The following is a 56073-nucleotide window of genomic DNA, read 5'->3' as shown; positions in this document are numbered from 1 at the left end:
CGCGGCGAGGACCAACCCGCAGCCATCCGCAGTGCGGCGCGCCAATTCGAAGCGCTGATGTTGCAGCAGCTGTTGAAAGCGATGCGCGCGACCGTACCCGAAAATGGCCTTTTCGACACCAGTGCGCGCAAGCTGTGGCAAGAACTCTCCGACCAGCAACTGGCCAGCGATTTGGCCCAAAGTGGGGGCGTCGGCCTTGCCGAGCTGCTGGCGCGGCAATGGTTGCCGAAACCGGGCGCAACCGGCGATCCGGCAAAGGTTGCCGCAGAGACGGCGATTGCGGCAAATGACGCGCCGAATCGTGTGGCAGCACGCCGCGCTCCAAACCCGGAGCACGAAAGGAATACCCTGTCAGCGATCGCGTCCGCGTTACCGCCCGTGGTCGAGCGATCGTTCCGCCAAGCGGACGCTGCGAACGGGCAAACGGCTCCGGTCGTCGAACGATCCTTCATCGCACAACGCGATTTCGTTCAGACATTACTGGGGCTGGAACCCACGTTGACGCCGCTCGTTTCCACGGAGCCAGCTCCGGCATTGGTTCCGGTCGCAGCCGACGGCGGCACACCGCTGTTAGAAGGGCACGCGCAGCGTCAGGATCCAGCGAGGGAAACGACGCTGGATACGCACCGCGCCGAGCCGGAAACGACGGTGCCTGCTGCGCTTGTAGCCGTAGCGCCAGCGCCGTCCAATTTCGTCCCTTTGCCTGCCGATGCCCCTCCTGAGGAGCGGATCGCCCATTTCGTCCGCGAACTGCTTCCTGCTGCGCGCCGCGCTGCTGAAGCACTCGGTCTGGCTCCTGAGTTCGTGTTGGCGCAAGCCGCGCTCGAAACCGGTTGGGGCAGCGCGATGCTCCGCCACCCCGACGGTCGGCCGTCGAACAACCTCTTCAACATCAAAGCGGGAAGCGACTGGGACGGAGAGCGGGTGCGGGTGCAGACCACCGAATACCGCAACGGACGGCCCCAAACGGAGATTGCCGAATTTCGCGCCTATCCCTCGATCGACGCTGCGTTTGCCGACTATGTCCGGTTGATCGCGGAGAACGACCGTTACGCGCGCGTGCGTGGCGCGCGCACGCCCGAAGCGTTTGCGCAGGCGCTTGCCGCGGCTGGGTACGCTACCGATCCCGACTACGCGCACAAAATTGTCCGGGTGGTTCGGAACGCGACATTACAAAGCACCGTGGCTGAGGTTGGCATGAACTTTGCTTGATTTTCTGCAGGGATAACGGCAGCAGGAGCGGTGCGATGGGGATGTTACAGATCGGCTTGACGGGGTTGATGGCGGCGCGCTATCAGCTCGATACCGCAAGCCACAACATCGCGAACGCCAATACCGAAGGGTATAGCCGTCAGCGGGTCAACCAAAGTACCCAATTTCCGCAATTTGTCGGCTTCGGCTACATCGGTAGGGGCGCGCTGTTGGTGGGCGTGGAGCGCGCGTACGACCAGTTTTTGCAGGGCAACCTTCTTGCTGCAACTACCCGCTACGCGCAGGCGCAACACTATCAGGAGCTGATCGCGCCGCTCGACAACCTCGTCGCGGACCCGGACGCTGGCCTTTCCCCTGCGCTGCAACAGTTTTTCGACGCGGTGCAGGAGGTCGCAGACAACCCGGAAAGCATCGCAGCACGGCAGTCGCTCCTTTCGCAAGGCGAAGTGTTGACGGCACGCTTTCGCCTCTTCGACGCGCGGATCGACGAGATTCGTCAAGACGTCGAGCAGCGCCTCGACGGCGTGGCGCAGCAGGTGACTGCTTTGGCGCGCAACATCGCCGATCTCAACCAACAGATCCTGCAAGCGTCGACCCGCGGTGCGGAAGCGCCCCCCAATGACCTGCTCGATCAGCGGGATCAATTGGCGAAAGAGCTTGCCGGGTTGATCGGGATCAAAACGGTGATCGACGACCAGGGGATGATGTCGGTGTTTATCGGTAGCGGCCAGACACTCGTGCAGGGTGTGGCGAGCGCTATGCTCGCTACCGAAGCCGATCCCGGCGATGCCATGCACCGTCGGCTAACCTACCAGTTTGGTGGTAGCGGGGCTCCACAGGTGCTGCCCGAGCGGCTTGTCACCGGAGGGGAACTGGGGGCGCTCCTGGCGTTTCGCCGTGAAGGGCTCGATCGGATTCAGGACCAATTGGGTTTCTTGGCGACCACATTGGCGTTGGCGTTCAATGCACAACACCAGCAAGGGTACGGCTTGGATGGCGTCACCAATCGCGATTTTTTCGGCGGAGTACCGTCAACTCAGACCTTCACCGGTGACCAAGGGAGCAACCTCACCGTAGGATGGGCAACGCCGCTCGATGTCGCGGCGATGCAACCTGCATCGTTCGAAATTCGGTACGATGGGAGCAATTACACCATCACGCGGCTGCATGACGGTCAGTCGCTTTATACCGGAGCAACGCTCCCGGCAACGTTTCAAGGGCTGACCCTTACTGGTACGTTGAATGCCGGCGAACGGGTCGTAGTGCGGCCGTTTCCTGCACAAGGGGGAACTTTGGCGGTAGCACTCACCGATCCCCGCGCGGTAGCCGCGGCGCAGGCCGATCCCACGAGCGCAACGGGCTCAGGGCCTGCCGACAACGTCAATATGTTGGCACTTTCCAGCCTTCAGACGACGAAAACGCTCTATGCCGATGCGTCGGGTATTCCCACCGCGACGTTTCAAACCGCCTGGGCAAGCGCCGTGGCCGAATTGGGCACGCTTGCCCGTTCGGTGAAAACCGAAGCCACAGCCAGTAAAGCGCTGGTCGATCAGGTGCAGGCGACACGGGACAGCTACGCGGGCGTCAACCTCGACGAAGAGGCGGCGAACCTCATCCAATTTCAACAGGCCTACCAGGCGGCGAGCAAGACGATGCAGATCGCGCAGAAGCTCTTCGATGAAGTGCTCGCGATTGCTCAGTAACCAGGAGAACGGCTATGTTACGGATCGCAACCAACCAAGTCTATGACCGCAACATCTTCGCGATGCAGCGGGCGCAGACCCAAATGCATCAGACCCAATTGCAGGTGGCGAGCGGTCGCAAGATGGTCGTACCGTCGGACGACCCGGTACGTGCGGCGCGCAGTCTCGAATTGCAGCAGTCGCAGAGCGTGAACCAGCAGTTTCTCGAAAACATCGGCTACGCAAAGGACGTGCTCGGGCTGACCGATACCCGTTTGACGCAGATGAGCGACACCCTGCAATACATGCGCGACAAGTTCGTGCAAGCGGGAACGGGGGCGCTCGCGGCGTCGGACCGCGCGGCGCTCGCGCAGGATTTGCGCAGCCAACTGGCCAATTTGGTTGGGTTGGCAAACAGTCAGGATGGACAGGGAAACTATCTCTTCGCGGGCTTCAAAAACGATCGGCCGCCGGTCGCCTGGGGCGATCACGACGCCAACCCACTGACCCCCGATCGTTACTACTATCAAGGGGATGCGAACGTCAAGCAGATGCGGGTGGGCGCGGCGCGGCTGATCGACGCGAACGTACCGGGATCTTCGACCGGTGGCCCCGGGGGGCTCTTCGATGCCGATCAAAGCACGTTCGTTGCCGGCCCGCCCACGCAATACCCGCTGGCACGGTTTTTCAACGACCTCCAAGATGCGATCGACGCGCTTGATCCCGCTACGGCTGGCACCACCACCATCCATGCGTCGAGCGCCGGGATCGACGCGGTCGATCGCTTCCTGGCGCGCGTGCAACACTATACAGCGAAGGTGGGGTCACAACTTGCGGAACTCGATGCGCTCACCGAGATGGGGAAAGCGCTCGATCTCGATTACGCGCAGGCGCGCTCGCGCATCGAAGATCTCGACTATACCGAGGCGTTGTCGCGATTGGCGCAACAACAGATGGTGCTCTCCGCGGCACAACAGTCGTTCGTCAAGGTTTCCAATCTCAGCTTGTTCCAGTATTTGTGAGCGCGACGTCACGGCGCATGGGGGAGAGGGATGAGGCGGTGCTCTTTTTTCACGAAAGGGGGGTGTTGGCTCGTCCTCGTAGTGGGAGGGGCCGTGGGGCTTACCGGTTGTGCGCAGGAGCGGCTCACTTCTGCCGAGATCGCGCGAGAGGGCGCGGCGGTAGCCGGAAGCGCGCTGCTGCTCTCCGATTCCTCCCTAGGGGTTTCCGCTGCGAACGCTGCAACTGGCACTGGCGCTACCGCGGCGACTGCGTCCACTCCAGCCTCGGCGCCGATCTCCCATCTCGGGCTTCTGCGGCAATTGGGCGGTGCGGCGCTGGTTGCCTATGCGCTCTACGATCCGCTCGCCCCCAACTGGACGATTACCGTGCAACCGGAATCGGAGGCGGTGGTCCGTCTGGTGCTGACGATGCGCTCGCTCACCACAGGGGGCAACGGCGAATCGTGGCGCATTTTCCAGCGCGCAGCGCAAAAAGTGACCGAGCAACGGGACGCCAAATCGTACCAGTTGCTTTCCTACGAAGAAGGGGTGGAATCGACGCGGCCGTTTGCGCAGCGCTACGCAGTCGGGACGTTGCGTCTCGTTTACTGAAAGAGCGGGCCACTAAGGGCGTGCGGAGCGTGGCGGCAAGGTTTCGATGAGCGGCACGGTCGGATAGCGGGTGGTGCCCTGTGGCGAGAGGGCGGTGGCTTCGCCGCGCAACAGGTACTCCAGCGCGCGGCGAACCGTTGGGAACGCCAGTTCGTCCCACGGCAAGCACGATAAAGGAAAAAGGCGAATTTCCAAGGTTTCAGCGCCAGGCACCCAGTCCAGGTCCAACAAGGTCGCGCGGTAGAAGAGGTGCACCTGATGGATGTGGGGAACGTCCAGCAACGCATGGAGCGCGTCGATCCGAACCCGCGCTCCCGCCTCTTCCCAGGTTTCCCGCATCGCGGCTTCGAGGGTGCTTTCGTTACACTCCATGAATCCGGCAGGAAGCGTCCAATAGCCGATTCGTGGGGCGATCGCGCGGCGACAGAGCAGGATCTGGTTGCCCCGTAGCGGCAACGTCCCCGCGACGATGCGCGGATTTTCGTAATGGATCGTCGCGCAGTTTGGGCAGACGTAACGAGGCAGATGGTCGAGCGGCGGGATCTTCCGTTCGACGGGATGGCCACAGACGGAACAGAAATTCATCGTGACGAAACGCGGTAACGGCGGTGCGCACAGTGTAGCAAAAAAACCACAAACCGAAATTGCCGCCGATTTTTTTCGCTTTTTCCCTTTTTGGGCGAGGGTGCTTCTTGCTATACTGTGGCGGCAGGAGGAGCGCCGACGATGCCAGCCCCAGACTTTGCCGAGGAAATTCGCGAGCTGAACCTCAACTTTCTCATCCTCGCGCAGCGGATGGCGCACGACAACGTTGCCGCAGCAGCCGTGAAGCTGGGTGTTGCAGAGGAAGACCTGCGGTGGTTGCAGACGCTCTCGCCTGCCAAACTGGTCCGGCTGGCGCAAGGGGCGATGCTCGTGCCGCAATTTCGCTTCGATGGTGCGTTGTTGAAACAATTGGCAGGTGACGTAGGGCGCGACGAAGCCGCAGCGCAGTTGCACGCGCTCATCTTGGCGCAAGCGAAACCGCGGAAAAGCCCGATCGTGGGAGACGACGATGGCGAAAAAACTTGAACAGATCGAAGCCGATGCGCAGGAAATTTTGATCGCAGCGGAATTGATCCGCCTGGGGGCGCGGATGCAGCTGCTGGAAGCGGAGGTGGTGCTGAGCCGCGATCGGCTGATGAAGCTCTACAAGCAAGTGCGGGGTGTCTCGCCGCCAAAAGGGATGCTTCCGTTTTCGACCGATTGGTTCATGAGCTGGCAGCCGAACGTCCATTCCACGCTCTTTGCCAATTTTTGGCAACAGGTGGCGGAAACTGACCACCGGCGGCGTTTGATCACCGCGTACCAACTCTATCTCGATACCGTAGATGCCGTTCAGATCGAACCGGTATTGAGTATCACTCGGGCGTGGACGCTGTTGCGGTTTCTCGACGCCGAATTGTTGCAACTCACCCCCTGCTCGCAATGCGGTGGCCATTTCGTCACCCACGCCTATGAACCGGCGAAAACCTTCGTCTGCGGGCTTTGCCACATGCCGTCGCGTGCCGGGGCGGGGCAAGAAAACCGCAAACACCGCTTGGCAGCGGCGCAGCGCACGTTGCCGGTGAAGAAAAACCGGCGGCGCGCGGCGTCTGCAGTCACCGGTTGATAGCACTATCGGAAACGGCTAATACCCGATGTTTCTCCTGATCGGTTACGTGATCATCTTGGCGTCGGCGCTGGGCACCTACGCGGTGCACGGTAGCCTTGCCGCACTCTTCGTCCCAACCGAATATATCGCGATCGTCGGGTTATTGATCGGGGGTTTTGTCGCGTCCAACAACCCCAGTTCGCTGAAAGCGGCGGTGGGCGGGCTTGCGGCGGTCTTCAAGAATTCGCCTTACAACCGCGCGTTTTACATCGAACTGCTGGCGCTGCTCTTTGAGATTCTCACCAAGGTGCGCAAAGAGGGGTTGATGGCGATCGAACAGGACGTCGAAAACCCTGAAGGCTCGGCCATTTTTGGCAAGTACCCGCTGGTGTTGCATGATCACCATTTAGTGGAATTCATCACCGATTATCTGCGCATGATGGTGAGCGGCAGCCTCAACGCGATCGAAATCGAAGGGTTGATGGACCAAGAGATCGAAACGCACCACATCGAAGCCCATTTGCCCGCGCACCTCATCTCCAAAGCGGCGGACTCGGTTCCGGCGTTCGGTATCGTCGTCGCGGTGATGGGGGTGGTGAACGTGATGGGCTCGGTGGGGGAACCACCCGCGGTGCTCGGGAAGATGATTGGGGGCGCGCTCGTCGGGACTTTCTTGGGGATCTTGGTTTCCTACGGTTTCGTCGGCCCCATCGCCAGCCAGCTCGAACTCAAGGTCGAAGACGGCAGCAAGCCTTTCCAGGTGGCGAAAGTGGTGCTGCTCGCGAGCATGAACGGCTACCCGCCGCAGATGGCGGTGGAATTTGGCCGCAAGGTGTTGTGGTCGACGGTGCGGCCCACCTTCGCCGAGCTCGAGGAAGAGCTCAAAAACCGCAAGTAACCGGGTAGCGCGATGAGCGACGATACCCAACAGCCGATCGTCGTCAAACGGGTCAAGAAGGTCAGCGGTGGCGCGCATGGCGGCGCATGGAAGATCGCGTACGCCGATTTCGTCACCGCGATGATGGCCTTTTTTCTTTTGATGTGGCTGTTGGGCTCGACCGCGAAAGGAGACCTCGACGGGATTGCGCAATTTTTCCAGAACCCGCTCAAGGTTGCGAGTGATGGCGGGTCGGGCTCCGGCGATGCTGAGCGGATCATTCCGGGGGGCGGTGAGGACCTCTCCCGGCGCGTTGGGCAGGTGAAACGAGGGGACACCCCATCGAAAAGCACGTTCCAACGCGACGGTGGCGAGGGGTCTTTGCCCACGAAAGGCCGCTCGGACAGCACGAACGAATCTCCAGATGTGCAACGCGTGCAAGGTGCGACGAGCGACGCCGAGGCGCAGGAGCGGGAAAATCAGAAGCGGCGCGAACTCGCACAAATGGAGCGGATGCGTTCGCTCCTGGAGGCGATGATCGAGGCCGACAGCACGTTGCGCGCGCTGCGTGACCAGATTCGCATGCAAATCACCGAAGACGGACTGGCGATCGAAATCGTCGATGAGAAGAATCGGCCGATGTTCGCTTCCGGCAGCAGTGAGGTCCAACCGTACATGCGGGATCTGTTGCGCCTCATTGGACGCACGCTGAGCGGAATCGAGAACAAGATCATGATCGCGGGCCATACCGACGCCACCCCGTTTGCCAACAACGGGCGCGGTATTTCCAACTGGGAACTTTCCGCCGACCGGGCGAACGCGGCGCGGCGGGAGTTGGTCGCCGGAGGACTGGATCCGGAGAAGGTCTTTCGCGTCGTCGGCATGGCCGACACCGTTCCGTTCGTGCCGGAAGACCCCTACGCGCCGCAAAACCGGCGCATCAGTATCATCGTCTTGAAACGCGAAGCCGAAGAGGATCTGCGCAAGCAGGCTTCGCAAATCACGGAAACGCTGCGGCGTGGGGTGGCGCGTGAATGACGAAGACCTGAACGCGCTCTACGCGGCGGAAAAAGCAGAAACGATCTCGGCGATCGAATCCCTTTTGGCGCAGGCCGACCGCGACGGGTGGAGCGAAGCGATCCAGGAAGAGGCGGTCCGCTTGGCGCATTCGCTCAAAGGCGCGGCAGCGGCGATGGGGGATGAAGCGTTTTCGCGTCTCGCGCGCATTCTGGAAGACCGGTTGGCGAAATGGCCTGGAAAAGGGGCGGCGCTCGATGAACAAGCGCCTACGGAAGTTCACACCAACGACCCATTTTCTGCGTGGCGCGTTACTCTGACCCCAGCGCCGCACGTGCGTGCAAGCCGCGCATTGCAAGAAGAGCTCGTTGCGGCGCTTTCTGCGTTCGGTTCGGTTCGCGCGGATCCCGACCCTATCGCGGAAAACGCAACCACCTGGTCGTGGATCGTAACGAGCGCGGCTGCGGACAAACGCGCACTTCGCGATGCGGTCGAACTCTTTGCGGTGCCTGGCTCTGTCGCGGTCGAACGGCTTGCCGAGGAACGGGCGCAACCCGTCCCGCCGCCTGACGCACCCAGCGCCATCGAAACACCATCGGTGCCCACCGAACCTCAGACGGGTGCGCCCCATCTCAGCGCCTCTCCGGCCACCGACGTGGCGGGTGATCTGGTTTGCGAACCGGGTGCGGAAGGTGCCCCCTGGCAGACGTGGTGGCGTGCGTTGGTGCATGCGCAGCACGCCGCGTCGTCGTTCCCTGAAACGGACGGCTCGGTGTATGACGCGGTGCGCACGGCCCAATTGCCGTTGTCTCTTTGGGTGCAAACGTGGCAGGGGGTATGGCGGACGCAATTGCCGGCGTGGTCGGTGACTCTCACCGGCGACGCGGCGGTGATCACCCCAGCGTTCGCCGAGGTGCTCGACCGTTGGCAACAGTTGGCGCTCAGCGCGGCCAAGGCGTGTGGGGCGCACGGGGCGCTGCGTCTGGCAATGCGGTGCTATCGCATGGGCGCGACGGTTCGGTTCGTCCTCTCCGGGGATCCGGACGGGGTCGCGACGGTAAAATCGGCCTGGCTGTCTGAATTGCCTACCCAAGCCGCGTGGGTGGTTCGCGAGACCAACGACGCTTGGGAAATGGCGATGCCGTTCGCGCCGGCGATCTTATGGGCTTTTTGGTTCACTGTAGCCGAGCAAGCGGTAGCGGTACCTGCCGAATCGGTCGCGGCGTTTTTCCCGCAAATGCCGAAAAACGCCTGCCGGTTCGTGAACGGGGAGTGGTACCTCTCCCAAGCCGGTACCCCATACCCGTGGCGGCCGCTCATTCCTGAAACCGACCGTGCGCCGTTCGAATACCCTGTGGTGGTGGCACTGGCTTGCGGAACGCGGACGGTACTTACCGGTGTCGATGGTGCCGAGCGCGCAGGCGGTGTGGCGACCCAGCCGTTACCCGACGACGCGGCGCACCCTGCAGGGTGGGTGGCGTTGGCAACTCGGGGAGAAGCGCTCGCTACCGTGCTCGATCCGGAGCGGTGGTGGGCAGCTTCCTGTCAGCGCTAAAAACCCTCAAGTTTTTTTCCTTGGTGCCGATAACGCTTCATGACAAGATCGTCATGGAGCGAAGCCATCATGGACTGGGAAGCAGTGTGGCAATACGTACGGCTTGCGGCGCTCAACGCCGACGCCGTCGCTGCACGCTACCCGGACGATCTAGCGGTCCGTGCGTTGCGCACCGATTTGCAAGCACTGGAGCGGCTGTTGGTGACGACAGGGGCAACGCACCACGGTCTTCAAGGCGATGCGGAATCGGCCCGACTGCAGCGCAACGACGATGCCGCGCACGCATCCCTCGACAAAGGCAATGCGCGCTTAGCAAACACCCCGCGGCGGCCGGTGAAAGTGCGCGCACGCGGGGTGTTGGACGGCAGTGAAGATTGGGATCGTCTCGTCGACGACTAATCTTCGCACTGCAAGAGCGCTGGGTTCTCTTCCCCCGCGGTAACCAGGCGATCCAAGAGGTTGATGACCTGCATCGACACCTCTTCCATTCGTGCGAGTGCGGTAACCACCTGATCCCAGTTGTGCTGCGCGTACGCGGTAAGAGCCGCTTTGGCCGCGTCGTGTACCGAACGGTGTGGCGCTTCGAGGTCGCGAAAACCGGGGAAGTGGCTAAAGCAGCGGTGCCCTTTCCCTTCGTAGTACCACTTGCCCAACCGGCACGCTTGATGGCTGGCGAACTCGTCCACGCTTTTTTGGCTGTTGCCCAGGATCACCTGATAGACCTCGAATTTGTACACGATGTGGTCGAATTTCGCGATTTCGCAGAACGCACGCAGCGCCGAGAGCGCCGCTTCGCGGTGGATCGTTTCGATTTCATTCCCCAACGCCTCTACTTCTTGCGCGGTGGTGCGACTCTCTTCGCTGTGGCTTTGGGCGCGCTCGGCCAACGCGACGATCGCAGTGCGGCTTGCGCTGCTGTCGTTGCGGATCTGCTCGACCAGTCGTGCGATATCGGAAGTGGCCACTGCGGTGCGCTCGGCGAGTTTGCGTACCTCGTCGGCGACCACCGCAAATCCGCGCCCCTGTTCACCGGCGCGTGCGGCTTCGATCGCCGCGTTCAAAGCGAGCAGGTTGGTTTGATCGGCGATCTCACGGATCAGATTGACGATGCCGCTGATCTGTTGCGCCCGTTCGTCGAGCGCGCCGATCTTGGTCATCGCCTCTTGCGATGCCTCAGCCAACTTCTGCAGATTGTTCGCGATGGTACGCACCACCCGTTCCGTTTGCGCGGCGCTCTTTTCCGCGTGTTCGGCTTGATCTTGGTTGGTCTCTGCCGTTTCGGCCAGCGTCACGAAACTGCTGCGAACGCTCCCGAGCGATTGCCCAAACGCAACGAACTCATTGAGGACGCGGCGAAGATTCTCTGCTTCTTTACGGCAAGCGTCGGCTTCGGCACGTGCCTCTTTTGTTTCGCGACGTGCTTCCTGAAGCGCTTGCTGGGCGCGCGCCAGTTCATCGGTGAGCGCAGCGATCCGCGCTGCTTGTTCTTGAAGTTTGGCCTTGCTGCCGAACATGGTGCTCTCCTCTCAGTCGAACCTGCTATCCTCAATTATCGGTAGAAATGCAGAAAACTTGAGGAAAAATTGCGACCTTTTTTTTGTCCAATTTGCCTCAAGTTTTTTGTCGATTCGTCGTAATATAGCACTATCGCGAAGTGACAGCGCGCAAGGAGTCCACCATGACCGACCTGCTCAAGCGCATCGACGAGCGCACGAAACTCGCAGGGACCAACAAACTCGAAATTTTGCTGTTCACCTTGGGAGTGAGTCAAGCCACGGGGCGGCGTGAGACTTTTGGGATCAATGTCTTCAAAGTTCGTGAAGTGATGAAGACCCCGCCGATCACCGCGGCGCCGGAAATGCCCAAAGCGGTGAAAGGGATGGTGAGTCTGCGCGGGGTGCTGGTGCCTGTGGTCGATCTGGGCGAGTATGTCGGGGTGGAACCGGGCAGCGAACGCAACATCATGATCGTCACCGAATACAACCAGCACGTACAGGGGTTCCTGGTGGAATCGGTCGATACCATCTTGCGGCTCGATTGGTCGCAGATGCGGGTGCCGCCCGATATGCTCACCGCGAAGATGGGGGGGCTCGTCACCGCGGTGACGGAACTCACCGATGGGCGCCTGGTGATGCTCCTCGACGTGGAAAAGGTGCTTTCCGATACCACGGGTGGGGTCGAGGCGGAAGCGGATCTCTATGCCGGTATCGAACCCCTACCCGATGCGGACCGCTTCACGATCTATTACGCCGACGATTCGGCGATCGCGCGCGAACAGGTCGAACGGACGTTGCAAAAGCTGGGCGTCCGGTACGTGGAAGCAGTCAATGGCCGACAATGTTGGGAAAACCTGGAACGGGCCGCGGAACGGGCGCGCGCGCTCAAGCGACCAGTGAAAGAGTTGGTCTCGGCGGTGCTCACCGATATCGAGATGCCGGAGATGGACGGTTTCATCCTCACCAAAAAGATCAAGACCGACCGGCGCTTTGCCGGGATTCCGGTCCTGATGCACTCGTCGCTTTCCGGGATGCAGAACCAGCACTTGGGGAAATCGGTCGGGGTCGACGAGTATGTGCCGAAATTCCAGCCGCAAGAATTGGCGACGATTCTGCGGCGCGTTTTGTACGAAGCCCATGGCAAACGGGAGGGCTGAGCGATGAATCTTCCTGCGAAAACGGTCATCGAACCGGAACTGGTCGAGGAGAAGTCGGAACACAGTGCATTCGAAGAGATCGAGGCGCGCGCCGGGTTGGCTGGCTCGAACCGTTTCGAAATCCTCCTCTTTTCGCTGGGGACGAGCGAAATCTTTGGCGTCAATGTGTTCAAAGTGCGTGAGGTGATGAGCACCCCATTCATCACCCGCGCGCCCAACGTGCCGCCTGGTGTCGAAGGGTTGGTGAGTCTGCGCGGTAACGTCATTCCGGTGGTGTCGTTGGCAAAAGTGATGGGGTTGGCGCCGATGGACGACCGCCTTGCGCCAACGATGATGGTCGCCGAATACAGCCAAAAGACACTGGCGTTCCTAGTCGAATCGGTGGACCGCATCATCCGCGTCGAGTGGGGGCTGGTGCGCGAACCGGAAAACGTCTCGCAGCAGGTCCACGGGATGATCACTGCGATCACCGAGCTCCCAGATGGCCGCATCGTCTCGATCATCGACGTCGAATCGATTCTGGCGCGCGTGTTCGGCGAAGAGGTGGTCGGGACGATTTTGCCGATTCCCGAAGGGCACCGCTACCACGTCTTCTTCGTCGATGACTCGGGCGTTGCGCGTAAAAAGATTGCGGAGGTGCTCGACAAACTCGGAGTGAAGCACGCACATGCGAACAACGGCGCAGAGGCGTGGGCGCGACTCGAAAGTATGGCCAATTTTGCCGAACAAACCGGCCAAAGTTTGCGCGAACAGGTCGATGTGATTTTGGTCGACGCCGAAATGCCGGAGATGGACGGTTATGTGCTGACCAAATACATCAAGGCCGACCCCCGTTTCGAAGGCATTCCGGTGATCATGCACTCCTCGCTCTCGTCGCAAGCGAACCGGGCGATGGGCGAACGGGTGGGTGTCGACGGCTATGTGGCAAAATTCGACGCCCATGCGTTGGCCGAGACCCTCCGGCCGTTACTCACACGATGATCAAGGAGTGCTGATCCATGGACAAAAACAAAATCCGTTTTCTGGTGGTCGACGATTTTTCGACGATGCGTCGCATCGTGCGCAACCTGTTGAAGGAACTGGGGTACACCAACGTCGAAGAGGCTGAAGACGGCCAGGTGGCACTCAACAAGCTGGAAAGCCAACCGTTCGATTTCGTCATCACCGACTGGAACATGCCCAACATGGACGGGCTGACGCTGCTCAGAAAGATCCGCAGTTCCGACAAGCTCAAACACCTGCCGGTGTTGATGATCACCGCAGAAGCGAAAAAGGAGAACATCATCGCGGCGGCGCAGGCGGGCGCTTCAGGATACATCGTCAAGCCTTTCACGGCAGCGGTGTTGGCGGAAAAGCTCGACCGCATCTTTGCGAAGCTGGGCAAACAGTAGCGCGTGGAGCAAGACGATGAGTAAAAAACACGAATCTGGCGACAGCGACGAATTGCAAGCGTTGTTCGACAGCATCGTCGGCGCTGCGGCGCAGAGCTCGGAACCGGAAACGGAGAGTGGTGACAGCGATGAACTGCAGGCGCTGTTCGATACCGTTGCCGAGCAGTTTCAAGCAAGCGCCGAGGCGGATTCGGATGCTTCTGACCCAGGCGAAGCAGCCGAACCGCCCCTGACACCCGAGCAGCGCGACGAACTCTACCGCCGCATCGGAAAGGTGGCGCGGCAACTCCATGAGGCGCTCAAAGAGCTTGGGTGTGAATCGGTCGTCGCGGAAGCAGCGCAAGCAGTTCCCGATGCCAAAGAGCGGCTGCGCTACATCGCGCAGAAAACTGAAGAAGCTGCGGTCAAGGTCCTCAATGCGGCCGAGATCGCGTCGCCGTTGCAAAAAGAGTTGGAGAGCAAAGCGCAGGCGCTGCGCGCCCGTTGGGATCAGCTCTTTGCCAATCAGCTCTCGCCGCAGGAGTTCAAAGCGCTTGCGAAAGAGACGCATGCGTTCCTTGCGCTTACGGAAGAGAACGCGCACCTCACCGCCGAGCAGCTCATGAACATCGTGATGGCGCAGGATTTCCAAGACCTTACCGGTCAAGTGATCAAAAAAGTGATCGAGATCGTTGGCCGGATCGAAACCGAACTGCTGCAGATCCTCATCGAAGCGATGCCAGAAGAGTTGCGCCAGAAAAAACACCAGTCGGAAGGCGACGCGGCATTGATGAATGGACCAGCCGTCCAGAAGGGGGAGGGCGTTTTGTCGTCCCAAGAAGAGGTGGATGATTTACTGAGTAGTCTCGGCTTCTGACGGCTCGGGACAGCGCAGAAACAAGGAGCAGAGCCATGAGCGATTTTGCTGGTATGCAGGACCTTCTCCAGGACTTTTTGGTCGAAGCGGAAGACCTGCTCTCAGGCGTCGATAACCGTTTGGTCGAGCTCGAAAAGAACCCGCACGACAAAAATCTCTTGAACGAAATTTTTCGTGGGTTTCACACCATCAAAGGGGGTGCGGGGTTTCTTGGCGCGAACGAACTGGTGACGTTGTGTCACCTGACCGAAAACCTCTTCGACAAGCTGCGCAACGACGAACTGTCGCTCACGCCATCGCTCATGGATCTGATCCTGGAAGCCACCGCCGCCGTCCGGGACATGTTCTCCTATTTGGAGCGCAGCGTGCAACCGCCGCCCGCGGAAGAGTCACTACTCGAACGGTTGCGGGCCGCGCTTGCCGGGAAACTGCCCGAACCCGCAGGTGGGGGTACCAAAAGCCAGGCCGATGCCGTAGATTCGGGTAAAGATGGGGGCAGTGAGCCCGATTGGGAGTTGCTGCACCAAGTGGTTGCGGGGGAAACAGCGAACGAGTCCAAGGCGACGCCGAAGCCAGACGACGCCAAAGCGCACGACGGCAAAGCGGAAGCAAAAGCGGCGCCACCTGCGCCCAAGCGCGCGTCCGTCCCTGCCCCGGTGCGGCGGCCAGCCGAAAATCGGGACCAGGGAATCCGCATCGAAACGTCGCGCCTCGACCAGGTGCTCAACCTAGCGGGCGAAATCGGGCTTACCAAAAACCGCTTGACCGCGTTGCGTAGCGACATCCTGGCGGGGAAAACCGACCCCGATACCCTTCATGCGCTCGACGTTTCGGTCAATCAGCTCGATCTCTTGGTTTCCGACCTGCAAAACGCGGTGATGAAAACGCGGATGCAGCCCATTGGGCGGTTGTTCCAGAAATATCCGCGTATTGCGCGCGATTTGGCACGCCAGCTCGGCAAACAGATCGAACTCGTGATCAGCGGTGAAGAGACCGAGATCGACAAGACGATGATCGACGATCTTTCGGATCCGCTCATTCACCTGATCCGCAACGCGGTGGATCACGGTATCGAATCGCCGGAAGAGCGCATCGCTGCCGGGAAGAAACCGGAAGGGACGATTCAACTCTCCGCGAAACAGGAAGGGGACCATATCCTGATCATCATCGCCGACGACGGCAAAGGGATGAGTGCGGAAAAGATTCGCGCGAAAGCGGTCGAGAAAGGGTTGATTTCGGCCGACGAAGCGAACGGGTTGGACGACCGGCAAAGCCTCAACCTCATCTTTCTGCCCGGTTTCTCCACCGCAGAGAAGGTCTCCGACGTCTCGGGGCGCGGCGTGGGGATGGACGTGGTGCGGACCAACATCACCAAATTGAACGGCACGATCGACGTGCAATCGGAACCGGGGCGCGGGACGACCTTCATCATCAGCCTGCCGCTCACGCTCGCGATTCTGCCGGTGCTGCTCGTCCGTCTAGGCGAACAACCCTTCGCAGTGCCGCTCTCGATGGTGCGCGAAATCCTTCCGATTCACCTCGACGAGGTGCGCGAGGTAGGTGGACGCTCGACGTTGGTGGTGCGGGGCGAAGTGCTGCCGATTTTGCCGCTTTCGCTGCTCCTCAATTGGCCGATGACCCGCAGCCCCAATTACGGCGTACTGATGCAAATGGCCGAATTTTCGTTCATCCTTGGTATCGACAGCTTCGCTGGGCGGGAAGACGCGGTGATCAAATCGCTCGAAGATTTCCGACCCAAAGGGGTGGCGGGTGTGACGATCCTCTCCAACGGTCAGATCGTCCTGATCCTCGACATGAAAGAGCTCTTCGAAACCAGCACCGGCCGCCAGGGGGTGAGCAAGAAAGAGCTGGAGAAATATGCGCAACCCCCTGAAGCAGTGATGCAGCCGGCCTAACCGGCAACGATCGCCAACAACCGCGCCTGGGCTTGCGCAAACGCATTGAGCCCCGCGCGCTGCAGATCGGCGCCGATCGCCTCGAGGTCGATACCCAGCGTCTGCAAACGTTGCAGATGCTGGTGTGCTTCGTCGACGTGGAGCGCAAGTGTGGCTTCGTCCGCTTTGCCGTGATCGAGCAGCGCTTCGAGCGTGGCGAGTGGCAGGGTATTGATCGTTTCTGGCCCGATGAGGGGTTCGACGTACAAAAGATCGGAATAGGCTGGGTTCTTGGTGCTGGTGCTCGCCCACAAAACCCGTTGCGGGTGTGCAGCAAAAAGGGGATCGGTAGCCAACAGGCTGCGATAGGTAGCGCCGATCGCTTTGGCCATCGCAACCGCCGTCATCCCTTGCCACTCCGGGTGCTCCGGCGCCCGTTCCGCCAGGAGGGGATCGACCGCGCTGTCCATTCGCGAAAGGAAGACACTCGCGACGCTATACCCCGGGGTGATGCCTAGCGCTTGCGCCGCGGCAGCCGCTCGGCGGTAGGCGTCGACGACGGCCTGCCATTGACCCGGAGAGAAAATCAGCGTGACATTGACGCCGATCCCTTCGGCGACGAGCGTTGCCATCGCGTCGATCCCAGCGGCGGTTGCCGGAATCTTGATCAACACGTTCGGTTCGGGAATGCGGGCGGTGAGCCGCTTTGCCGCGGCGATGGTGCCGTCACGGTCGTGGGCCAACGCTGGGCTCACTTCGATACTCACATATCCGGCGCGTCCGGCGTTCGCTTCCCAGGTGGCGCGAAACTGTTGGCACGCGCTCAATACGTCGGCGGCTACGAGCAATTCGAGCGCCGCTTCCGGCTCCAGGTTGCTTCTCCGCAATGTAGCCAGTTCGTCACGGTACGCGTCGCTTTGGCTGATCGCTTTTTCGAAGATCGCTGGGTTGGTGGTAACGCCACGGACCCCTTTCGCTTGCCACGCGCGCAACGTACCATCGAGGAGCCATTCCCGTGTCAATTGATCGAGCCAGATCTGCTGCCCAAGCGCATCGATGTGCGCCAAAATGGGATGCCGGTTGTTCATCGTTGCCCTTCGCGTAAAAAAGCCCCGTTGCCGGGGCGTGGTTCGATCGAAACGGGGTGCGGTCACGCCGCGTAGTTTTGCTCCGCGAACGACCAGTTGACCAGATGGTCGAGGAACGCGGTGACGAAATCGGGGCGACGGTTGCGGTAATCGATGTAGTAGGCGTGCTCCCAGACGTCAAGGGTAAGGAGCGGCGTGTCACCCGTGGTGAGCGGAGTTCCGGCAGCGCCCATATTGACGATATCGACGCTGCCATCGGCTTTCTTCACCAGCCACGTCCAGCCCGAACCGAAGTTGCCGACGGCCGAGGCATGGAACGCTTTCTTGAATGCGTCGAAGCTCCCCCATTTCGCTTCGATCGCTGCTTTGAGCGCGCCGGAAGGCTCGCCGCCGCCGTTTGGCGAGAGGCAGTTCCAGAAAAACGAGTGGTTCCAGGTTTGCGCCGCGTTGTTGTAGATGCCGCCAGCAGGAGCCTTCTTGACGATCTCTTCGAGCGGCATGTCTTCAAATTCGGTCCCTTTGATCAGATTGTTGAGGTTATTGACGTAGGCTTGGTGGTGCTTATCGTGATGGTATTCCAGCGTTTCAGCGCTCATATAGGGTTCGAGCGCGTTTTTCGCAAACGGGAGTTCGGGAAGTTGATGGATCATCGTTTGGCCCTCCATGGGTTGGTTGAACAGTAAAGCCTGACCATTCTACTCGGTATTTTCGCCACCGACAACCTCTGCTAACGCCCGGGCGTCGGCAAATTGGATCGCGATCCGTTCCTCGGTTTCCAATTGCGCGGCGCGGGTAATGAGCCGTCCGCTTTCGGAATCGAACACCAACGCATAACCGCGTGCCAAGACCGCGGTGGGGGAAAGCGCCTCGAGGCGGGCAGCGAGCGTCTCCAATCGCCGCTTCGGCTCTGCCAAATCGAACGAGGCGGCGCGTAACCTGTCACTGCTTGCCGACCAAGCCCTGCGATAGGGGGCAAGCAGCGCGAGCGGGTGGGGAAGGCGTTGCGCGATCGCCTCGAGCGCCGTGCGTTGGGCCGCGAGTTGCGCGCGCGGGTGGCAGAGCCGCGCCGCGGTGGCCTCGAGCGTTCGGGCTGAGCTGCGCAACCGTTGGGCAAGCGCTTCACGCAGCGCGGCGTAGCGCTGCTCGAGCCGTTCGCGCCGTTCGCGGATCGCGAACGCGGGCGAGAGCCGTTTCAGGTCCCGTTCCCCCCAATCGAGCTGTTGATTGACCTGCTGCCACTGGATGCGAAACGCACGCTTGAGCCGTGCGTCGAGCTCCTGGACTTGAGACACAACTTCGCTCCACCCTTGCGCGATCAGCACCGCCGCGCCGGTTGGGGTGGGGGCGCGGGCGTCCGCGACGAAGTCGGCGATCGTCGTGTCGGTCTCATGGCCCACGCCACTCACTACTGGGATCGGGCAAGCGGCAATCGCGCAGGCCACGCGCTCTTCGTTGAACGCCGCCAGATCTTCCGCAGCCCCGCCGCCGCGAACCAGCAACACCGCTTCCAAACGAAGTGCCGCCGCACATTGCGCCACGGTGGTGAGCGCTGCGACGATCGCATCCGGCGCTTGAGGGCCTTGCACCAACGTGGGCACGAGCACCGCAGTGATCATCGGCGCGCGCGCCGCAAGGGTGCGCAACACATCCTGCAACGCGTCCGCTTGCGGGCTGGTGACGATCGCAATGCGCCGGGGAAAGCGGGGCAACGGCCGCTTGCGTGCTGCATCGAAGAGCCCTTCGGCTTCCAGTTTCGCTTTCACCGCCAAAAACCGCTGAAACCAGGCGCCGGCGCCAGCAGCGCGGATCTGTTGCACATCGAGCTGGTAGGTGCCGCGTGGTGCGTAGGTGGTCAGTTGCCCAGAGACTTCGATCGCATCGCCATTTTTGGGAAGCCCCCCCCCTTCGCCCCGCATCATCCGTTCGGCGCGTGAGCGCCACAGGGTACAAGCGATCGCCGCGTGGTCGTCCCGCAGCGTGAAGTAGAAGTGTCCCGAAGGGGCCCGGCTGAAGTTGCTGACCTCTCCCGTGACCCAGAGCGGGACGGGAAACGCAGTGGAGAGCGATGCGCGTACCGCTTCGGCAAGGTCAGAGACGGTCCAGATGGGGTCGGACATGGGGCGTTTACCTTGGCAACCGCAGTCGTTGGTGGTATTTTGTCACACATTTTCGATAGCCATGCTCGAGGAGTGCGTTCGTGGGTAGTTTTTCCCTGCTTTCCTGGCCGATGTGGCCGCTGATCGTCGCGTCGGTCGTTGGCTTTGCGATCGTTTTGGAACGGGCCGTCGCGTTACGCCGGCGGCGGATCAACCCGCCCGGGTTGCTCGAATCGGTGCTGCGCGCGCTTCGCGGTGGCGAATCACCCAACGCGCTGGCCGCCAAATTGATGACCCACTCACCCTTGGGACGGGTCCTTGCGGCCGGGCTCCGCAACTACGCGGCGCCCCGTGAGGTAATGAAAGAGGCGATCGAAGACGAAGGGCGGGTGGTGGCGCACGAACTCGAACGCTATTTGACGACGCTCGGAACGATCGCGGTGATTTCTCCCCTTCTGGGTCTTTTGGGCACGATCGTCGGGATGATCGAGATCTTTGCCTCCCAAGGGGCCACCGCGAACCCGCAACAACTGGCGCATGGCATTTCGGTAGCGCTCTACACCACCGGTTTCGGGCTCATCATCGCGATTCCCGCAACGATTTTCTGGCGCCACTATCGCGCGTACGTTGACGACCTCATCCTGGAGATGGAGCAGGCGGCGGTGCGCCTCATCGAAGTGGCGCACGGTGAGCGGGTCGACGGGTAGGCGTCGGGAGGTTTGGTGATGCGTTTCACTACCCAGGCTTCGCGCCGCGACGCCCCCGAGCTCAGCTTGGTGCCCCTGATCGACGTGGTGCTTGTGATCCTCATCTTTTTGAGTGTCACGACCACCTTTTCGCAAGTGGGGCAGCTGCGGATCGACCTCCCCGAAGGGGAAGCGCAGACGGCGCAGGAGCCGGAAACGATCCACGTCCAGATCACCGCGCACGGGCAGGTGTTCGTCGAAGGCGTCGCAGTTCCGACGCAAGACGTTGCGGCGCTGCGTCAAGCGTTGGTGCGCCAAGCCCCAGCAAAGAGCGACCCGGTGGTGGTGATCGAAGCGGACGCGGCAACGCCGCACCAGCGCGTGATCGACGCGCTGCGCGCCGCACAAGAGGCGGGGTTGGCCAAAGTCACCTTCGCGGTGGAACAACCGCAGTGAGGTGCTGTGGCGTGCGCGGGGGAGCACCGCGCTGGTGGCAATCGCGTGGCTTTGCGGCGCAGGCGCTACTACCGCTTGCGGCGTGCTATCGCCTTGGGTTTCTTGCGCACCGCGCCTGGGCGCAACGCCACCGGCGGCGCTTTCCGGTTCCGGTGATCGTCGTTGGCAACCTGACTGCGGGAGGGAGCGGCAAAACCCCCGTGGTGGAGACGCTCGCGCGTGCGTTGCGCGAACGGGGGCGACGCGTCGCGGTGGTCAGCCGCGGTTACCGCAGCGACGTTGCCGCTCGTGGCGGCTGCGAGCGGGTGAGCGGCTGCGATCCCCGCCGTCACGGCGATGAACCGACGCTGCTGGCGCAGACGACCGGGGTGCCGGTGATCGTCGGACGCGACCGCCCGCATGCTATTGCCCATCTGCTCGCCACCGAGCCGCATCTGGACGTGATCCTAGCCGACGACGGCCTGCAGCACCACCGGTTGGCGCGACAATTCGAGCTGGTCGTGCTCGATCCCGCAACACTCGGCAATCGCTGGTTGCTGCCGGCTGGGCCGCTCAGGGAGCCCCTTGACCGGTTGCGCTCCGTTTCGGCGGTGCTTGTGCGCGGTGCGGCAAACGACACCGAGGCGCGGGCAACCGTACGTGCGTTGTTGGGGCGTGACGCAATCCCTGCCACTTGGGCATTGACGATCGAACCCGTCGGGTTGCAGCCACTCGCCGCTTGGCGACGGGGGCGCAAAGGGGATGCCGAAACCCTTATACCGCTTTCCGAACTCGCTGGGCGGCGCGTTGCCGCGATCACCGGTATCGCACATCCCGAACGGTTTTTTGTCACGCTTGAAGCGCTGGGAGCAACGGTAGCGCGCCATCCGTTTCCCGATCACCACCGTTTCCATGCGCATGACCTCCCCAAACCGGAACCCGGGGTTTGGCGCCTTTTTACCGCGAAAGATGCGGTAAAATGCGCCGAATGGGCCGTGGCGGACGATTTCGTATTGGTCGTTCGTGCCCAGGTGCCAACCGAACTTGTCGACCGAATCGAGGAAACGATCGATGGATCCGCAGCTTCTGGACGTCCTGGTCTGCCCGCTGTGTAAAGGGAAACTGCTCGTGCGCAAACAACCGCTTGCGCTCGTCTGTCCATTCGATCGTCTGGCCTATCCGGTTCGCGATGGGATTCCTGTGATGCTTGCCGAAGAGGCAGAGCCGCTCAGTGAAGCGGAGGTTGCCGCGCTCAAAAAGGGCGTAACTTCGGCAGCACCCCCCTCGGAACCACGCCCCGAAGCGGGGGCGCTGTGACGCCGTTTCAGATCGTCATCCCGGCTCGGTTTGCTTCGAGCCGTCTTCCTGAAAAGGCGCTTGCGGACGTTGCGGGCAAGCCCCTCGTGGTCCGCGTCTGGGAGCAAGCGCAGCGCGCGGCAGCCGAATCGGTCTGGGTGGCCACCGATCACCCGCGAATCGCCGAAGCGGTGCAACGGGCTGGCGGTGCCGTGGTGATGACGGCGCCAGAACACCCTTCGGGTACGGATCGTTTGGCAGAGGTCGTCACGCAGCAACGTTGGGGGGACGAGACGATCGTCCTGAACTGGCAAGGGGACGAACCGCTACTGCCGGTTGCGCTCGTTCATGCGGTGGTCGAACGGTTGGCTGCGCATCCCGACGCGGCGATCGCTACGGCAGCGGTCCCGGTGACAACGGTGCGCGAATGGCGTGACCCCAATGTGGTCAAGGTGGTCTGCGATCGCAACGGATACGCGAACTATTTCTCGCGGGCGCCTCTTCCTTGGGTCCGGGAAGCAGACCCCTTTGCGCTCGATGCGAACGCGGCACCACCCGTCCCCGTTTGGCGTCATATCGGTCTCTATGCCTACCGTGCCGGGTTTTTGCGCCGTTTTGCAACGTGGGGCGAAGCCCCGCTGGAGGCAGCAGAGAAACTCGAACAACTGCGTGCGTTGTGGTACGGCGCCCGCATCGTCGTCCATTTCGCTGCTGAAGCGCCGCCGCCAGGGGTCGATACCGCGGAGGACTTAGCGCGGATCCGTGCGTTTTTCGCGCAATCGCGCAGGAACGAGTTTGGGTAATCGAGAAGGAGGGAAACGTTATGCATTTGATTCTTTTGGGGCCGCCTGGAGCCGGTAAAGGGACCCAGGCACAAGCGATCTGTCGCCACTTCGGCATTCCGCAGATCTCCACGGGCGACATGCTTCGCGCCGCGGTCAAAGCGGGGACGCCGCTGGGGTTGGAAGCGAAAAAGGTGATGGACGCCGGCGGACTGGTCTCTGATGAGATCATCCTGGGGCTGGTGCGCGAGCGGCTGCAAGCGCCCGATTGCGCAAATGGTTACCTCTTCGATGGTTTCCCGCGCACACTCGCACAGGCCGAGGCATTGAAGCGCGACGGCGTGCCGCTCGATGTCGTGCTCGTTTTTGAGGTGCCCGATGAGGAGATCGTAGAGCGGATGAGCGGTCGGTTGGTCCATCCCGCATCAGGCCGCACCTACCACGTGAAATACAACCCTCCGAAACAGCCCGGGATCGACGACGTCACGGGCGAACCGCTCATTCAGCGCGACGACGACAAAGAGAAGACCGTGCGGGCGCGGCTCAAGGTCTACCATGAGCAGACGAAACCGCTCATCGACTACTACACCGCGTGGGAAGCGAGCGGCGATCCTGCCGCACCGAAAGTCCGGCGCGTCAATGGCGTCGGGCCGGTGGATGAGGTCACCGAGCGGGTGATCGCAGCGCTGCTTTCGTAACGTCTCGGCTTTGCGCGCGCCACCCCCGGCAATTGCCCCCGGATTCGTGTCTGGGTGGTGGCTGGGGGTTCGGCGCGGGGTGGGTGACAGGCTAGACGCAGGCGCTTGACAGACTAGCTTAGCCAGACTAGACTGGAGCCGGTTGTTCGGAGACTATGATGCAATCGGTCAATATGCTGCAAGCGAAGTCTTCTCTGTCCCGGCTGGTGAAAGCCATTGAGCAGGGCAAAGAACACGAGATCGTTATCGCCCGCAATGGGCGTCCGGTTGCCAAGCTGGTACCCATAGATATGGCGTCAACGGGCAAACGCATTGGCGTTGCCAAGGGCAAATTCGAGGTACCAGACAACATCGACGCCCACAACGAGGAGATCACGCGTCTGTTTTTGGGTGGGCAACGGCCTTGAACCTCTTGCTTGATACCCACGTCGCCCTTTGGGCGATCACCGATAGCCCAAAGCTGCCAAAGCAGGCGCGCGAGTTGATCGAGTCCCCCAGGTCGACAGTCTGGATCAGCGCTGCGACGATTTGGGAGATCGCCATCAAGCACAGCCTTGGACGCGGCGACATGCCGGTGTCGAGCCAAGATGCAGTGCGCTATTTTCGCGAGTCTGGCTATCGATTCCTGTCGGTCGAACCCGAGCACGCAGCAGCCGTTGAAGCACTGCCGGCGCTCCATGCCGACCCGTTCGACCGCATCCTCGTTGCGCAGGCCATCACCGAGCCAATGCGGCTTATCACCCACGACCCGATCGTCGCGCGTTACAGCGATACTATCATCAAGGTTTGAACATAAGGCTCGGTATCACCGTTTGAACTCGGGCCTGCGTGTGCCTAAAATTCGTATGAGATGGATGCAAGAATTTTAGGGTAAGCGGATTAAATGGTTGATCTTACCTTTGCATGAGAGTGAGACAGACCGGCATCTCATCGGATTATCTGGTTGATGCTTCACCTACTGCTGGTGCATGTTTCCTTCGCTAATTCCAGCAAGAACCCCACACGCCTCAACTTCCCGGTCATCGTTGCAACGCGCTCTCAGTGAAACGAGTTGTTTCTCAAGCGCTTGCAGAGCGGTTATCTGCGACCGCACATGAGAGATGTGATCATCGAGCAAGGCGTTGACGGCGGTACAAGGCTGATGAGGGTCGTCCTGATAGCGCTTTAGTTCGTGAATCTCAGCCAGTGACAGATCCAGGGTGCGGCAGCGACGAATAAAGGCCAGCCGCTCAACGTGTTTCTCGGTATAGACACGGTAACCGTTCTCCTGCCGACCAGGCGGCGGCAACAAGCCCTGCCGTTCGTAGAAGCGGATCGTCTGTGTATCTACCCCTACTGACTGTGCCAACTGACCAATACGCATCGGGTTCCTTCGCAACGGATTCTCTACGCTATTGACATTATCCTGAATCCGTGGTCACCAAAGTCGAAACCTTTCCTGTGAGCTGTCCGGCATGAAATTTTTGCCGGACAGACCGATTCATTGTCATGCCGACCATCTTTTCGGGGGTGATGGACCCGTATTTGCCCGCAAAAGTCGGCCTTGTCGGGACGGCGTTACGTCATATTGCAGCTTTCAGGCGAAGGGCTACCTTCCACCGCAGCGGAATCCGTCCTTGGGGTGGGTTTCAGCCCGACCATCGTCATGGCGATGCCGCTCGCAACAATCGCTGCTGAAGCGCGACGAACACCTGCACATGGCCGGCAAATCCGCGGCCAAAGTCGAGAATGAGTTTTCTGGCATGTGCCACAAACTTCGCCGCCCGGTACATGATCTCCTGCAACACCGTCTTGAGCCTTCTGCGCTTGGCCGGGTGGCGAATGGGCGCAATCTCGCCGGTCAGGCCCAATTGGCCAAGGAGGCGCAGGCAGTTGTAGGCGAATGCCCCCAGATGCAGGATCACGTCGTTGGTGTCGAACTTGCCCGACGGCAACCGTTCCAGATCAAGGTCAGATTTGATCTCGGCATGGAACTGTTCGTGTGTGCCGTGATACCGGTAGTGCTCGATCACCTCCACAGCCGGCAGGGTGAGGCTCGTCCACCGAGCTATAGTCAAATCTGGTGTATGACCTGATCAGGCGGCGTTCCTGCTTTCGTCGGTTTCGCGTTTGTCATTGACTTCCACTCCGTCCCTGAACTTTACTCCTTCGACAACCTTGGCAAGGTAGTTGAACCCTCGTATCCGCCGCCAGCGTTTCTGTGCGCTCATTCCCAGTTTGTACAACGTTGCCAGCAGGGTGTTTCGGCTCACGCAGCCTTTGGCCTGGTCACTCCGGTGGCGAATCGTGGCAAAGGCCGACTCAATGGGATTGGTCGTGCGAATATGCACCCAGTGTTCGGCCGGAAAGTCGTAGAAGGCCAGAAGGGCCTCCCGGTCCTTTTCCAGGCAGGTCACCGCCTTCGCGTATTTGGCTTGGTATGTCGCAACGAAATGGTCGAAGGCCTTGTGGGCTGATGCCCGGTCTTCGGCCATCCAGATCTCCTGCAAGGCTTTCTTGACCTTGGGCTGAACGGCTTTGGGCAGGTAGTTCAGTACGTTGGCCGTCTTGTGCACCCAGCAGCGCTGGTGACGGGTTTCGGGATACACTTCCTCGAGCGCCGCCCAGAAGCCCAAGGCGCCGTCGCCTACTGCCAGTTTCGGCGGCACATCAAGGCCGCGCTGCTTCAGCCCCAGCAGCACCTCCCGCCAGCTCTGGGTCGATTCCCGAATGCCATCCTCGATGGTCAGAAAATGTTTCTCGCCCCATTCGTTGACGCCGATGATCACCAGGGCGCACAGCTTCTGGCCCTCGGCCCTCAGGCCGCTGTAGATGGCGTCTGCCCACCAATAAACCCAGCGCACCCCTCTCATGTCCCGCTGGCACCATTCGGTATATTCCGCTTCCCACTCCCGTTTCAGGCGGCCAATCACCGAAGCAGACAGCCCTTTTGCCTCGGGGCCGACGAGCACCTCCAGGGCCTCTTTCATCTGGCCGGTCGAGATGCCCTTCAGGTAGAGCCACGGCAGAGCGGCCTCCACCCGACGGGCCTTGCGCACATACGGCGGCACCAGTGAGGAGCGAAATACCACCGATTCCTTCCCACGGCTGCGCACCTTCGGCACCTTCACCGTTACCGGTCCTACGCCGGTCAGAATTTCCCGCTCCGGCAGATAACCATTGCGAACCACCGCACGGCGCCCCTGTTCGTCTGTCTGCCCCTCATACTTTGCCAGCATCTCGGCCAGCTCCGCCTCGATCGCTTGCTGAATCAGTCGCCTGGCGCCATTGCGCAGCAACTCCGTCAACGAGTCCTCGATACCCCCTGGCATCAACAAAGAAACGATGTTATCTTTACTCATGGTGGCGTGCTCCTTTGCTGTTCATCAGTTCGGTAAAACCGATTTCAGCAGAGTACGCCGCCCTTTTCAATCACTCCGTACACCAGTTTCGAGCATAGCTCTCGTCCACCAGCCTTCGATCTCAATGTCCGGCACCAGCAGGTGTTGTCCCTTCTTGTCGATGGTGCGCTCGGTCACCCGCACGATCAGCCGGAAGGTGCGCTTTTGTTTCTGCCAGGCGCGCTCGACCTGGAGGTCGAGAAGTCCCACCCGCTTGCCTGGTCGGGTCACTTCAAAGGCGTTCGCTTCCTCGGCCCGCTTGACCCAGGCCGTTCTGTCCTGCTTTCTTGGGTTCCACTTCGTGACGAATTCCAATACGCGCCCATCACGCGCCCAGGCGTCGCGTTCTTCCGCTTTGGCGAACAGCAGTCGCGCGCTGTCAAAGCCGCTGTCTTCGACCATCAGGACGGGTTGATCCGCCCTGACCAAACGCTTGACCCGAGGAAACGCCCGTTCGTAGAAGTACTCGGTCTCGAGCGCCGAATGCCAGTTCCCGGCACGCAGTTCCAGTCCCATGTTCCAGCCTTCGTTGCCCAGGTAGCCCGCAATCGGGCAATAGCCATCAACGCCTTGGTAGGTGTGGCCGACGTCCTCCTTCTTGGTATCGCTGTTGTCCATGACGAAGGTGTCGATCTCGAAGCGCACGAATCCTTTGTGCGGCGTGATCGGCGCTTTTGTCCTCTCCAGCAGGCGCACCGACAGCTCGTCCGTCCGCTCCCGCAACTCGCCGGCCTTGGCGTCGAGTCGCTGGCGCATCCAGGCACTGCTCGGCACCTTCGACAGCCCCAGCGCTTCCTTGAAGAAGCGATCCTGCCGAAACGGCTCGATGGCTTCGAAGTCGCTCTTGCCCAGACTGAGCAAGCCAGTCATCGCCTTGACCAAGTCGGAGGTCTTCATGCCTTGCGATACCGGCAAGCGCGGATCGATCACGGCTTCCACCTGCGCCGCCTCGCAGCATTGCCCAATCAGCGCCAGGCCGGAGTAAGAGGTCAGATTCAGCTTCGCGGATTGACGGACTTCAAAGCGGGGCATGATCAGTTGGGTGAAGAAGGAAGATGCCGTATTCTATCAATAAATCATATGGTTGCAATTGATCGGGGACAGGTTTCCCACGGATTCAGGTACAAGAAAACCATCGGTTACGGACTGCCGGACTTCGCAGAGGAACTCAACTACGGAGTCGATCTATCAACCATCTGAGGGTGGTATCAGATTGATGGGGTGAAGGTGCCCCATCAACCATTAAATCCGTATACCCGAATTTTAGTCTCTCGAAAAAAGATGCCGCTCGTCGGCAAAACCCTACCATTCGTCGGGAGCGCCCTTTTCATTCTCTGCGCAATGCGCTAAGCTGTTCCACAAAAGCTTCCGAACAGACTGCTGATGGCTAAATCCTTTCATGCCCACCGCTTCGTTTTCGCGATGTGTGGTGTCACCCTGGTGGAGCTGATGGTGACCATCGCCGTGGCGGCGATCCTGCTTGCGGTTGCCGTGCCGGGTTTTCGTAACCTCATCGTCTCCAACCGCCTTACCGCAACCACCAACGCTTTTGTAGCGGCACTCAATTTGGCGCGAATCGAAGCAGTCAAGCGCAACGCACGGGTGACGCTCTGTAAAACCGCAGATCCCAACGCCACTAAACCCAACTGCGCGGCGAGTGCCACCTGGAGCCAGGGGGCGATCGTTTTTGTCGACCGCGGCACCGTCGGCACAGTGGAGAGCGGCGACACCCTGTTGCGGGTTTTGGGGCCCTTTCCCGATGTGACCATTACGACCGGCGGTCACTTTGCTTTGGGCGTGTCATACCTGGCAACCGGCGTCAGTCAGGGGATCACAGCAGCTGGCAGGACGGCGGGGTTGGGCAATGACACCTTCACCTTCTGCGTTTCCGGTCAGGGAAGAATCATCGAGATAAACACTACAGGGCGACCAGCAGCGTCCGTATCCCCCGATTCTTGTTGAACGGTCATGAGACATCCTGTGCTACCTGCTCATCTCTTGCAACAAGGGCGTCATTATTCGCCCAAAAAAGGGACGCAACGCGGTGTGAGCCTGATCGAAATCCTGATTGCCGTGTTGGTGCTGGCGGTTGGTCTGCTTGGTGTCGCCGCGCTGCAAGCCAACGCACTGAAGACCAACCAAAGCGCGGTGGCGCGCAGCCAGGCGGCGATGTTGGCGTACCTGATTCTGGACGCGATGCGCGCGAACCGCGACGCTGCAGCTTCTGGCGCGTACAACCTGGGAAGCCTGGACAATCCGGCTTGCACCGCACCCACTGCGAGCAATCTGGCAACCAGCGACCAAGCCTATTGGTTGGGCAAACTCAAAGAAAACCTGGGTGACGCCGCGTGTGGTGCGATTCTCTGCACCACCGCCAGCACCGCAACCACCTGCACCGTGCGCATCCGCTGGGACGACAGCCGTGCCGGGGGAAGAAGCGCGCAAACGTTCGATGTGGCGACACGGCTATGAAACGCAAACTGACGCTCGGATTTTCGTTGGTGGAACTGATGGTGGCGATGGTGCTGGGGCTACTCCTTTCGGGAGCGGCAATTAGTCTCTTCATCACCGCGCGCGAGAGTTACCGGACGAACGAAGCGTTGGCGCGGGTGCAGGAGACGGGCCGTTATGCGTTCGAAATCCTGGCGCGCTCGCTGCGCGAGGCGGGGGGGATCCCGTGCGGCAGCAACCTGCCCACCGCCAATGTGCTTAACAACGCCAGCACCACCTGGTGGGCCAACTGGGGCAAGGGAATTCAGGGATACGAAGGGGACGACAATACCTTTCCAAAGTCGTTTGGCACTGATAGTGCAGACCGCGTTTCGGGTACCGATGCGGTGATCGTATGGAGTGGCACGACGGGCGATTCCGGTGTGACGATCGTCCACCACAATCCCAACGCTGATCGCAACGCTGATCGCAACGCTGATTCCAACGCTGATTCCAACGCTGATTCCAACGCTGATTCCAACGCTGATTCCAACGTTGCACAGTTCAAAGTCAACACCTCCGAGCATGGGTTGCAGGTCGGCGATATCGTTATGGCGTGCGATTACCGCCAAGCGGCAATTTTTCAGGTTACCAATGCCAGTAATGTGACGATCGTCCTCGACACAGGTAGTTCGGACACAGGCAGTTCGGACACAGGCAGTTCGGTTTCCCCTGGCAACTGTAGCAAAGGGCTTGGGTACCCTACAGATTGTACGACGACCAATGGCAATTCTTACACTTTTGCCGGGGGCGGGACAATTACCAAACTTACCGCGGATGCCTGGTACGTCGGCTGCAATGGCCGCGGCTCATGCAACACGCCAGCTGGTCGTTCGCTTTATCGATTGCGGTTGGGAAATCAAAAGGGCTCCAATCCGGCTGCGGCAGAAGAGATCGTCGACGGCGTCTGGGACCTACAGCTCCAGTACCTGACGCGAGACGCTTCCGGCGCGCTCGATACCCAGTATCGCGATGCGACAGCGGTTTCTGATTGGACGCGCGTGGTTGCGGCGCGGCTTGAGCTGACGACACGAACGGCAGAGAACGTGGGAACCGACGGCACGCCGCTTGAACGCAAATGGTATGCGGTAGTCAATTTGCGGAATCGAACCCCATGAGCAGAAAAAAAGAGCAGGGTGTTGCGTTGATCGTTGCGCTGGTGTTGCTCCTCGTCATCACCCTGTTGGGGGTTTCCGGGGTGCAGAATGTGGCGTTGGAAGAGAAGATGGCAGCAGCGACGTTCGACCGCAATCTAGCATTTCAGGCAGCGGAAGCAGCGCTTCGCTTCGGCGAAGCGGTGGCCGAGGCACACTCGAAAACCGTTCGGCCCAACAGCGGGTTTCCCAGCTATACCGATGCCGACAACACTTGTCCTACCTCGCCCTCGGCCATCAACAACTGTGACGAACAAGGCCTGTGTCCAAAACCGGACAAAGACTGCCCCGAGCGCTGGAAAGCATCCAACTTTACTGGCTGGGCCAATGCCAGTGTGAGCTTGGGAGGGCTCGCGGGTACCCCGCAGTATTTCGTGGAATATCTCGGCTCTGACTTCCCCTGCATCGACGGTGGCTCTTTCGATCCCAAAAACTGCAAGCGCTACCGCATCACCGCGCGCAGCAATTCGGGGACGGGGCGGGCGACGGTGATGCTGCAGTCGGTGTATGCGACGGAGTGAGGAGAAAGCGATGAAAAAAAGTGTTCTACTGAATAGCGTTGTGCTGAGCTTACTTTTCATGACATCTCCTGCGTCCGCACTGCTCTCGATACCCAATACACCTCTTACTACTACCGCTTCGGCGCCACCGCTCAATATGCTTGTGGCGAGCAAAGACCACCGTCTGTTTTATGAAGCCTATAACGATGCTTCCGATCTCGATGGAGATGGTGCCCTGGATATTCGATTCAAACCATCGATTACCTACTATGGTCTGTTCGACTCCAACCTTTGTTATACCTACAGCGGCAGTGGTAAGAGTGGTTTGTTCACGCCAGTTTCTCAGGCAGAAAACGGTAAATGTCCTGGAAAATGGTCCGGTAATTGGCTAAACTATGTCACAACTAGCCGAATCGACGCGCTCAGAAAAGTACTTTATGGAGGCTACCGCGAAGTTGATACCACTACTCAGACGATACTAAGAAGAGCTTATATCCCGCAGGATGCGCATTCGTGGGCAAAGGAATATACCAGTGTTGCAGTTGACGGTTATGACATTCGTGACTACACACCCCTCCCGTTACCGAAAAGTGGAAAGCGCCATTTTTTTGGGAATCTAACTGCGAATGCTGATACCAATTGTGCCACGCTGAATACATGCAGTAATCTTCCACCTCTACTTGCTGTCGTAACAGACAGTACGAAACGGGTATGGGAGTGGGCTTCAAAAGAAAGACCTGTGTTGGATGACTCTCACGGGGGAAAACGAACCGATTATACCGTACGGGTTGAGGTCTGTACCCCTAGCTTTCATGACGGATGCAAACAGTATCCCAATGGAACGTGGAAACCGGTTGGTTTGCTGCACGACTTCGGTGAAAATGAAGCGATGTTCTTTGGTTTGTTGACAGGAAGCTATAACCGTAACATGTCTGGTGGAGTTCTGCGTAAAGCAGTTTCTTCCTTTAAAAATGAGATAAACCCTTCGACAGGACAATTCAACTCGACAGAGGGAATTGTTGCGACGTTCAACAATTTGCGCATACGTGACTTCAATAATAACCGGAATGATAAAGCGTATCGTGGAGGTTGGTTGACGACTGCGCCAATGAGTGAAGGTCAGTTCGTTGATTGGGGAAACCCTCTTGCGGAGATGCTTTATGAAGCTTTGCGCTACTTTGCGGGTAAGAAAAATCCAACGACTGCCTTCGCCTCTCCGCTAAGCTCTGCCCCGAAGGATTCAGAGCTCGGTTTGAGCGCAGCAAAGTGGGATGATCCATATGCATCGAACTCTCTAGCGAAAGCGCCGTGGTGTGCTAAACCTGTCATCATGGCCATTTCCGATGTTAACGTCTCTTTCGACTCTGACCAACTCCCAGGGAGCTATTTCTCCAGTTTCACCGGTGATCTGGCTGGTCTCAACGTCCAAAACGAAGCAAATACCATTACCGCCTTAGAACCAGAAATCGTTGGAAGCCATTTTATTGGTCAGTCAGGAACGAGTTATGACTCGGCACCAACAGCAAAAACTGTAACTTCACTGGGGACGATTCGTGGGCTCGCCCCGGAAGAGCCAACCAAGCAAGGGAGTTATTATTCTGCCTCAGTGGCCTACTTTGGTAAGCGAACCGACCTGCGGTCAGACCTACCAGGGCAACAAAATACTGATCTCTTCGCCGTCGCCTTAGCTTCTCCATTGCCCCGTTTTGCGGTAAAAATGCCCAGTGGTCAGGTCATTACCCTTGTTCCTTTTGCCAAGTCTGTTGGCGGTTCTGGGATTAGCTCTGCTAAAGGCCAATTCCAACCTACTAATCAGATTGTGGATTTTTATATCACTCAACTGGCCAATTCCGGCCCGGCCGACGCCAACCCGTCGATCAACGGTGGGCGGTATTATGCGCAATTCACCATCAACTACGAAGATGTTGAGCAGGGGGCCGACCATGACATGGATGTGATTGCCGAATATACACTGGAAGCGCAACCCGATAACACCCTAAAGGTGACCGTAAGAACAACCTATCAGGCCGGTGGCATTCAACAGAACGTGGGGTATATCATCTCAGGTACAACACGAGATGGGGTTTATCTGGTGGCACAGGATGAAGATATTGCAATTCCATACTTTCTAAATGTTCCTCCCGGGAAAAGTCCTGGCTACTGTGACCAGGCAAACCCTCCCGATGCTTGCAAAAAACTTCCCTGCGCAACCGGTTCCTGCTCGAATAAATCAGCAAGTGTTCAGATATTCTCACCTGGCACCTCATCTGCGACCCTTTTGAAGGATCCCCTTTGGTATGCGGCGAAGTGGGGTGGTTTTGTCGACCGCAACAATAACAGTCGACCGGATCTTCAGACCGAGTGGGACAACAACGGGGATGGCATTCCTGATACCTACTTTTTGGTGCAAAACCCACTTCGTCTAAAAGAGACTTTGAAGCGTGCATTGGAAACAGTTGTAGAACGTACTGCTTCTGCAGGTAATGTAACGTCCAACAGTACTTCCTTTGCTTCCGATTCGTTGGTATTTCAGTCAATTTTCAATACTGTCAATTGGTCGGGAGACTTGATTGCTTATCCGATTACTGCTTCAGGTATCAGCCCTACCATGAGTTGGAAGGCATCTGATCACGTCCCAATCCCTGCGACGCGTAAGCTCTTTACCCGTTCTGGTGGAAATGCGGTACCATTTCTTTGGAGCAACCTCTCTTCGTCTGATCAAGGATTGCTGGGTAGCAGTAGCATAGTCGATTATCTGCGAGGGGAGCGCAGCCAAGAGCAGCAGTTCGGGGGCACCTTGCGGAATCGCGCAAGTCAAAATGTTTTGGGTGATATCATCCACTCCTCTCCTTATTACGTCAAAGAGACCGATACGGTTTATGTGGGCGCCAACGACGGCATGTTGCACGCCTTCAACGCCTCGAATGGCGAAGAGCTCTTCGCCTACATCCCCAGTGCGCTGATTCCCAAACTCAAAAATCTGAGTCAGCCCAACTATACTCACGACTATTTCGTCGATGGCGATATCGTTGTTTCAAACCGCAGTCAAACGGGTGGTCGCAATTACTTGGTAGCCACTTTGGGCCGCGGCGGCAAGGGACTGTTCGGGCTCGATGTCACGAATCCAAACGGGTTTTCGACTAGCGACGTCAAGTGGGAGTGCTTCAACAGCGGCGGCACAGTCGCCGCCTGCAATGGTGATCCCGACCTTGGCTATATGCTCGGTCGCCCGGTGATCGCAAAAATGAACAACGGCGTTTGGGCGGTGATCGTCGGCAATGGCTACAACTCCACGAGCGGCAAGGCCGTTTTGTATATTTTCAATCTTGCGACCGGGAAGGTGAAAAAGATCGACACTGGGGTCGCGGGCGACAACGGCTTGGCCGCGCCAGCGGTGGTCGATGAAGATAACGACGGCGACGCAGACGTCATCTATGCTGGTGACCTCAAAGGCAACGTCTGGAAGTTCGACGTCAGCCGTCCGAATACCGACCAGTGGAATTCTGCTTTCATGAGCGGGACAAACCCACAACCTTTCTTTGTCGCGATGGATTCTGCTGGGAACCCGCAGCCGATTACTGCGCAAATTATGGTTGCGGTCAATCCGGTTCCCGATGACCCCCATTACAACAAACGTTATCTCTTCTTTGGTACAGGGAGTTATTTCCGGAGCGGCGACCCTGGTGATACCCAGGTGCAAAGTTGGTACGGGCTGATCGATGAGGGGACGCCAATTACCGGTCGCTCTGATCTGAAGCAGCGATCGATCGAGAGCGAAGGAACCTTTGACGGGAAACCGGTTCGGACCTTTGGCGCGGCTTCTGCAGGTGATATGGTTGGCAAAAAGGGCTGGTTCGTCGATTTTACGACGCGGCCCGGGGAACGGATCGTGACCGCATCGAAGCTCTTTACCGGCGCGGAGCCGGTATTGATCGCCAGTTCTATCATTCCCAAGAGCGATCCCTGTCTACCCGGTGGGGATGGTTTCGTCAATGCGATCAACCCCTTTACCGGCGGGCGTCTGACCTACGGTTTCTTCGACCTCAATGACAACAAGGATTTTTCGGATGACACGCTCAACGATAAGCCGATTGGTGGGGTCGACTTGGGTGTTGGCATGCCGAGCGAGCCGGTGATCGTGGGTGATCGCCTGGTTGTAGGCGGCTCGAAGGGAACGGTGGAGTCTGTGCGGATCAACGTGGGGGTTCAACCATTCAAAGGGCGAATTTCTTGGCGTGAGATCATTTTAGAAAATTGAGAGGAACAGCATGATATTGGGTGATCGAAAGAACCGCGGCTTCACCCTCATCGAAGTGATGGTGGTGGTCGCGATCATCGGGATCCTGGCGGCGATCGCTTACCCGAGTTACCGCAACCACGTGCTCAAAAGCCGGCGCGCGGCGGCGCAAGGGTGCTTGGTGGAGCTTGCGCAGTGGATGGAGCGTTTTTACACCACCAACTTGCGGTATGACCAAGACAGCAGCGGCACTGCTGTGTCGCTTCCCAACACGCAGTGCCGTCAAGATCTGGCCGACTACTATACCTTTTCCTTTTCGGGCAACCCCACCGCAACCACCTTTACGCTCCAGGCGGTGCCGCAGGGGGCGCAGGCAAGTGATTCGTGCGGCACGCTGACGCTCAACCAAGCTGGGGTACGTTCTCCCACCACTGCGGGGTGTTGGAGCCGATGAAAAAACGAGCCGGTGTGTGAAACGCCTCGCGGGCGGTCGTTTCGACCGCCCGCGGGAGAGCGAAGCGTTGGGTTGAGCTGCCCGCTTTAGCCGCACGCCCCCACCGCGCCGCACGCGGTGCAGAAGTCGCACCCATCTTTGCGGATCATCGTCTGGTTGCCGCATTCGGGGCAGCGTTTGCCCTGCATCAACTGCGGTTCGTCGTCGCGGTGCGGCTGTTGCATCAAACCCATCTCTTGCACCGGGTAGCCACGCTCGTCGAGAATGCCCAGCATCGCATAGCGGTGGATGATGAGTTGTGCAACATACGAGACGGTGCTCGGATAGTTCGTCTGCCGCCGTTCGCCCGGCACGAACGCGATGAAGTCCCCGAGCGGTTCGGGGTAGTTGAGCAGTTTGCGCAGCTTCATCCCGATCCACGCCGGGTCGATCACCCGCATGTCGAGTGACAGAATGCGGGTGAGCCCATCGAGCGCGCGCGGATAGTTGCCGGCGAGCCAGACGGCGTAGGGGCGGGTGACGGTGCCGTTGCCGTCGGGCGCTGGCAGGGTGATTTCTTTGAGGCCGAGCACGAAGTCGTCACCGGTGGTGGGGTTTTGTACGTCGACGGTCCAGGAGAGCGTCCCGTCGGCACCGGTGCGTGGCTCATGGCGCGAAAAGAGGCAATCGACTACTGGCGTGTGGCTGCCGAAAAGTCCTTCACCGGCGTCGAGGTCGGCAAACGCGCCCAGACGCTCACAGCGGTAGCGGATCACTTCGGCAAACGCTGCGACGACGCTGGGAAAGCGCCGCGGTTCGCCGTTTGGCGGAAAGCGCATTTCGAAGCTTTTGTCGCTCGCGATCGTCGCCAGGGTGTCGAGTTTCATCTTGAGCCAGGCGCGGTCGTTCGCGCGCATGTCCATCGAGAGCGTTTTCGCAACTGCGCCCAGACCGCGCGGCTGGTTCGCGCCATTGACCCACACTTCGAACGGGAACGCCCCTTGTTCTTGCTCGATGTGGCCGACGAAGAGCGCGAACTCCCCTTCCGGAGTGTTGAGCATGTAGCACCACGCTGGGTTGCCGTCGGGAAGTTCGGGACGGCCCGGCCAGCGCAGGCTCGCGAGCACGGGCGCGGGAAGTTTCGCGAGCGAAAGCCTCCGGTTGGCGTCAGCAAACGCGATCGCTTCGGCGTTCGCGGTGGCTTCGGTTTGGGTTTCGGGCTTCTTCTGCTCGACCGAAAGCACCGCTCCCAGCACCGAGTTGGGGCGATAGGTCGCCAACCCTTTCAGGCCCGACTGCCACGCCACCAGATAGAGGTCTTGGAAATCCTCGTACGGGTAGTCTTCGGGGACGTTCACCGTCTTCGAAATCGACGTGTCGATAAAAGGCGCCACTGCGGCGACCATTGCGGCGTGGTCTTTTGCGGAGATCTCAAGCGCGGAGCGGAAGTAGTCCGGCAGGTTATCGACGTCGCCTCCCAGGTGTTTGTAGAGGCGCCACGCGTGGTCTTCCACCGGATACTCTTTGAAGGTGCCGTCGGGTTGCCGTTTGCGCCGCGTGTAGGTGTAGGAGAAGGGCGGTTCGATCCCGTTGCTGGCGTTGTCGGCAAACGCAAGCGAAATCGTGCCGGTGGGGGCAATCGACAGCAGATGTGAGTTGCGGATGCCGTGTTTGCGGATCTCCGCTTTGATCGCTTCGGGTAGCCGCGAGGCGAAATTGCCGCCAGTGAGGTAGAGATCGGGGTTGAAGAGCGGAAACGCCCCGCGCTCTTTCGCAAGCTCCACGCTTGCGAGATAAGCGGCGTCGCGCATCCGTTCGGCAATGCTCGCTGCCATCTGCCGTGCGGCGTCGCTGTCGTACTTGAGCCGCAGCATGATGAGCGCGTCCCCAAGCCCGGTAAATCCGAGCCCAACGCGGCGTTTGCTCATCGCTTCGCGGTGCTGTTCCGGTAATGGCCAGTGGGTGACGTCCAAGACGTTGTCGAGCATGCGAATCGCAACGCCAACCACCTCTTCGAACGCGGCGAAGTCGAAACGCGCCTTTTCGGTGAAGGGATCGCGCACGAAAAGGGTGAGGTTGATCGACCCGAGGTCGCAGCACCCATAAGGGGGAAGGGGTTGTTCGGCGCAGTTATGGACGTAGAGCCCGTTGGCGTCAAAGGCATGGACATCGGCGACTGTGACATCGAAGACTGGTTCGACACCCGAATCGGTGATCGATTCGACCGTGGCGACGAATCGTTCGCGATTCGGAGTCCTTTGGTAGGAGGCGAGCAGTTGGGTGAGTTTTTTTTGCTTGTTCGTGTCGGCAAAACCAATTTTTTCGGCAAAAAGGAGCAAGTTGTCGCCGCTGATGACCAGCTCGTGCACCGCCCGCTGCGAATAGGGCTGCCGTCCACCCCGTCCGTCGGGAAGCAGCGTTTCCCCCTCAGGGCGACGGTGGCGGTAGATGACGCTCAGAATGCCAAGGCGAAGGAGCATCCGCTGCACAGACTCCAACACCGTTTCGTCCGCCTGGGTGAGACGAACCGAAATGCCTTTCTCATGGTTTCCTTGAACGGAACCATCGGCATCGAAAAGTCCCCGCAGGAATCCGCAGACAAAAGCCGAAGAAGCCTTTTCCATCTTCGGTGTCACGGTTTTGCGGTTTGGCGTGAGGCCATAGGAAAAGGCAAGATCCCGCAATGCCGTCGAGGCCAAACGGCGCTCACCCCTTCCCTGGATGGGGCGTTGCCAACCGCCAAAATCCCGTCGATGAGGAAGTGCGGCGATCGCTTCCGTCACCGCGTCCATGATGCCCTGGGCGCTAGGGTAAGACCGAATCGATTCGCCACCGACGACTTTGAATTCTGGGGCCCAAACCGAAAGGATCGCTTTTTCCGTGTTCAGGTGACCATCCCCGATCAGCAAACCGAGCAAATATCCTTCTTCGTTCGTGCCTTCTCCGTCCCAGCCCTCCAGCGCGCGATGGTTGTGCAGCACGATTTCGTCGCCGGCTTGCAAAGTTCCGGCTGGGACCCATTCGCTGTAAAGGGTATGGCGCGTGCGCTTGGTTACTTTGCGTACGGGGTGATCGGCGGTGAGTTTCAGAAAAAAGCCCTCCTTGGTCTGGAGGCGCAACACCGGTTTGGTGCCGGTGGCAAAGAAACCAGCCGATTCGGTGGGGTAGGGTTTGCCATCGACAACGGCATAGAACGGAGTGCCGATCAGTTCGCCGACTTGTCGGGGGCCCTCCGTCGTCATGACCCAGGTATCTGCGGTGACACAGGGGTTGGTCGCTTCGATCCGCTCACAGTAGTAGAGGTTGTTGTCGGCGTTCATCCGGTCGATGAAGAGCACCCCCGGTTCAGCGTGGTCGTAGGTGGAGCGCATGATCTGATCCCACAGGTCACGCGCGCGCACTTTGCGATAGACCCACAGCCCATCTTCTCGTTGGTACGCGCCCTGGGCAAGGTACTCCTCACCGGGCTCCGCCTTATGGACGAGCTCCACTTCGCGGTCTTCGACGACGGCACGCATGAAGTCGTCGGTCACGCCCACGGAGATGTTGAAATTGGTGAGGTCGCCGTGGTCTTTGGCGTGGATGAACTCTTCGATGTCGGGGTGGTCACAGCGCAGCACCCCCATCTGCGCGCCGCGCCGGGCGCCTGCCGATTCCACCGTTTCACACGAGCGGTCGAAGACGCGCATGTACGAGACGGGGCCAGAAGCGTTCGATTGCGTTCCTTTGACACGCGCGCCCCGTGGGCGGATGCGGGAAAAATCGTACCCGACGCCGCCGCCTCGGCGCATCGTCTCTGCGGCTTGGGCGAGCGCGGTGTAAATTCCAGGGTAGCCGTCTTCGACTTCGGTGACCGAATCGCCCACCGGTTGCACGAAGCAGTTGATGAGCGTGGCTTGTAGTTTCGTACCCGCGGCGCTGTTGATGCGGCCAGCCGGGATGAAGCCGTTTTCTTGGGCCCAGAGGAAGCGCGCTTCCCATTGCTTACGGGTCTTCTCTTTTTCGACGCTCGCCAGCGCCCGCGCAACCCGACGGCGGACGTCTTCGATCGACCGTTCGCCGTCTTTCGCATATTTTTCCAACAGAACTTCCAGCGAAATCTCTTGCGGGGGAAGATTGGCAACGGTGGGTTGCTTCGTGGTGCGGGTAGACATGGTGGTTTGCTCCAAGGACAATCGGATACGTTCGGACAGTGAACCAGTCTAGCGTCGAAGCGCGAGACTGTCAACTCAAAAACGCTAGGGATAGTGATTTGGCTGTAATATAAGCGCTATATATGGAATCGCGTGTGAAGACGAAAAAACCTGTCACGATAATGAGTTGGAACGTACAATGGGGTCGGGGTGCCGATTGTCGGGTCGATTGGCATCGGATCATTGCGGAAATACGCCGCATTGCGCCCGATATCGTCGTCCTGCAGGAGGTGGCACAGCACTACCCGGAGTTACCCGACAACGACGATGCCGACCAGGTGGCGATTCTGGCTGCCGACCTCCCAGAATACGTAGCGTGTTACGCTCCGGGGATCGACACCGCACGCAGCGACGGGCGGCGCAAACGCTTCGGCAATTGGCTGGGAAGCCGCCATACGATTCGGGCATGGCGGTCGGTTGCGCTCCCGGCGCCTCCGGCCACCACAGCAAAATGGTTGCCGCGTACCGCGGTGGTCGCGGAAGTCGCGATCGCGGGGCGGATGCTCACGGTGGTGGGAACCCACCTCGAATATTACTGTGCGCGACAGCGGATGGCACAAGTCGAAGCCCTGAAACGTATGGTCGTGGAATCGGTGCCCAGCGGGGAGGCGCAGACCGGCGACGCTCAGGCAGGAGGGAGCCGAAAGGGGATTGTGCCGCCCGCCGTACTCGTCGGGGACTTGAATTTTTCGCCACAATCCCCAGAATATCGCGCGTTGGCAGCTGGAAACCGCTGGGTCGACGCGTGGTCGGTCGCGCACCCCGGCAAGCCCCATGCGCATACGGTGGGTTTGCACGGCGCACCGTGGCCGGACCACCCGTACTGTTGCGATTACGCGTGGGTGACGCCCGATTTGGTGGCACAGGTGGTAGCGGTTGAGGTATGCACGGAGACTACTGCAAGTGACCATCAGCCGGTGGTTTTGACCCTTTCCTGGCCGGAGTAACACCGATGAGCAAAGCGTTCGTCAAAGAGTCGGACGAAGCGGAGGATCTCGAACTGCCGGAGGTGGCCGCAGTGGCCGGTTTCAAGAACTATATGACACCGGCAGGTTATCGGGCGTTGCGCGATGAGTTCGAGCATCTGGTGAAAGTCGAGCGACCGCGCCTCGTGGAGGTGATCGCGTGGGCCGCAGGCAACGGCGACCGCTCCGAAAATGGCGATTACATTTACGGCAAACGGCGCTTGCGTGAGATCGATCGCCGCATACGCTATCTCACGAAACGGTTGGAAAGCGCCGAAGTGGTCGATCCGGCGGCGCGGGAAGCCACCGACCGCGTCTATTTCGGCGCGACGGTGACGGTTTATGACGTCCAAACCGAGACGGAAGAGACCTGGCAGATCGTTGGTGTGGACGAAGCCAACCCGAGTGAAGGGAAGATCAGCTGGATTTCTCCGCTTGCCAAAGCGCTTTTGAAGCGCGAAGTGGGTGACGAGGTTCGGGTTCCCGTTCCCGGTGGGGTGCGGGTGCTCGAGATCGTCGATGTGCAGTATCGGGTATGAATGAGTCGAACAAGGAGTGTTTGGTGATGAACGCGAACGAAACGGTGACGAGTCAGGCGCAACCCGCGGGTAAAACGCTCCCGTTTCAGGCCGAGGTGCAGGAACTGCTGCACCTGGTGGTCCATTCGCTCTATTCGAATCCCGAAATCTTTTTGCGCGAGCTGATTTCGAACGCCTCGGACGCGAATGACAAACTGCGGTTCGAAGCGGCAACGAACCCAGAGCTCTACGAAGGTTCGGGCGAGCTCAAGATTTGGGTCGATTATGACAAAGCCGCAGGAACGATCACCGTGCGCGACAACGGGATCGGGATGAGCGAAACCGAGGTGATCGAAAACCTGGGGACGATCGCCCGCTCCGGGACGAAAGCGTTTTTCCGCAATCTCTCGGGGGATGCGCAGAAAGATTCGCTGCTGATCGGGCAGTTTGGCGTTGGGTTCTATTCTGCGTTCATCGTTGCCGATTCGGTTACGGTGCGCACCCGTAAAGCGGGCTTGCCGCCAGAAAGCGGCGTCGAGTGGCGCTGTACGCTGAGCGGCGATGAGGCGTCGGCGTACTCGGTGGCGCCGCTTACGCGTGCCGAGCGCGGTACCGAAGTGATCCTCCATCTGAAGGAGGAGGCGCGTGATTTCCTTTCCCGCTGGCGGCTCACTGAGCTCATCCACAAGTATTCGGAGCACATCCTCTGGCCGATCTTGATGCCGAAAGAGGAGTGGGACAAGGAGAAGGGCGAATACCGTCGAACCGGCGAATGGGAGCAGGTGAACCAGGGAACGGCGCTCTGGGCACGCGCAAAGAGTGAGATCACCGACGAAGAGTATCGTAACTTCTACCGCCACGTGGCACACGACTTCGACGAGCCGCTCGCGTGGCTCCATGCCAAAGTGGAGGGGAAACACGAATATACGCTCCTACTGTACCTGCCGAAACACGCGCCGTTCGATCTCTGGGACCCGAAACCGAGTCATGGCGTGAAGCTCTACGTCAAGCGCGTGTTCATCATGGAGGACGCGGAGCGGCTCTTGCCGCACTATTTGCGCTTCGTGCGCGGGGTGGTCGATGCTGCGGATCTGCCGCTCAACGTGTCGCGGGAAATGCTGCAAGAGGCCAAAGCGCTCGACGCGATTCGCGGCGGGATCACCAAGCGGGTGTTGGGCTTGCTGGAGCAGCTGGCGAAGAACGAACCGGAGAAATATGCCACCTTCTGGAAAACGTTCGGACGTGTCCTCAAAGAAGGGATTGGTGAGGACCACGCCAACCGCGAGAAAATCGCCGCGCTGTTGCGGTTCGTCTCCACGGCAAGTGAAGGGGACGAGCCGACCGTCTCTCTCGACGATTATCTGGCGCGGATGAAGGAGGGGCAGACGAAGATCTACTACCTCACCGCCGATTCGCTCGCGGCGGCGCGTCATAGCCCCCACCTTGAGCTCTTCAAGAAGAAAGGGATCGAGGTGCTGCTCCTTACCGACCGGATCGACGAGTGGTGGACGGGTTACCTCACCGAATACCAAGGCAAGCCCTTGGTGAGCGTCACGCGGGGCGCGGACGAAATCGAAGCGCTCGATGACGCGGAAAAAACCGCGGTGGAGAGCGCTGCGAAGACGCACGACGCGACGCTCAAGCGGCTGGAGGAGGCACTCAAAGGCAAAGTGAAGGCGGTGCGCCCTTCGGCACGGCTGACCGAATCTCCTGCGTGCCTGGTGGTCGAGGAAGGGGGTATGACGCTTCACTTGAAGCGCATCCTGGAAGCGGCCGGGCAGAAAGCGCCCGCGGTCGAACCGGTGCTCGAAGTCAATGTCGACCATCCCCTTTTTGCGCGGGCAGCCAGCAGCGAAGGGGATGCGTTCGCCGAATGGGCACAACTGCTCTATGAAGAGGCGCTCTTGGCCGAAGGCGGCGCGCTCGAAGATCCCGCCGGCTTCGTCAAGCGCGTCAACCGGCTGTTGGTGGGATAACGCCAAACCGGCCGCGGGTACGCGTTTGCGTTCAACGCTGCGCGGCCGGCAATCGGCGCAACGGAGCAATCACGATTATCCGCCGCGGAGCTTACGCATCCGCTCCGCGGGGGTGATGATATCGGTGAGGCGAATCCCGAATTTTTCGTTGACGACTACGACTTCACCCTGCGCGATCAACGTGCCATTGACGAGCACGTCCATCGGCTCACCCGCCAGGCCGTCGAGCTCGATCACCGAGCCGTGCGCCAACTGCAGGAGGTTGCGAATCGGCATTTTGGTGCGGCCCAGTTCGACGGTGATCTGGACCGGGATGTCCATGATCATCTGAAAATCGGAAAGGTTTTCGACTTTCTGGTTCGGGCCGCCGAAATCGGGGAAGAGCTCTTTTGCGGGTTTCGCGGCATAAGGGCTTTCTTCGGCAGATGCACCGCCTTCCTGTTCGGCAAGCGCGGCAGCCCATTCGTCGGCAAGCGCCGCCTCATCGACGCCGCCTTCGCCGTTTTCACCTTCTGAAACCGCTTCTTGTGCAGCCTGTTCTTGCATCGCCGCTTCCCAATCGTCCGGCGTGACCTCTTCTTCGCCTGCCGCCGTCTCTTTTTCCGGCTCTTGTGGGGTTTCGTTCTCATCGACCATGGTTCTTACTCCTCGGTGCTTTCGGCGGTCTCGTCCACTTCTTGCGGTGCGCCGTTTGGCGGATCGTCCGGCGGCTCCTCTTCCGCGACGAAGTGGTGGATTTTCACCGCATAGTGTTTGTTCCGCGTTCCGTAATGGCCACGGATCACCGGAACACCATCGCTGTAGACCGTTACCAGTTCTGGGATTTCGATCGGGATCACGTCACCGACACGCAAGTCGACCAGATCGCCGAGCGTCAGTCGTCCGTGCCCCAGCACCGCATTGAGCGTCACTTCGGCTTCGACGAGCCGCCGCGCGAGGTTCCGCGTCCAACGCGAGTCGTGCGTCATCTGGTCGCTTTGCATCGTCGAGTAGAGGAGATCGCGCACCGGTTCCAGCATCGAATAGGGCCAGCAGATGTGAAGATTGGCCTGGCCGACGCCCAGATCGAGCACGAACTGCGACGCGACGACGATTTCCGACGGCGTGGCGATGCTGGCAAATTGCGGGTTCATCTCGGAGCGGACGTAGCCGAGTTTGATTTTATAGACCGGCGCCCATGCCCGCTGATAGTCTTCGAAGATGACGTTGAGGAGCCCAAGGATGATGCGTTGTTCGGTGGGGCTGAAATCTCGGCCTTCGATGCGGGTATGGAAGCGGCCGTCACCGCCGAAGAGGATATCGACGATGAGGAAGATCAGGTTGGGTTCCATCACGATCAAACCGTTGCCACGAAACGGTTTGGCTTGAACGAGGTTGAGGTTGGTGGGGATCACCAGATTGCGCAGGAATTCGCCATATTTTTGGACGTGAAGAGCGCCGACCGAAACCTCGATGTTGCGGCGAACGAAGTTGAAGAGACCGACCCGAAGGTAGCGGGCGAACCGTTCGTTGATGAGCTCCATCGTGGGCATGCGCCCACGAACGATCCGCTCCTGGGTGGCGAGGTTGTAGGGGCGAATCCCCCCTTCTTCCTCTTCGGTGGGGGTTTCCGGCTCATCCTCCTCGCCGGTCACGTCCCGCAGGAGCGCGTCGACCTCTTCTTGCGAGAGAAATTCGGAGGAACTGTCCACGAAACCCCCCTGTGGTGTTACTGGATGATGAACGAGCGGAAGAGCACCGCCTGAACTGGGCCGCTGGGGCCCAGTTGCTGCATGTCACGCGGGCGCGGTGGGTAGCCCAGCACTTCGTTGATCGTGTCGCGGATGTCCATCGCCAACTCTTCACGCCCTTTCGGCGTGGCGAGTTCGGAAGGCAGTTTGCTGGAAAGGAGCAGATTGACGCGGTGGAGAATCTCCGGCATGAACTGCTTGATCGCCGCGTCGAATTGTTGGTCGGCGATGCGTAGCACGATCGCGACTTGGAGGTAGCGTTCCCCTTCGCCAGGGGCCAAATTGACGACGATCGGGTCGAGTGCGACGAAAACGGGCGGTTTTCCGGGGTCGACGACGACGGGCGGTGGTGTGGCAGGGGTGTGCTGTTTGGCAGCCGGTTGCGCGTGCTCGGCCACTGCGGCCTCGTCACCGTGGCCGTCACCCCCCTTCTTTTTGAGCAGCAGGAAAGCCATGAACCCCATGCCCGCGAGCAACAGGATGATCAAGACGATCAGCAAAATGATGACGAGCTTGCCTTTGCCCGATTTCGCCGGAGCCGCTTCTTGGCCATTTTCCTCTTTGGGTGCCTCTTTCGCCATGGGTTGCTCTCCTTTCGTCAGAGACCATCATAACCGAATTATCGCGGACCCGACGGAAAAAAAGCGCCCGAAAAGCGGCGTAATCACGCCCATGCGTCCAATGCGTTGTGACCCGCACGAACGGTGGGCGAGCGCAACGGCGGACGGGACGATTCCGGTTCTGCTGTGAGCGCCGACGTGCTCAGTGCGGATTCGCTTGGCCAGTCGCTATGCGCATGTTGCGGGTTTCCCCACGGCGTCGAGCCGCCGTGATCGGTGCCGTTACTGGAAACGCTCGATTGACCAAGCTGAATGCCGGATTGTTGCAAGAGTTCCCGCAGCCGCGGCAGAGCCTGGTCGAGGGCATCCCGCGCTGCCTGGGTCGCGGCGACGAAGTGGGCGGTGAGGTGGTCTTGGTTGAGCTGCAACGACACTTCCAGTCGACCCAAATGGGGCGGGTTGAGCTGCAGTTCGACTTTATGTACCGCTTGTCCAGCGTGCCAGACGAGGCGCTCTGCGGTTTCCATCGCCCATTGGGCGGGTTGGCTTAATGGGGTGCGAATTGTTTCGAACGCGGCGCGAGGCGCCGTCGAAGCACCGGGGGGCGCGAATGGGGTTTCAGCGAATCGACCATCCGAGCGCGCTAGGGGGTCCGCACTCCCTGAGGTTCGCGCAAGGGATTTTTCCAGTCCCAGTTTCTCTTCGATGATGGACCGCAGTGCGTCGTGCGGGTCAGCGGCGGGGTGCGCATCGTTCGGCAACAGTGGCGCCGTCAGCTTTTCAATGCGCATATTCGGGCTGTCAGCGGGTTTCAGAAGTGCCGAAAGCGCTGTGGGGTGCGCACTATCTCTGTCGCTTTGCCGCCACTCCCGTAACAGGCGTTGCCACAGCGGGGTTTCGGCAATGCCCGAGGACAAGGTCGATGTAGGTGCGGTATCGAGGTCGAGGTTCGCGAGCCATTGCGCCAAACCAAGGGGCAGTGCGGGCACGTTACCAAGCACGGCAGCGCCTTTTCCAGGCAAGGCATTTTCTAGTAGCGCCGCAGCTTCATGCCACCCTTGAGAGGTTTCGTGCGCGCGCAGCAGGGTCAGGAACCGTTCGCGCAACGCACGGTCGTCGGCAAAAAGTTGCGCGAGGGTTTGGCGCAGGTGCGCCATTGCGGCGTTGTTTTCGTTGGATTCACTGGGCTGTACATCTTGTACCGCAAGCGCTGCATTTTGCTGTTCCAGCATCTGCTGGATCTGTTTCAGGAGCGGCACGCCTTGCACTTCTGTTTGCTCAGAAAGCGCGGAAAGCATCGCGGCAAGTTTCGCCGCGCTGTCGTTGCTCGCGGCAAAAAGTGTCGCGCTGGCTGTTGCCGGTGCGTCCGGTTCGGGAGGTTGGGTCGATCCCTGTTGCGCAGTGGATTTATGCTGCGCAGCAATCCAGGTGGCGAGCCATTGCGCAAGCGCTTGTGCAAGTTGCGTCGAATCCGGGTTTTCGGGATTCGACGCTTCTTCGGGTCCGCTCGGTTCGGCCCGGTGGGTGCCAGAGTTGGCGCTGTTTTCGGCGTTCGGGGTGGCGCTTGTGCGTTTCAAGAGTTGCGCAAAAACCGAAAGGACATTTTCCGGAGTGGCTTGGCCAACTCCGCTCGATGCCTCACCGGCAGCAGCGCGGTTTCCTGGACGCAAGTTCTGGATCACAGGGCTTGTGGTTGCAGCGATACTCATCGGTGGGTTCCTCCCTCGTCGTGCGTGCGAATCGCACGCAGGCTTGCCCATTCGTCGAGCAATTTTTGTGCCGACTTCTCTTCCTGCGCTTTTTCGGCGGCGGTTTGTCGTGCGAGCAATAGGTCGAACGCTTTGCGTTTGCCCATCGCCGCTTGCCATGCCGCGCGGGCCTGCTCCACTTCTTGCGCGGCGTGCGCTACTGCGTCTGTTTGCAAGTTGATCGCTTGGTCGAGCCGCGCCAGGAACTGGCGCAGGTTCTCGAGGAGCGCAAACGGGTCACCGCGCTCGAGCGCTGCCCGGTACTTATCGCGATATTCGTCACGGAACTGTTCGAGCGTCTGCAGCTTTCTTTGCGCTTCGGCGCACGCCTGGTTCGCGGCGCCGAACCGTTGCGCAGCACGGGTTTCCGCTTCTGCCAAAAGGTCGCGGAGCGTCGTGAGGGTTTGCCGTTGGGTCATGCCAACACGTCAGCCAGTTGTTGCACGGTGCTTTCGAACGTCGTGCGTTCCCGCATTCCTTGTTGCAGGAAGCGTGCCAGTGCCGGTTGTCGCGCGATCGCTTCGTCGAGTTCCGGATCGTTTCCTTTCTGGTACGCGCCCACCGAGAGGAGGTCACGCGCGTTGCGGTAGCGGGACCAAAGCCTTTTGAAGCGCGTCGCCAGTTTGAGTTGTTCGGGGGTGACCACTTGCGGCATCGTCCGTGAAATCGATTGGTCGATCGCAATGGCCGGATAGTGCCCTTCGTCGGCGAGCTCGCGGGAGAGCACGATGTGCCCGTCAAGGATGCCGCGCGCGGCGTCGGCTATCGGGTCTTGAAGGTCGTCGCCTTCGGTGAGAACCGTGTAGAACGCCGTGATCGCGCCTTCGCCTTCTCGCCCTTGGCCAGCGCGCTCCACCAGCGCAGGCAAGCGGGCGAAAACGGAAGCAGGATACCCTTTGGTCACTGGCGCTTCACCGATCGACAGCGCGATTTCGCGCTGTGCCATCGCGAAACGGGTGAGTGAGTCCATGATCAAGAGGACGCGCAGTCCCTGTTCGCGAAACGCCTCTGCGATGGTCGTGGCATAGGTCGCGCCTTGGATGCGCACGAGCGGATTGGCATCGGCAGGTGCGGCGACGACCACGGCGCGAGCCAGCCCTTCGGGTCCCAGGATGTCGTCGATGAATTCCCGCACCTCCCGACCGCGTTCGCCGATCAGTCCGACCACGACGACGTCGGCGTCCGTGTACCGGGCCATCATCCCCAACAGGACCGATTTACCGACCCCCGTTCCGGCAAATAGGCCGATGCGTTGCCCAGAGCCAACGGTGAGCAATCCGTTGATCGCGCGGATACCGACGTCGATCGGTTGGGTGATCGGCTTGCGTTCGAGCGGGTTGATCGGGCGGGCGGCAAGGGAGCGGGGCACGACGTCGAGGAGCGGACCGCGGTTGTCGAGGGGGCGGCCGTTACCGTCGACGACCCTGCCCAAGAGCCCAGTGCCGACCGGAAGGTGCTTGGCGCGGTCGGTGCGACGGCGTTTGGGATGAAGGATGCGGTCGGTACGAAGTGGCAATGGGGGGGGATCGGCAACGGTGATTGCAGCTCCTGGCATCGCGCCGTAGAGGGGTTCGGTGGGCATGAGGTAGAGCGTCTCGTCACGAAAGCCGACCACTTCGGCTTCCGCGCTGGCTCCATCGGCCAGTGCCACGCGACAGGTGGCGCCAACCGGCAAGCGGATCCCCTCTGCTTCGAGGATGAGGCCGCTCACGCGGGTGAGCTTACCGGTTGGGGTAAGTGCCGACGTCATTTTGACCTCTTCGGTCAAGGTCGCGAGCATCTGCGCAAGCGGCGCTGCGAGCTCAATTTTCGGGTCCGCCATCGGGAGGTTCCCAGGTTGCTGCTGTAGGGTAGAGCCGCGACACGATTCGACGCCAGCGGCTCGCGACCGTGCCGTCGATAAGGAACGAATCGCCCTCTACCCAAACGGAGCCGTGGGCGAGTTCCGGATCCGGGACGAAACGGACCGCTTCGGGTGGGGTGAGGTTTTGGGTCACGAGCGCGTGGTCGTCGGGGTGGAGTCTCACGGTGACGGGACGGCGCAATTCCGTTTCCAAGATCTGTCGGGTTACCGCGACGACCGATTCCGGTTGGGTTCTGAGGTTTTCCATCACCACAGCACGGGCGATTTCGATCGCGAGCGCCGTGACCGGCTCGGCCAGTTGTTGCGGCAATTGTTGGGTGGCTTCCGAAAGTTGGGTAACGATTTTCTTAAGCGCATCGGTTTGCGCTTCCCACTGGGACGCCCATTCGGCGTATGCAGCGGCTTTTCCGGCTTCTTGCCCTTCGGCAAGGCCCGCCGCGTACCCTTCCTGGTGGCCCGCTTCGCGCCCTTCGTTTTCGCCTTGCGCGAATCCAGCCGCACGTCCCTCTTCGAACCCCGCTTGGTAGCCTTCGCTTTTTCCTTGCGCGAAACCGGCGCGGTAGCCTTCTTCGAACCCCTCTTGGCGCGCCGATTCGATGAGCGCTTCCAGGTCGCTCGCGGTCGGTAGGGGCGACGAGGAGGGCGTTTCGTCGGACGGGTGCTGGGACGGAGGTTCGGCGGCGCGCTTGCCGGATCGCGCGCCGCGTTCCGGTTCGTCGAACGAGGGAAGGGGCAGAGGCGGATAGAGGCCGCTTGCTTGGTGGCGTTCGATACCCATATGCGATTAGAGGAACCCTTCGTCGCCTCCCTTGCTTGGGAGCATGATTTGACCCTCTTCGGCAAGGCGCCGCACCACTTTGAGGATCTCTTTTTGTGCCGCTTCGACTTCGGAAACCCGCACCGGCCCCCGACTTTCGAGGTCTTCGCGCAGCATCTCCGCGGCGCGTTGCGACATGTTTTTGAAGATCTTTTCGCGCAATTCGGGCGATGCGCCTTTGAGTGCCAAAACCAACTGGTCGTTCGCCACTTCGCGCAACAGTGTCTGGATGCTGCGGTCGTCCATGTCCAGCAGGTTGTCGAAGACGAACATTTCGTCCATGATCCGCTGCGCGAGGTCGGGGTCGAACTCGCGCACGGCGTCGAGCACTTCGGTTTCGATTTGAGCGCCGACGAAGTTGAGAATTTCGGCAACGTGACGCACGCCGCCAGCGGCTTTCCCCTTCGCGCTCGACGAGGCGTTGGCGAGCAGCTCCGAAAGGGCTTCGTTGAGCTCTTTGAGCGCCTGCGGTTGCACCCCTTCAAGGGTTGCGATGCGCAGGATCACGTCGTTGCGCAGCCGTTCCGGGAAGCGCTTGAGGATTTCACCCGCGAAATCGTAGTCGAGATGGACCAGGATGGTTGCGATGATCTGCGGATGTTCGTTCTTGATGAGGTCGGCGGCGGTACCAGGGTCGAGCCATTTGAGACTTTCGATCGCCCCTGTGTCGGATCCCTGCAGGATCTTGCCGATGATGTGGCTCGCTTTGTCGTCCCCGAGCGCCTGGGTGAGCATTTGGCGGATTTGTTCGGGATCGGGTTCGATCGGTGCCCCTTTCTGGAAATGGGCGATCGCTTCGTCTAGGAGCGCTTCGACCGCTTCCCGGGGTTTGGGGGGCAGCGATGCCATTGCCAATCCCAGGGTCTGCACTTCGCGCGGTCCCAGGTGTTTCAAGACGGCGGCGGCTTCGGTGGGTCCTAGGGTGACGAGCAACGTGGCCGCTTTTTCGATTGCCGGATTGTCTTTGCCGCTCATGACTTCTTCTCCTCACCCTCGAGCCACTCTTTGATCAGGTTGGCCATCAGTTTCGGGTTGGTTTGGGTGAGCTCGCGCAGCGTCGCCAGTTTTTCTTCGAAGGGGTCGGCGGGGGTCAATTGCGACAGGTGGACGAGGGCATCAGGGGTTTTCCCACCTTCCCCGCCAACCAGGGTGCTACCGGATTGCGCAGTCGGTGCGCCACCTTGCGTTTCAGCAGTGGCGGCACCGCCTGCGGCATGGGAGGCAGCAGCCGTTCCCGCTTCCTCTTCGGTCTTTCCTTCGTCTTTGGGGGGTGCGACCGCGCGGAGCAACGGCCGGATCACCCCGAAGTAGATCAGGGTGAGTGCGATGACTACCGTGAGGAAGCGCAAGAGTTCGCGCACGATTTCGAGCATTTCTGGGTCTTCGAGGAGTTTTTGCCACCACGCGCGGTTGTCGGTCTCGGGTAGATCGGAAAAGAGCACGCCACGAACGGTAATGGTATCACCCCGGTTCGGGTCGAAACCCAACGCACTTTTTACCAGTTGTTCCAGTTGTTGCAATTCGGCATCCGACGGGATGACGACCTCTCCCTCTTTCGTCTTTTCCCGTTTCTGGTTGACGACGACCGCAACGGCCAGTTTCTTGATCGCGCCTTGCGCTTTTTGCACGTGTTCGATGGTGCGATCGAGTTCATAGTTGATCGTTGCGGACCGTTCGCGTTGCACGCCGGTAGCGCTGCCCGTTGGCGGGACTTCTGGGTTGGTGATCGGAGCGGTGGCGGGCGCAGGGGGCTGGTTGGTGAGCGCGCCAGGAACGCCTTGAGGGAGTGCATCGCTGCCGAATTTTTCGTGGATCTCTTGGCTGCGGATCGCCTGATTCGGCGCAGGGTTGGGGCGATAGGTCTCAGCGGTGCGTTCGATGCGGTCGAAGTCGAGCTCCAACGAGACTTCGGCACGGAAATTGGGTTTGCCGACGACGGGCGCCAAGAGCGATTCGATCCGCTCACGGTAGCGGTTTTCGAGTTCGTGCCGATAGGCCAATTGTTTGGCGCTGAGCGTTTGCGAGAGGGGGTCGGACGTCATCGTCAACAATTTGCCGTTTTGATCGACGATCGAGACGTCCGCAGGATCCATGTTGGGAATACTAGAGGCGACCAAGTGGCGGATGCCAGCAATCTGGGTTTCGTCCAGGAAACGTCCAGGGCGGAGGTGGAGTACGACCGACGCCGTCGGTTTTTGCTGATCGCGCAGAAAACTCGTCCGCTTCGGGATCGCTAGATGGACGCGCGCTTGCGTCACCGCAGCCAGCGTGGCAATCGAGCGGGCGAGTTCGCCTTCGAGCGCGCGCTGATAATTGACCTGTTCGGCGAATTGGGTGATCCCCAATTTTTGTTGATCGAGCAGCTCGAAGCCCACCGTCCCCCCTTTCGGAAGCCCTTGCGCGGCAAAGCGCAAGCGCAGTTCATGCACCTGCTGGGCCGGGACCAGGATGGTGCTACCGCCTTGCGCCAATTCGTAAGGAATGTTTTGCTGCTTGAGCTGCTCGACGATCGCGCCGCCGTCTTGGGGATCGAGGTTGGAGAAAAGGACGGCTTGATCGGCGGGTTGAGACCAGAGCCAGACGCCGACAAGCATTGCGAGCGCGAGCGCCAGCGCTGAGCCTGCGGCCAATTTCTGTTGCGGGCTCCATGCCGCGACACGGTCGACGAAAGGTTGCCACGGGGCAGGTTTCGTTGCCGCTTCCGGTGTTCCCCCTTGGGCTGCACCGCCAGCCGCATTCAAACCGATTTCAGCGGTTGCTTCGGCCATGATCCGTTGGTCCTGTGACGTCTCTTTGTCATTATTGTCGTCGACTGCCACGCCCGGCAGCGGGCGAAAAAGCGGCAAAAGTCGCCGGCAATTGTTGCCGGAGTGTGCGTTCGGCTACAATGGCCGACATGACACAAGCACCAAGCGCCTTTTCTGTGAAACAGCCGGACGCGGCGGGTATGACGCCGGAACAGTTGGCAGCGGCGTTCGCGGAATTCATGCGTGCTTCCGACCGTCTCACCGCGGCCTATGCCCAGTTGGAGGCGCGCGCGGAACGGCTTACCGAACGGCTCGACGTCTTGATGCAAGCGTTGCCGGTGGCGGTGGTGGTGTTGAACGCCGAAGGGGAGGTTGTCGAAGCGAACGAAACGGCGCGGCAATGGTTCGGAACGGCGCTCACAGTGGGAACCGCCTGGCAGCGCTTCGCGCAGCAGTTGCGGCTGACGGAAACTCCTGATGAGGTTTTGTGGTCGGCACCGGATGGCGAGAAAAGGCTGACGCTGACCTGGTCGCGGCTCCCCGACCAAGGCGGGGAGCTCGTCGTGGTGCAGGATGTCACCGAGGCCACTCGGCTGCGCGAAGCGATGGCGCGGCAGGAGCGCTTGGCAGCGATGGGGGAGTTGGTTGCCGGGCTTGCCCATCAGTTGCGAACCCCGCTTGCTGCGGCGCTGCTGTTTCTCGATCATTTGACGACACCTGGGCTCGACGAAGCGCGTCGCATTGAACTGGCAGGGCGGGTCAAGGCACGGTTGCACCGTATGGAGCAATTGATTGCCGACATGCTGATTTTTGCCCGCGGGGGGCTGAAAGCACGAGAGCCGATCGCGCTTTCCCATCTCTTTGCGCAGTGGTGGTCGAACGTCGAGCCACTGGCCCAGGCGCAAAAAGTCGTGTTCGAACGGTTGTTCGCACCGCAAGCGGATGCACCGGTGGTGATCGGCGACGAACGGGCCCTTTTAGGGGCGTTGATCAACCTTGCCGAGAACGCGCTTGCCGTGCAACAAGGGCAGGCAGCGGCATGGGTGGGTCTGGGGGCGCGTGCGACTGCAGACCAGTGGGAAATCGTCGTTGCCGACCATGGGCCGGGCATTCCAGACGCTTTGCGGGCGCGACTCTTTACCCCTTTTTTTACGACGCGTCCTGATGGCACCGGGTTGGGTCTGGCGATCGCGCACGAAGTGGTCACCGCGCACGGCGGAACCATCGAGGTGCGTTCGGAACCGGGCGAAGGGACCACATTTATCGTTCGACTCCCTTGTACCGTGAGGAGCCGTGATGTCTGAGCATTCGCTCCCGATCCTAATCGTCGAAGACGACCCCGATTTGCGTGAAGCGCTGGAGCTGATCCTGACGGCGCAAGGGTATCGGGTGTTGGTGGCTGCATCCGGACCCGAAGCGCTCGAACTACTCGATCGCCATGCCGTGGCCATGGTGGTCACCGATCTCAAGATGGTGCCGATGGACGGGTTGGCACTGCTCGATGCGGTCCGGCAAAAATTGCCGCACTTGCCGGTGGCGCTCATGACCGCGTATGGAGACGTTCCTGCAGCGGTACGCGCGATGAAAAGCGGCGCGTGTGAATTTCTATTGAAACCGTTCGAAAGTCGGCAACTTTTAGCGGTGATCGAACGCTATGCGCAGTGGGGAGGCGACGGCGCAGTCGCCGACTTGATCGCAGAGGATCCGAAAACCCAAGCAGTGCGCACGCTTGCCGAACGCGTTGCCGCAACCGACGCCACGGTTCTGCTCACGGGGGAATCGGGCGTTGGGAAAGAGGTGTTTGCGCGGCTGATTCATGCGATTTCCCTGCGCAAAACCGGGCCGTTCGTCGCGATCAACTGCGCGGCGATCCCCGAATCTTTGCTCGAAGCGACGCTCTTTGGGCATGAAAAAGGGGCCTTTACCGGTGCGGCCACGGCGCAGCCCGGAAAATTCGAGCAGGCGCAAGGGGGAACGATCCTGCTGGATGAAATCTCGGAAATGCCCCTTTTGTTGCAGGCGAAGCTCCTTCGGGTCCTGCAGGAAAAAGAGGTCGAGCGATTGGGCGGAAAAAAGGCAATTCCGCTCGACGTTCGGGTCATTGCCACCACCAACCGCAATCTGTCCGACGAAGTCGCGGCCGGGCGATTCCGGGAGGACCTCTTTTACCGTCTGAACGTGTTTCCTATTGCGATCCCGCCGTTACGCGATCGGCCCGCGGATATCGTTCCCTTGGCGCGCTATTTTCTTTCGCGCCTGGCTGCGGAATGGGGGCGGGTGGTTCCCGGGATCACCGAAGAAGCGGAACGAATCTTGCTTACTTATTCGTGGCCGGGCAACGTGCGTGAACTCCACAATACCCTGCAACGCGCGCTGATCCTTGCGCCGGGTAACGTGATCGACGGGAAGACGTTGCGCCACTGTTTGCCGAACGATGCCCCAGTAACAGACGGCCTTGATCCGGTAGAAAAACGCGCCACGCCCCAATGGGTAGCGGGCAAGCAGGCCGAAGGCGATTCCCTGCCGCGGCGTGATACCCGGACGAACGAAAATGGCCAAAGTGCGGTATCGTTACGGGATTGGGAGCGGGAACAAATCTTACGGATCCTTGCCGAAGAGGAAGGGTCCCGAAAACGGGCGGCGCAACGGCTGGGCATGCCCGAAAGGACGTTGCGTTACCGATTGCGGAAGTACCGCGAAGCGGGGTTCGACGTCCCCGAAGCCTGAGGAGTCAGACGATGGACACCAACGCGATCAACCAATTGCTCGCCCAAATGCAACAGGCACAAGCGCTCGCGAAAGGGACATCGGCTGCGCAACAGCCAGAAGCGGAGCGTGGAACGACCGATTTTGCCCAAGTCCTGGACCAAGCGCTCAAAGAGGTGAGCGCGCAATCGGCCGAGGCGAAAGCGCAAGCCGAACGGTTCGTTGCGGGGGACCCCAACGTCAATCTGGCCGACGTGATGGTCGACCTGGAAAAAGCGTCCCTTTCGTTCAATCAAATGGTTCAGGTGCGTAACCGGTTGGTGAGCGCCTATCAGGACATCATGAATATGCCGGTTTGACGTGGGGCGCAGGTTTTCCGCGCTACAGGGCAGCTTACGAGCAAGGCAGCTGCAAACAACGAGCTAGGAACGTATCAGGAAACGCGATTGTCGTGAAGGCGCATTTCGCGCTGAACGGTAAAGATATAGCGCTGCAATGCTTTTTCGACAGCGGGTGGCAGGTTGATGAAGCGACACCCCGCTCGTTCCACATACTGCCCCAGGCGGTTGGTGACGTGGTAGACGTTACGC

Annotated in this window: 53 protein-coding genes and 3 pseudogenes (2 of these 56 running past the window's edge); 35 read left to right on the top strand and 21 right to left on the bottom strand. The window is 60.1% G+C overall.

Annotated features, from left to right (window positions below):
- The 4 genes in view from ACYQ4Z_RS06750 to ACYQ4Z_RS06735 are tightly spaced (at most 35 nt apart) and all read left to right on the top strand, a layout consistent with a single transcriptional unit that may run on beyond the window.
- Window positions 1-1212: the 3' portion of a glucosaminidase domain-containing protein gene (locus tag ACYQ4Z_RS06750; RefSeq protein WP_438438169.1), read on the top strand. Its footprint begins 63 nt before the window's first position; only the last 1212 of its 1275 coding nucleotides appear in the window; the start codon falls outside the window, past its left edge; it ends in the stop codon at window positions 1210-1212.
- A 35-nt stretch (window positions 1213-1247) separates the two neighbouring features.
- Window positions 1248-2915 carry a flagellar hook-associated protein FlgK gene (gene flgK, locus ACYQ4Z_RS06745; RefSeq protein ID WP_459860421.1) on the top strand — a complete coding sequence of 556 codons (1668 nt, stop codon included), beginning with the start codon at window positions 1248-1250 and terminating at the stop codon, window positions 2913-2915.
- A 14-nt stretch (window positions 2916-2929) separates the two neighbouring features.
- Window positions 2930-3916 (top strand): flagellar hook-associated protein FlgL, encoded by a 987-nt coding sequence (gene flgL, locus ACYQ4Z_RS06740; RefSeq protein WP_219972744.1) that lies wholly within the window; start codon window positions 2930-2932, stop codon window positions 3914-3916.
- A 30-nt stretch (window positions 3917-3946) separates the two neighbouring features.
- On the top strand, window positions 3947-4507 hold the full coding sequence (locus tag ACYQ4Z_RS06735; RefSeq protein WP_219972745.1) for a hypothetical protein: 561 nt from the start codon (window positions 3947-3949) through the stop codon (window positions 4505-4507).
- A 12-nt stretch (window positions 4508-4519) separates the two neighbouring features.
- On the opposite strand, the gene ACYQ4Z_RS06730 is transcribed toward ACYQ4Z_RS06735, so the two are convergent.
- Window positions 4520-5092: an NUDIX hydrolase gene (locus tag ACYQ4Z_RS06730; protein WP_119335505.1), complete on the bottom strand. Its 573-nt coding sequence runs from the start codon at window positions 5090-5092 to the stop codon at window positions 4520-4522.
- Window positions 5093-5233: 141 nt separating this feature from the next.
- Here ACYQ4Z_RS06730 and ACYQ4Z_RS06725 point away from each other — a divergent pair, with 141 nt between their 5' ends.
- From ACYQ4Z_RS06725 to ACYQ4Z_RS06700, 6 genes are all read left to right on the top strand, one after another.
- On the top strand, window positions 5234-5578 hold the full coding sequence (locus ACYQ4Z_RS06725) for a flagellar transcriptional regulator FlhD (protein WP_119335504.1): 345 nt from the start codon (window positions 5234-5236) through the stop codon (window positions 5576-5578).
- On the top strand, window positions 5562-6158 hold the full coding sequence (gene flhC / locus ACYQ4Z_RS06720; RefSeq protein ID WP_438438164.1) for a flagellar transcriptional regulator FlhC: 597 nt from the start codon (window positions 5562-5564) through the stop codon (window positions 6156-6158). Before ACYQ4Z_RS06725 ends, flhC begins: the two co-directional genes overlap by 17 nt.
- 28 nt (window positions 6159-6186) lie before the next feature.
- Window positions 6187-7038, top strand: a complete 852-nt coding sequence (motA, locus tag ACYQ4Z_RS06715) for a flagellar motor stator protein MotA (protein WP_219972750.1) — start codon at window positions 6187-6189, stop codon at window positions 7036-7038.
- A gap of 12 nt (window positions 7039-7050) precedes the next feature.
- Window positions 7051-8055 carry a flagellar motor protein MotB gene (motB, locus tag ACYQ4Z_RS06710; protein ID WP_459860420.1) on the top strand — a complete coding sequence of 335 codons (1005 nt, stop codon included), beginning with the start codon at window positions 7051-7053 and terminating at the stop codon, window positions 8053-8055.
- Window positions 8048-9589: an Hpt domain-containing protein gene (locus ACYQ4Z_RS06705; protein ID WP_459860419.1), complete on the top strand. Its 1542-nt coding sequence runs from the start codon at window positions 8048-8050 to the stop codon at window positions 9587-9589. Before motB ends, ACYQ4Z_RS06705 begins: the two co-directional genes overlap by 8 nt.
- 69 nt (window positions 9590-9658) lie before the next feature.
- Window positions 9659-9988 carry a hypothetical protein gene (locus tag ACYQ4Z_RS06700; RefSeq protein WP_119335499.1) on the top strand — a complete coding sequence of 110 codons (330 nt, stop codon included), beginning with the start codon at window positions 9659-9661 and terminating at the stop codon, window positions 9986-9988.
- On the opposite strand, the gene ACYQ4Z_RS06695 is transcribed toward ACYQ4Z_RS06700, so the two are convergent.
- Together ACYQ4Z_RS06695 and ACYQ4Z_RS06690 are read right to left on the bottom strand one after the other, a co-directional pair.
- Entirely contained in the window at window positions 9985-10326 is a 342-nt protein-coding gene (locus tag ACYQ4Z_RS06695; protein WP_432706952.1) for a CZB domain-containing protein, read from the bottom strand. The two genes, ACYQ4Z_RS06700 and ACYQ4Z_RS06695, sit on opposite strands and share 4 nt — an antisense overlap.
- 117 nt (window positions 10327-10443) lie before the next feature.
- Window positions 10444-11103 (bottom strand): annotated as a pseudogene (locus ACYQ4Z_RS06690) (methyl-accepting chemotaxis protein); the annotation flags it as partial.
- 164 nt (window positions 11104-11267) lie between these two features.
- On the opposite strand from ACYQ4Z_RS06690, the gene ACYQ4Z_RS06685 reads away from it, so the two are divergent.
- The 5 genes from ACYQ4Z_RS06685 to ACYQ4Z_RS06665 are packed head-to-tail and all read left to right on the top strand — an operon-like array spanning window position 11268 to window position 16405.
- Window positions 11268-12242, top strand: coding sequence for a chemotaxis protein (locus tag ACYQ4Z_RS06685; RefSeq protein ID WP_219972755.1), 975 nt, complete (start codon window positions 11268-11270; stop codon window positions 12240-12242).
- A gap of 3 nt (window positions 12243-12245) precedes the next feature.
- Window positions 12246-13223 (top strand): chemotaxis protein, encoded by a 978-nt coding sequence (locus tag ACYQ4Z_RS06680; protein ID WP_119335496.1) that lies wholly within the window; start codon window positions 12246-12248, stop codon window positions 13221-13223.
- 17 nt (window positions 13224-13240) lie between these two features.
- Complete coding sequence (cheY, locus tag ACYQ4Z_RS06675) at window positions 13241-13633, top strand: chemotaxis response regulator CheY (RefSeq protein ID WP_219972756.1); 393 nt, start codon at window positions 13241-13243, stop codon at window positions 13631-13633.
- Window positions 13634-13649: 16 nt separating this feature from the next.
- Entirely contained in the window at window positions 13650-14489 is an 840-nt protein-coding gene (gene cheZ / locus ACYQ4Z_RS06670; RefSeq protein ID WP_219972758.1) for a protein phosphatase CheZ, read from the top strand.
- A 35-nt stretch (window positions 14490-14524) separates the two neighbouring features.
- Window positions 14525-16405, top strand: coding sequence for a chemotaxis protein CheA (locus ACYQ4Z_RS06665; protein WP_197713639.1), 1881 nt, complete (start codon window positions 14525-14527; stop codon window positions 16403-16405).
- On the opposite strand, the gene tal is transcribed toward ACYQ4Z_RS06665, so the two are convergent.
- The 3 genes from tal to xseA form a co-directional block, all read right to left on the bottom strand.
- On the bottom strand, window positions 16402-17472 hold the full coding sequence (gene tal, locus ACYQ4Z_RS06660) for a transaldolase (RefSeq protein ID WP_219972762.1): 1071 nt from the start codon (window positions 17470-17472) through the stop codon (window positions 16402-16404). The two genes, ACYQ4Z_RS06665 and tal, sit on opposite strands and share 4 nt — an antisense overlap.
- Window positions 17473-17534: 62 nt before the next feature.
- The gene (locus tag ACYQ4Z_RS06655; protein ID WP_217126706.1) at window positions 17535-18122 is read right to left on the bottom strand and encodes a superoxide dismutase; all 588 of its coding nucleotides are present in this window, start codon (window positions 18120-18122) and stop codon (window positions 17535-17537) included.
- A gap of 45 nt (window positions 18123-18167) precedes the next feature.
- Window positions 18168-19589: an exodeoxyribonuclease VII large subunit gene (gene xseA, locus ACYQ4Z_RS06650; protein ID WP_459860417.1), complete on the bottom strand. Its 1422-nt coding sequence runs from the start codon at window positions 19587-19589 to the stop codon at window positions 18168-18170.
- A gap of 110 nt (window positions 19590-19699) precedes the next feature.
- Here xseA and ACYQ4Z_RS06645 point away from each other — a divergent pair, with 110 nt between their 5' ends.
- From ACYQ4Z_RS06645 to ACYQ4Z_RS06610, 8 genes are all read left to right on the top strand, one after another.
- The gene (locus ACYQ4Z_RS06645) at window positions 19700-20275 is read left to right on the top strand and encodes a MotA/TolQ/ExbB proton channel family protein (protein ID WP_459860489.1); all 576 of its coding nucleotides are present in this window, start codon (window positions 19700-19702) and stop codon (window positions 20273-20275) included.
- Between the two features lie 18 nt (window positions 20276-20293).
- Entirely contained in the window at window positions 20294-20710 is a 417-nt protein-coding gene (locus ACYQ4Z_RS06640) for an ExbD/TolR family protein (protein ID WP_119335490.1), read from the top strand.
- Between the two features lie 11 nt (window positions 20711-20721).
- Window positions 20722-21804 (top strand): tetraacyldisaccharide 4'-kinase, encoded by a 1083-nt coding sequence (lpxK, locus tag ACYQ4Z_RS06635; protein WP_459860416.1) that lies wholly within the window; start codon window positions 20722-20724, stop codon window positions 21802-21804.
- The gene (locus ACYQ4Z_RS06630; RefSeq protein WP_219972767.1) at window positions 21761-22006 is read left to right on the top strand and encodes a Trm112 family protein; all 246 of its coding nucleotides are present in this window, start codon (window positions 21761-21763) and stop codon (window positions 22004-22006) included. Before lpxK ends, ACYQ4Z_RS06630 begins: the two co-directional genes overlap by 44 nt.
- Window positions 22003-22788 carry a 3-deoxy-manno-octulosonate cytidylyltransferase gene (kdsB, locus tag ACYQ4Z_RS06625; RefSeq protein WP_119335487.1) on the top strand — a complete coding sequence of 262 codons (786 nt, stop codon included), beginning with the start codon at window positions 22003-22005 and terminating at the stop codon, window positions 22786-22788. Before ACYQ4Z_RS06630 ends, kdsB begins: the two co-directional genes overlap by 4 nt.
- A gap of 20 nt (window positions 22789-22808) precedes the next feature.
- On the top strand, window positions 22809-23465 hold the full coding sequence (gene adk / locus ACYQ4Z_RS06620) for an adenylate kinase (RefSeq protein ID WP_219972769.1): 657 nt from the start codon (window positions 22809-22811) through the stop codon (window positions 23463-23465).
- Window positions 23466-23623: 158 nt separating this feature from the next.
- Window positions 23624-23872 carry a type II toxin-antitoxin system Phd/YefM family antitoxin gene (locus ACYQ4Z_RS06615; RefSeq protein ID WP_459860488.1) on the top strand — a complete coding sequence of 83 codons (249 nt, stop codon included), beginning with the start codon at window positions 23624-23626 and terminating at the stop codon, window positions 23870-23872.
- A complete protein-coding gene (locus ACYQ4Z_RS06610; protein WP_285615831.1) occupies window positions 23869-24255 on the top strand; it encodes a type II toxin-antitoxin system VapC family toxin in 387 nt (128 codons plus the stop codon). Before ACYQ4Z_RS06615 ends, ACYQ4Z_RS06610 begins: the two co-directional genes overlap by 4 nt.
- Window positions 24256-24420: 165 nt before the next feature.
- Here ACYQ4Z_RS06610 and cadR read toward each other — a convergent pair whose 3' ends face one another.
- The 4 genes and pseudogenes from cadR to ACYQ4Z_RS06590 form a co-directional block, all read right to left on the bottom strand.
- Window positions 24421-24828 (bottom strand): Cd(II)/Pb(II)-responsive transcriptional regulator, encoded by a 408-nt coding sequence (cadR, locus tag ACYQ4Z_RS06605; RefSeq protein ID WP_459860415.1) that lies wholly within the window; start codon window positions 24826-24828, stop codon window positions 24421-24423.
- A 280-nt stretch (window positions 24829-25108) separates the two neighbouring features.
- Window positions 25109-25507 (bottom strand): annotated as a pseudogene (locus ACYQ4Z_RS06600) (IS1380 family transposase); the annotation flags it as partial.
- Between the two features lie 33 nt (window positions 25508-25540).
- Window positions 25541-26806, bottom strand: a complete 1266-nt coding sequence (locus ACYQ4Z_RS06595; RefSeq protein WP_287683922.1) for an IS256 family transposase — start codon at window positions 26804-26806, stop codon at window positions 25541-25543.
- Window positions 26807-26908: 102 nt separating this feature from the next.
- Window positions 26909-27877: pseudogene (locus tag ACYQ4Z_RS06590) on the bottom strand (IS1380 family transposase); the annotation flags it as partial.
- 351 nt (window positions 27878-28228) lie between these two features.
- On the opposite strand from ACYQ4Z_RS06590, the gene ACYQ4Z_RS06585 reads away from it, so the two are divergent.
- Genes ACYQ4Z_RS06585 through ACYQ4Z_RS06560 form a run of 6 tightly spaced genes read left to right on the top strand, consistent with a single transcriptional unit; the run spans window position 28229 to window position 35680 of the window.
- The gene (locus tag ACYQ4Z_RS06585; protein ID WP_459860414.1) at window positions 28229-28807 is read left to right on the top strand and encodes a GspH/FimT family pseudopilin; all 579 of its coding nucleotides are present in this window, start codon (window positions 28229-28231) and stop codon (window positions 28805-28807) included.
- Window positions 28808-28813: 6 nt separating this feature from the next.
- On the top strand, window positions 28814-29317 hold the full coding sequence (gene pilV, locus ACYQ4Z_RS06580; protein ID WP_459860412.1) for a type IV pilus modification protein PilV: 504 nt from the start codon (window positions 28814-28816) through the stop codon (window positions 29315-29317).
- A complete protein-coding gene (locus ACYQ4Z_RS06575) occupies window positions 29314-30453 on the top strand; it encodes a PilW family protein (RefSeq protein WP_459860411.1) in 1140 nt (379 codons plus the stop codon). The genes pilV and ACYQ4Z_RS06575 overlap by 4 nt, the downstream gene beginning before the upstream one ends.
- Complete coding sequence (locus ACYQ4Z_RS06570; RefSeq protein WP_459860410.1) at window positions 30450-31010, top strand: pilus assembly PilX family protein; 561 nt, start codon at window positions 30450-30452, stop codon at window positions 31008-31010. The genes ACYQ4Z_RS06575 and ACYQ4Z_RS06570 overlap by 4 nt, the downstream gene beginning before the upstream one ends.
- A gap of 10 nt (window positions 31011-31020) precedes the next feature.
- Window positions 31021-35247 carry a pilus assembly protein gene (locus ACYQ4Z_RS06565; protein ID WP_459860409.1) on the top strand — a complete coding sequence of 1409 codons (4227 nt, stop codon included), beginning with the start codon at window positions 31021-31023 and terminating at the stop codon, window positions 35245-35247.
- Window positions 35248-35257: 10 nt separating this feature from the next.
- Window positions 35258-35680, top strand: coding sequence for a type IV pilin protein (locus tag ACYQ4Z_RS06560; RefSeq protein WP_459860408.1), 423 nt, complete (start codon window positions 35258-35260; stop codon window positions 35678-35680).
- Window positions 35681-35766: 86 nt separating this feature from the next.
- On the opposite strand, the gene ACYQ4Z_RS06555 is transcribed toward ACYQ4Z_RS06560, so the two are convergent.
- On the bottom strand, window positions 35767-39813 hold the full coding sequence (locus ACYQ4Z_RS06555; protein ID WP_459860407.1) for an LAGLIDADG family homing endonuclease: 4047 nt from the start codon (window positions 39811-39813) through the stop codon (window positions 35767-35769).
- Window positions 39814-39974: 161 nt separating this feature from the next.
- Here ACYQ4Z_RS06555 and ACYQ4Z_RS06550 point away from each other — a divergent pair, with 161 nt between their 5' ends.
- The 3 genes from ACYQ4Z_RS06550 to htpG are packed head-to-tail and all read left to right on the top strand — an operon-like array spanning window position 39975 to window position 43311.
- A complete protein-coding gene (locus ACYQ4Z_RS06550) occupies window positions 39975-40799 on the top strand; it encodes an endonuclease/exonuclease/phosphatase family protein (RefSeq protein WP_285616014.1) in 825 nt (274 codons plus the stop codon).
- 5 nt (window positions 40800-40804) lie between these two features.
- A complete protein-coding gene (greB, locus tag ACYQ4Z_RS06545; RefSeq protein WP_219972781.1) occupies window positions 40805-41356 on the top strand; it encodes a transcription elongation factor GreB in 552 nt (183 codons plus the stop codon).
- Window positions 41357-41382: 26 nt separating this feature from the next.
- Window positions 41383-43311, top strand: a complete 1929-nt coding sequence (gene htpG, locus ACYQ4Z_RS06540; RefSeq protein WP_459860406.1) for a molecular chaperone HtpG — start codon at window positions 41383-41385, stop codon at window positions 43309-43311.
- Between the two features lie 75 nt (window positions 43312-43386).
- Here htpG and fliN read toward each other — a convergent pair whose 3' ends face one another.
- The 9 genes from fliN to fliF form a co-directional block, all read right to left on the bottom strand.
- On the bottom strand, window positions 43387-43857 hold the full coding sequence (gene fliN / locus ACYQ4Z_RS06535; RefSeq protein ID WP_219972812.1) for a flagellar motor switch protein FliN: 471 nt from the start codon (window positions 43855-43857) through the stop codon (window positions 43387-43389).
- Between the two features lie 95 nt (window positions 43858-43952).
- Window positions 43953-45002, bottom strand: coding sequence for a flagellar motor switch protein FliM (fliM, locus tag ACYQ4Z_RS06530; RefSeq protein ID WP_459860405.1), 1050 nt, complete (start codon window positions 45000-45002; stop codon window positions 43953-43955).
- A gap of 17 nt (window positions 45003-45019) precedes the next feature.
- Complete coding sequence (locus tag ACYQ4Z_RS06525) at window positions 45020-45622, bottom strand: flagellar basal body-associated FliL family protein (protein ID WP_459860404.1); 603 nt, start codon at window positions 45620-45622, stop codon at window positions 45020-45022.
- An 83-nt stretch (window positions 45623-45705) separates the two neighbouring features.
- Window positions 45706-47310 carry a flagellar hook-length control protein FliK gene (locus tag ACYQ4Z_RS06520; protein ID WP_459860403.1) on the bottom strand — a complete coding sequence of 535 codons (1605 nt, stop codon included), beginning with the start codon at window positions 47308-47310 and terminating at the stop codon, window positions 45706-45708.
- The gene (fliJ, locus tag ACYQ4Z_RS06515) at window positions 47307-47768 is read right to left on the bottom strand and encodes a flagellar export protein FliJ (protein ID WP_219972787.1); all 462 of its coding nucleotides are present in this window, start codon (window positions 47766-47768) and stop codon (window positions 47307-47309) included. The genes ACYQ4Z_RS06520 and fliJ overlap by 4 nt, the downstream gene beginning before the upstream one ends.
- Window positions 47765-49171, bottom strand: a complete 1407-nt coding sequence (gene fliI, locus ACYQ4Z_RS06510; RefSeq protein WP_459860402.1) for a flagellar protein export ATPase FliI — start codon at window positions 49169-49171, stop codon at window positions 47765-47767. The genes fliJ and fliI overlap by 4 nt, the downstream gene beginning before the upstream one ends.
- A complete protein-coding gene (locus tag ACYQ4Z_RS06505) occupies window positions 49152-49991 on the bottom strand; it encodes a FliH/SctL family protein (RefSeq protein WP_438438142.1) in 840 nt (279 codons plus the stop codon). The genes fliI and ACYQ4Z_RS06505 overlap by 20 nt, the downstream gene beginning before the upstream one ends.
- Before the next feature lie 6 nt (window positions 49992-49997).
- Window positions 49998-51005, bottom strand: coding sequence for a flagellar motor switch protein FliG (gene fliG, locus ACYQ4Z_RS06500; protein ID WP_438438141.1), 1008 nt, complete (start codon window positions 51003-51005; stop codon window positions 49998-50000).
- A complete protein-coding gene (gene fliF / locus ACYQ4Z_RS06495) occupies window positions 51002-52798 on the bottom strand; it encodes a flagellar basal-body MS-ring/collar protein FliF (RefSeq protein ID WP_219972789.1) in 1797 nt (598 codons plus the stop codon). The genes fliG and fliF overlap by 4 nt, the downstream gene beginning before the upstream one ends.
- A gap of 128 nt (window positions 52799-52926) precedes the next feature.
- Between fliF and ACYQ4Z_RS06490 the strand changes: the two genes are divergently transcribed.
- Genes ACYQ4Z_RS06490 through fliE form a run of 3 tightly spaced genes read left to right on the top strand, consistent with a single transcriptional unit; the run spans window position 52927 to window position 55842 of the window.
- The gene (locus ACYQ4Z_RS06490) at window positions 52927-54081 is read left to right on the top strand and encodes a two-component system sensor histidine kinase NtrB (RefSeq protein ID WP_459860401.1); all 1155 of its coding nucleotides are present in this window, start codon (window positions 52927-52929) and stop codon (window positions 54079-54081) included.
- Entirely contained in the window at window positions 54074-55504 is a 1431-nt protein-coding gene (locus tag ACYQ4Z_RS06485; protein WP_459860400.1) for a sigma-54-dependent transcriptional regulator, read from the top strand. Before ACYQ4Z_RS06490 ends, ACYQ4Z_RS06485 begins: the two co-directional genes overlap by 8 nt.
- An 11-nt stretch (window positions 55505-55515) precedes the next feature.
- A complete protein-coding gene (fliE, locus tag ACYQ4Z_RS06480) occupies window positions 55516-55842 on the top strand; it encodes a flagellar hook-basal body complex protein FliE (protein ID WP_119335465.1) in 327 nt (108 codons plus the stop codon).
- 74 nt (window positions 55843-55916) lie between these two features.
- Here the strand turns inward: fliE and ACYQ4Z_RS06475 are convergent, their stop codons facing one another.
- Window positions 55917-56073: the final stretch of a flagellar brake protein gene (locus tag ACYQ4Z_RS06475; protein WP_459860399.1), read on the bottom strand. It continues 605 nt past the right edge of the window; 157 of the gene's 762 nt are visible here — the last part of the coding sequence; the start codon falls outside the window, past its right edge; the stop codon is at window positions 55917-55919.

Source organism: Hydrogenophilus hirschii (genome assembly GCF_054656675.1).
This window is presented reverse-complemented; position numbering and strand designations above follow the sequence as displayed.

Bases quoted from the DNA above. Each gene is read 5' to 3' on its own strand.
- ACYQ4Z_RS06685 (WP_219972755.1), top strand. From the start codon at position 11,268: ATGACCGACCTGCTCAAGCGCATCGACGAGCGCACGAAACTCGCAGGG.
- fliG (WP_438438141.1), bottom strand. From the start codon at position 51,005: ATGAGCGGCAAAGACAATCCGGCAATCGAAAAAGCGGCCACGTTGCTC.
- fliE (WP_119335465.1), top strand. From the start codon at position 55,516: ATGGACACCAACGCGATCAACCAATTGCTCGCCCAAATGCAACAGGCA.
- ACYQ4Z_RS06655 (WP_217126706.1), bottom strand. From the start codon at position 18,122: ATGATCCATCAACTTCCCGAACTCCCGTTTGCGAAAAACGCGCTCGAA.
- xseA (WP_459860417.1), bottom strand. From the start codon at position 19,589: ATGTCCGACCCCATCTGGACCGTCTCTGACCTTGCCGAAGCGGTACGC.
- fliJ (WP_219972787.1), bottom strand. From the start codon at position 47,768: ATGACCCAACGGCAAACCCTCACGACGCTCCGCGACCTTTTGGCAGAA.
- fliN (WP_219972812.1), bottom strand. From the start codon at position 43,857: ATGCAAGAACAGGCTGCACAAGAAGCGGTTTCAGAAGGTGAAAACGGC.
- pilV (WP_459860412.1), top strand. From the start codon at position 28,814: ATGAGACATCCTGTGCTACCTGCTCATCTCTTGCAACAAGGGCGTCAT.
- tal (WP_219972762.1), bottom strand. From the start codon at position 17,472: ATGAACAACCGGCATCCCATTTTGGCGCACATCGATGCGCTTGGGCAG.
- cadR (WP_459860415.1), bottom strand. From the start codon at position 24,828: ATGCGTATTGGTCAGTTGGCACAGTCAGTAGGGGTAGATACACAGACG.
- ACYQ4Z_RS06680 (WP_119335496.1), top strand. From the start codon at position 12,246: ATGAATCTTCCTGCGAAAACGGTCATCGAACCGGAACTGGTCGAGGAG.
- ACYQ4Z_RS06485 (WP_459860400.1), top strand. From the start codon at position 54,074: ATGTCTGAGCATTCGCTCCCGATCCTAATCGTCGAAGACGACCCCGAT.
- ACYQ4Z_RS06585 (WP_459860414.1), top strand. From the start codon at position 28,229: ATGGCTAAATCCTTTCATGCCCACCGCTTCGTTTTCGCGATGTGTGGT.
- cheZ (WP_219972758.1), top strand. From the start codon at position 13,650: ATGAGTAAAAAACACGAATCTGGCGACAGCGACGAATTGCAAGCGTTG.
- motB (WP_459860420.1), top strand. From the start codon at position 7,051: ATGAGCGACGATACCCAACAGCCGATCGTCGTCAAACGGGTCAAGAAG.
- ACYQ4Z_RS06665 (WP_197713639.1), top strand. From the start codon at position 14,525: ATGAGCGATTTTGCTGGTATGCAGGACCTTCTCCAGGACTTTTTGGTC.
- ACYQ4Z_RS06645 (WP_459860489.1), top strand. From the start codon at position 19,700: ATGTGGCCGCTGATCGTCGCGTCGGTCGTTGGCTTTGCGATCGTTTTG.
- fliI (WP_459860402.1), bottom strand. From the start codon at position 49,171: ATGGCGGACCCGAAAATTGAGCTCGCAGCGCCGCTTGCGCAGATGCTC.
- ACYQ4Z_RS06505 (WP_438438142.1), bottom strand. From the start codon at position 49,991: ATGGGTATCGAACGCCACCAAGCAAGCGGCCTCTATCCGCCTCTGCCC.
- flgK (WP_459860421.1), top strand. From the start codon at position 1,248: ATGGGGATGTTACAGATCGGCTTGACGGGGTTGATGGCGGCGCGCTAT.
- ACYQ4Z_RS06630 (WP_219972767.1), top strand. From the start codon at position 21,761: ATGGATCCGCAGCTTCTGGACGTCCTGGTCTGCCCGCTGTGTAAAGGG.
- ACYQ4Z_RS06735 (WP_219972745.1), top strand. From the start codon at position 3,947: ATGAGGCGGTGCTCTTTTTTCACGAAAGGGGGGTGTTGGCTCGTCCTC.
- ACYQ4Z_RS06520 (WP_459860403.1), bottom strand. From the start codon at position 47,310: ATGAGTATCGCTGCAACCACAAGCCCTGTGATCCAGAACTTGCGTCCA.
- flhC (WP_438438164.1), top strand. From the start codon at position 5,562: ATGGCGAAAAAACTTGAACAGATCGAAGCCGATGCGCAGGAAATTTTG.
- ACYQ4Z_RS06725 (WP_119335504.1), top strand. From the start codon at position 5,234: ATGCCAGCCCCAGACTTTGCCGAGGAAATTCGCGAGCTGAACCTCAAC.
- motA (WP_219972750.1), top strand. From the start codon at position 6,187: ATGTTTCTCCTGATCGGTTACGTGATCATCTTGGCGTCGGCGCTGGGC.
- cheY (WP_219972756.1), top strand. From the start codon at position 13,241: ATGGACAAAAACAAAATCCGTTTTCTGGTGGTCGACGATTTTTCGACG.
- ACYQ4Z_RS06595 (WP_287683922.1), bottom strand. From the start codon at position 26,806: ATGAGTAAAGATAACATCGTTTCTTTGTTGATGCCAGGGGGTATCGAG.
- ACYQ4Z_RS06640 (WP_119335490.1), top strand. From the start codon at position 20,294: ATGCGTTTCACTACCCAGGCTTCGCGCCGCGACGCCCCCGAGCTCAGC.
- ACYQ4Z_RS06565 (WP_459860409.1), top strand. From the start codon at position 31,021: ATGAAAAAAAGTGTTCTACTGAATAGCGTTGTGCTGAGCTTACTTTTC.
- fliF (WP_219972789.1), bottom strand. From the start codon at position 52,798: ATGGCCGAAGCAACCGCTGAAATCGGTTTGAATGCGGCTGGCGGTGCA.
- flgL (WP_219972744.1), top strand. From the start codon at position 2,930: ATGTTACGGATCGCAACCAACCAAGTCTATGACCGCAACATCTTCGCG.
- greB (WP_219972781.1), top strand. From the start codon at position 40,805: ATGAGCAAAGCGTTCGTCAAAGAGTCGGACGAAGCGGAGGATCTCGAA.
- ACYQ4Z_RS06575 (WP_459860411.1), top strand. From the start codon at position 29,314: ATGAAACGCAAACTGACGCTCGGATTTTCGTTGGTGGAACTGATGGTG.
- ACYQ4Z_RS06730 (WP_119335505.1), bottom strand. From the start codon at position 5,092: ATGAATTTCTGTTCCGTCTGTGGCCATCCCGTCGAACGGAAGATCCCG.
- adk (WP_219972769.1), top strand. From the start codon at position 22,809: ATGCATTTGATTCTTTTGGGGCCGCCTGGAGCCGGTAAAGGGACCCAG.
- ACYQ4Z_RS06525 (WP_459860404.1), bottom strand. From the start codon at position 45,622: ATGGCGAAAGAGGCACCCAAAGAGGAAAATGGCCAAGAAGCGGCTCCG.
- ACYQ4Z_RS06615 (WP_459860488.1), top strand. From the start codon at position 23,624: ATGCAATCGGTCAATATGCTGCAAGCGAAGTCTTCTCTGTCCCGGCTG.
- htpG (WP_459860406.1), top strand. From the start codon at position 41,383: ATGAACGCGAACGAAACGGTGACGAGTCAGGCGCAACCCGCGGGTAAA.
- ACYQ4Z_RS06700 (WP_119335499.1), top strand. From the start codon at position 9,659: ATGGACTGGGAAGCAGTGTGGCAATACGTACGGCTTGCGGCGCTCAAC.
- ACYQ4Z_RS06560 (WP_459860408.1), top strand. From the start codon at position 35,258: ATGATATTGGGTGATCGAAAGAACCGCGGCTTCACCCTCATCGAAGTG.
- ACYQ4Z_RS06570 (WP_459860410.1), top strand. From the start codon at position 30,450: ATGAGCAGAAAAAAAGAGCAGGGTGTTGCGTTGATCGTTGCGCTGGTG.
- ACYQ4Z_RS06550 (WP_285616014.1), top strand. From the start codon at position 39,975: ATGAGTTGGAACGTACAATGGGGTCGGGGTGCCGATTGTCGGGTCGAT.
- ACYQ4Z_RS06490 (WP_459860401.1), top strand. From the start codon at position 52,927: ATGACACAAGCACCAAGCGCCTTTTCTGTGAAACAGCCGGACGCGGCG.
- ACYQ4Z_RS06555 (WP_459860407.1), bottom strand. From the start codon at position 39,813: ATGTCTACCCGCACCACGAAGCAACCCACCGTTGCCAATCTTCCCCCG.